Below are 45,372 nucleotides of genomic sequence, written 5' to 3'. Positions count from 1 at the left end.
GCGCCGGCGTGACCGGCGACGCGCCGCGCCGCGCGGCGCCGGGCCCGTTCGCGCGGCTGACCGGTGGCTTGCGCGCGATGAAGCGCTACGGTTTTCGTGCGCGTTCGCTGTATTTCGTCGAAGGCGCGCAGCGCTGGTTCAGCTGGGACGATCCGGTCGCGCTCGCCGACGAAGCGCACGCGCTCGCCGACTGGTGCCGCACGCATCGCATCGCGCTCGTGCTGCTGCTCGATCCCGAAGCGGCGCGTGCGGGCACGGAGGTCCGCACCGACGATCCGCCGCTCGTGCGCGGTGCGGATCGCGCGCCGCGCAGCGGGTTCCACGGCGTCTTCTCGGGCGTCGCGCAGATGCAGCGCACGCACGGTGAACTGCTGTGGATCGTCGATTTCTGGCGCGCGGGCGACACGCTCGCGGCCGGCGAGGTGCGGCCGCTGCGCTTTGCGCCGGGCGGCCGGCTGTCGGCAAGCATCGATGGCGGCGCGACCGAGCCGGCGCGCCGGATGAAGCTCGCGATCGACGAGGATCGCGTCGTCGTCAGCCGCGCGGTGCTCGACGGCGTGAACCGCGCGCCCGGCGACTGGGAAATCGTCGACGACAACGCGGCCGTCGTCGCGGCCTGCGCGAAGGCCCAGGCCGCGACCGCGGTGCTCGTGTTCCGCTCGCATGCGCAGCTCGAAGCGTTGTGCGCGGACGTGCACGCGCTGCGCCGGCAGTGCGGCGGCGCGCTGAAGATCGCGGTCGTCGAGCGCGGCGAGGTGCTGCGCCAGCAGTTCGAGATGCTGCTGCTGAGCGTCGGCGCGAACCGCGTCGTCGCGCGCGACCTGCCGGTGTCGCGGATGCAGGCCGCCGTGCACGCGCTGCGCGGCCAGCTCTATGCGCGGCCCGTCGCGGCGGACTATCGCGCGGCGCTAGCGGCCGCGCTCGGCGATTCGGTGCTCGGCTATCTGCCGGTCGGCGCGTTCTGCCTGCGGATTCGCGCGGTGCTCGATCGCGGCGCCGTGCTCGCGCTGCCGCACACGCTCGCGAAGATCGCGCTGCTGCCGGGCGTGTCGCACGTCGACGCGCTGCGGCACTGCCGGCCGCGCCGCGCGGGCGACGTCGTGACGGCCAATCCCGCGCACCTGTACGTGTTCCTGTTCGCGTGCGAGCCGGTCGACGCCGACGACGCGCTCGCGCGGATCTTCGACGTGCCGGTCGACACGCTGTCCGATCGCGTCGTGTGCCTCGGGCGGGGCAGCATCGACACGGAGCTCGATGCGCTGAAGGCCGAGAACCGGCGCGCGCCGATCGCCGACTACAGCGACCTGTTCGCGGTCAAGCAGCCGCCGGGCGCCGCGCGTGCGCCGGCGGCGCGCGCCGATTCCGGCGCGGCGTCGGACGAAGCGAGCGAAGTAAGCGATGCGATCGACGCGATCGATACGATCGTCGCGCTCGAGGCGATCGGTGCGACGCTGGCTCCCGCGGGCGTCGACGCGGCGCCGCCGCAACCCGTGATTCCCGCCGCGCGAACGCGCAGCGCCATCCGCAGCGCGATGCCGCTGCGCAAGCCGGAGGGCGCATGATCGCCGAACTCGTCATCGGTTTCGTCGTCGGCATCCTGATCGCGGTGCCCGTCTGGATCGTCGCGCAACACCTCGGCATCGGCCGCGGCTTTCAGGCGCCGCGCGGGATCGACCGGCGCGACGCGGTGCCGTGCGAACTCGTGCCGGTTGCGCTGCGCGGCCGGCTGCTGCCCGGGGACGAGCGCGGCGGCGAGCATGGCGACGAGGCGACGCGATGAAGACGATCGCCATTACATCGACGACGGGCGGCGCGGGCCGCACGACGCTCGCGGCCGCGCTCGCGGTGCTGCTCGCGCGCCGCGGCCGGCAGGTCGTCGCCGTCGAGTTCGATGCGCAGAACCTGATGGGCGCGACGCTCGGCCTCGACTCGCTGGCCGAGCACGGCCTCGCGCAGAGCGTGCTCGGCGGGGCCGAGCCGTGGCACGCGCATACGTGGCGCAATGCCGACGGCGTGCTGTTCGTGCCGTACGGGCAGGTCGACGCGGCCGGCGCGGCCGCGTGCGATGCGCGGCTCGCGGCCGACCCGGCATGGCTGTCGCGCGCGCTCGACGAGATCGCGCTGCCGGCCGACGGCGTCGTGCTGGTCGACACCGCGCGCTATCCGTCGCCGCAGGCCGAGCAGGCGATTCGCCGCGCGGACCTGACGCTCGTCGTCGTGCCGCCCGAACCGATTGCCTGCGCAACGGCGGCCGCGCGGCTCGGTGCACTGCGTGCCGGCGGCGGCGAACTGCAGATCGTCGTGAACCGGCTGAATCCGGCACGCGACATGCAGCGCGACGCGATCGCGATGCTGCGCGCGGTCGCGGGGCCGGCGTCGATGCTCGAACAGCGGATCCATGTCGACGCGGCCGTGCCCGAAGCGCTCGCGCGCGGCAGCTGGATCTTCGACGACGCGCCGTATTCGCAGGCGTCGCACGACCTGAACGGCATCGCCAACTGGGTCGATGCGTGGCTGGCGGCGGCAGTCGCCGGCCGCACCGGAGCGGCGCGATGAAGGCCGCCTTCGCGCCGCGGCTGCGCGCGTTCGGCCGCCGCGCGACCGACTGGTTCGCGCGCGGCATCGGGCTGCCGGCGGAGCGCACGCTGCTCGACTGGGTCGTGCGGCTGTTTTTCCACGCGCCGCCGCCGGGCCGGCCCGATCCCGTGCGCCGCCGGGCGCGCGCCGCGTTCCTGCGGCTCGCGCACGAGTGGGGCGTGCTGCAGCCGCTCAGTCCGCGCGAATGGCTGTGGCGCGCGATCGTGCGCGCGCCGCGCGCGGCCGACGGCCGGCCGGCGCGCGATCCGCTCGCGTGGTTCGACACGTTCGTCGTGCCCGTCTATGTGGCCGGGCGCGCGGTCGGCCGTCGCATCGACGCACTGCTCGAACGCCTGCCGTGGGCGCGCTGGGGCGGCTGGCTCGATGCGCGCGCGAACGACGTCGGCCGGCGCCGCTGGCTCGCGCCGCTGCTGCTCGTGGCCGGCGCGCTGCTGTGGGCCGCGGCCGGGATGTCGCCGCTGATGCCCGGTGCGCAGTTCGCGTTCTTCGCGATCGTCGCAGTGCTGGCGCTCGCGCTGCGCCGCCTGCCGGGCCACCTGCCGACGCTCGCGCTCGCGTCGCTCGCGCTGCTCGCGACGCTGCGCTACGTGTGGTGGCGCACGACGCAGACGCTCGACTTCCGCGGCCCGGTGGAGGCGATCGCCGGCTACCTGCTGTACGGCGCCGAAGCCTATACGTGGATGATCCTGCTGCTCGGTTTCGTGCAGACCGCCTGGCCGCTCGACCGGCCGATCGTGCCGCTGCCCGACGATCCCGACACCTGGCCGACCGTCGACATCTACATCCCGACCTACAACGAGCCGCTGTCGGTCGTGAAGCCGACGGTATTCGCCGCGCAGAGCATCGACTGGCCGACCGCGAAGCTGCGCGTCTACCTGCTCGACGACGGCCGGCGCCCCGAGTTCGCGGCGTTCGCGGCCGAGGCCGGCATCGACTACCTGACGCGCGACGACAATCTCCACGCGAAGGCCGGCAACATCAACCGCGCGCTGCCGAAGACGCACGGCGAATACATCGCGATCTTCGACTGCGATCACGTGCCGACGCGCTCGTTCCTGCAGACGACGATGGGCGTGTTCCTGCGCGACCCGAAGTGCGCGCTCGTGCAGACGCCGCACCATTTCTTCTCGCCCGATCCGTTCGAGCGCAACCTCGGCACGTTCCGCGAGATCCCGAACGAGGGCAACCTGTTCTACGGCCTAGTGCAGTCGGGCAACGACCTGTGGAACGCGACGTTCTTCTGCGGCTCGTGCGCGGTGCTCAAGCGCAGCGCGCTGGAAGAGGTCGGCGGCGTCGCGGTGGAAACCGTGACCGAGGACGCGCATACGGCGCTCAAGCTGCACCGGCGCGGCTATACGTCGGCGTACCTGCCGACCGTGCAGGCGGCCGGCCTCGCGACCGAAAGCCTCGCGGGCCACGTGAAGCAGCGCACGCGCTGGGCGCGCGGGATGGCGCAGATCTTCCGCATCGACAATCCGTTCCTCGGGCGCGGGCTCGGCTTCATCCAGCGGATCTGCTACGGCAACGCGATGCTGCATTTCTTCTACGGGATTCCGCGGCTGGTGTTCCTGACGATCCCGGTCGCATACCTGTTCTTCCACCTGTACTTCATCAACGCGTCGTCGCTCGCGCTCGCGAGCTACGTGATCCCGTATCTCGTGCTCGCGAACGTCGCGAACTCGCGGATGCAGGGGCGCTACCGCCATTCGTTCTGGGCCGAGGTCTACGAATCGGTGCTCGCGTGGTACATCGCGCTGCCGACCACCGTCGCGTTCTTCAGCCCGAAGCACGGCAAGTTCAACGTGACCGACAAGGGCGGCAAGATCGACGAAGGCTATGTCGACTGGTCGACGTCGAAGCCGTATCTCGTGCTGTTCGCGCTGAACGTGCTCGCGATCGTTGCCGGCCTGTGGCGGCTCGCGGCCGACCAGGGCGACGAGGCGTCGACGATCCTGATCACGCTCGGCTGGACCGTGTACAACCTCGCGATGCTCGGCGCGGCGCTGGCCGTCGCGCGCGAGACGAAGCAGGTGCGCGTCACGCACCGGATCGCGATGCGGGTGCCGGCCACGCTGCTGCTCGCCGACGGAACGACGGCCGCATGCTTCACGAGCGACTACTCGACCGGCGGCCTCGGCCTCGAAGCGGTGCCGGGGCTGCCGCTCGCCGTCGGCGACACGCTGACGGTGTGCGTGACGCGCGGCGACCGGCCGTTCCCGTTCCCGGTGCGCGTGAGCCGCGTGACGCCGACCCACGTCGGCGTGAGTTTCGAAGCGCTGACGCTCGAACAGGAGCGCCAGCTTGTGCAATGCACGTTCGGCCGCGCGGATGCGTGGCTCGACTGGCACGAAGGCACGCCCGTCGACACGCCGCTCGGCGGGCTGAAGGGCGTGCTGCGCATCGGCGTGGACGGTTATGTGCGGATGTGGAAGGGTGCGGCGCGCGGCCTGCAGGCCATGCTGGCGCCGAAGCTCGATCGGGCGCGCGACTGACGCGGCGCTCATCACGGAGTGGGTTAGATGACGTTCTGGAATCTGTATTTCATCCTGAAGTTCGCGCTGTTCGCGACCGGGCACCTGCAGCCGCTGTGGCTCGCGAACCTCGCGTTCGCGGTGGCGCTCGCGGCGAGCGCGCCGGTGCGGCGGCGGGCATGGCGCATCGTCCGGCAGCTCGTGGCGATCGCGATCGCGGTGCCGCTGCTTGCGCGCGAGATGCATGCGCCGCCGCTGGCACGCCTCGTCGAGGCCGCGCAGGAAGTGAGCACGTTCCGCGTCGACTACTGGATGGAACTGCTGCCGCGCCTGCTGCCGCCCGTGCTCGTGCTGACGGTGGCCGGTGCGCTGATCGTCTATTTCATCGTCAACCGCTGGCTGCGCGTCGCGACGTTCGTGCTGGCCGTGCTGATCGTGATGCCGCTGTGGCAAGCGGGCAGCGGCTTGATGGCGCGCATGGTCGCACCGGCCACGCAGCAGGCGAACGCGCAGGGCACGACGACGATGGGACGCGCCGACCAGCCCGAGGACCACAACGCCGCGCTCGCGACGTTCCGTGCACAGGAGTCGCAGCGGCAGGTCGCGTTCGGCCATCTCGGCAACGATCCGGCCGCCCAGTTCGACGTGATCGTGCTGCACGTCTGCTCGCTGTCGTGGGACGATCTCGATGCGGCGAAGGTGCGCAATCACCCGATGCTGAGCCATTTCGACTACCTGTTCACGAACTTCAGCACCGCCGCGAGCTACAGCGGCCCGGCGGCGATCCGCGTGCTGCGCGCGAGCTGCGGGCAGGAGGCGCACGCGGACCTGTACAAGCCCGCGCCGCAGCAGTGCCAGCTGTTCGCGCAACTCGCGGGCGCCGGTTACACGGTGCAGTCGCTGCTGAACCACGACGGCCACTTCGACAACTTCCTGCAGGTGATCCACGACAACATCGGCGCGGCCGACGCGCCGATGGTCTCGAACGCGGCCGCGCCCGTCGCGATGCACGCGTTCGACGGCTCGGCGATCAAGGACGACTACGGAACGCTCGCGAACTGGTATGCGCAGCGCGGGACGGTGCAGGGGCCTGTCGCGCTGTACTACAACACGATCAGCCTGCACGACGGCAACCGCGTGGTCGGCAGTTCGCTGACGAGCATCGACTCGTATCCGCAGCGTGCGACGAAGTTGATGAGCGACTTCGACCGTCTCGCCGACCTGATCGCGCAATCGGGCCGCCGCGCGGTGATCGTGTTCGTGCCCGAGCACGGCGCCGCGTTGCGCGGCGACAAGAACCAGGTCGCGGGCCTGCGCGAGATCCCGACGCCGCGCATCGTGCACGGGCCGGTCGGCGTGCGGCTCGTCGGCTTTGCCGGCAACCACGGTGCGACGACCGTGATCGAGCAGCCGACCAGCTTCCTCGCGCTCGCGCAGCTGCTGTCGAACCTCGTGTCGAACAGCCCGTTCAAGCCGGGCGCGACGCTCGCGCAATATGCGGCGGACCTGCCGCGCACGCGGATGGTCGGCGAGAACGAGGGCACGGTATCGATGCAGACGGCCGCGGGTTACGCGGTGAAAACTCCGGACGGCGTATGGATCGACGAACAGTAATCCTTCCCGGCGACGGCGACGACGATCGCCTGTCGCAGCCGAACGACGTGCTCGGCCTCGCGCGGCATCTGCCCGCGCTCGACCCTGAGCGCTATGTCGACGAGCAGGCGCGCCGCGCGTTCGTCGAGTCGCTCGAGCGTTGGCCGACGCTCGCGAAACTGATGGGATTGAAACGGTAAATGAACGACGGCCGGCATGCTTGCCGGCCGTCGCCAGCTTGCGGGCGAATCTGCCTATTCTGCCGGTCGCGCCCTGCGTTCCGGCTGGCGCGTCCATTCGTCTTCCTCGCCCGGCACCTTGCCGAAGGTCTGCGCGGCCCATGCCGCGCGCGCCGCTTCGATCTTCGCGCGCTCGCTCGACACGAAATTCCATTCGATGAAACGCTCGCCCGGCAGGTGCGCGCCGCCGAGCAGCATCACGCGCGCGCCGTTCGCGCTGGCGAGCGCTACGGTCGCGCCCGGTTCGAGCACGGCCATCGTCGCGGGGGCGAGCGGCGTGCCGTCGATGGTGAGGTCGCCGTCAACGAGATACACGCCGCGTTCGTCGTGCTCCGCATCGAGCGCGAGCTGGCCGCCCGCCGCGAATTCCGCATACGCATAGAGCGTCGGCGAGAACACGGCGACCGGCGACGTAAGCCCGAACGCGGTGCCCGCGATCACGCGCACGCTCGCGCCGTCGCGCGCGAACGACGGCAGCGTGTCGGCCGGATGATGGACAAATGCGGGCGCGGTGTCCTCGTGCTCGACCGGCAGCGCGACCCAGGTCTGGATCCCGTGGACCGGCTGCTCGCGCGGGCGGTCCTCGTCGGGCGAACGCTCCGAATGCACGATGCCGCGGCCGGCCGTCATCCAGTTCACGTCGCCCGGCACGATCTTCTGCCGGAAGCCGAGGCTGTCGTGATGCATCAGCGAACCGTCGAACAGGTAGGTGACGGTCGCGAGCCCGATGTGCGGATGCGGCAGCACGTCGATGCCGCGGCCGGCCGGCAGCACGGCCGGGCCCATCTCGTCGAAGAAGATGAACGGGCCGACGAGGCGCGCGGCGCGAGCGGGCAGCACGCGGCGCACGACGAGGTTGCCGATGTCGCTTTCGCGCGGCGTGAGCAGGGTCTTGATCGATGCGGACATGGTGGGGATCTCGTGTTCGGTGCGGTAGGCGATCAGGCGATCGCCGTGTCGATCGTGATCGGATGCGTGAGGATCTTGTGTACCGGGCACGCGTTCGCGATCTGCAGCAGGCGCTCGCGCTGTTCGCCGGACAGGTCGCCTTCGAGCGTGATGCGGCGCACGATCGTGCTGCCCGCGCTGCCCGATTCGTGCGCGAGCTTCACGTGTACTTCGGCGAGCGGCCAGCCCTTGCGCTGCGCATACATCTTCAGCGTGATCGCGGTGCAGGCGCCGAGGCTCGACAGCAGCAGCGCGACGGGCGTCGGCGCCGCATCGCCGCCGCCGAGCGGCGCCGGTTCGTCGGCACGCCACTGGTGGACGCCATCGCTGAAGTGGACCAGGTAATCGACCGAGCCGATGCTCGCTTCGACGGACAGTTCGCTCATTGCAGTTCCATGGGGAAAAGGGGGAGGGCCGGCGGCCTGGCCGGACGTTACGGTTCGAGCAGCCGCTGCAGCCGCAGTTCCTCGAAATCGAGTTCCGATTCGATCCGGTGCAGCACCGTGTCGTCGACCTTGCCGTCGCGATGCAGGTCGAGCAGCGCCTGGCGCGACACGCCGACGAGTTCGAGCTCGACGCGCAGCATCCGCGCGCGCATGTCGGCCGGTTCGGCGCCGTGCCGATGCGCGCGTTCGTTGAACATGACGCGGTTGCGGTATTCGGCGAGCAGGCGGTCGAGCGAAGGGCGCTCGAGGTTCGACCCGCGCTGCTCCAGCGCGTCGAGTTCGGCGAGCGCCGCGCCGAACGTATGCGCGCGTACCGCGTGCTCGGACATCGTATGCCGCGCGACGGGCCGCAGCTTCAGCACGCGGATCAGCGGCGCGAGCGTGCCGCCCTGCACGACGAGCGTCGCGATGATCAGCAGGAACGTGCTGAACAGGATCAGGTCGCGGCCGGGAAAGTTGCTCGGCAGCGCGATCGCGGCCGCGAGGCTCACGACGCCGCGCATGCCCGACCAGCCGAGCACGACGGCCTCGCGCCACGACCACCGCGCGTGGCCCGCACGCGGTGCGCGCAGGCGGTCCGGCAGCCACATCGCGACGAACACCCACACGACGCGCGCACCGATCGCGGCGGCGGTGGCGGGCAGCGCGACGCGCAGGCCGGCCATCAGCACCGCGCCTTCGTGGTTCACGCGCGCGAGGATCGCATGCAGCGCGAGACCGATCAGGATGAATACGAGCGCATCGAGCACGAACACGATCGCTTCCCACGTCGCCTTCGCCTTGATCCGCAGGTCGGCGTCGAACACGCGATGCTGGCGCACGCCGAGCACGAGGCCGCAGGTCACCACCGACAGCACGCCCGAGCCGTCGACGGCTTCCGCGATCCCGTAGCTGCCCCACGCCATCGCGAAGGTCACGACGATGCCGAGCATCGGGTCGCGCAGGCGCGGCAGCACCCAGCACATCGCATGGCCGCACGCGAGGCCGACCGCGATGCCGATCAGCGTCAGCGAGAAGAACAGGCCGGTGGCGCTCGCGGCCGTGATCGACACGGCGAGCGCGGCCGATACGGCCATCTGGTACAGCAGCAGGCCCGACGCATCGTTGACGAGGCTTTCGCCTTCGAGCACCGCGACGAGCCGCGCGGGCAGCGGGTAGCGCTGCAGGATCGCCTTCGCGGCGACCGCGTCGGGCGGCGACACGATCGCGCCGAGCGTGAAGCACGCGGCCCACGGCAGCGCCGGGTTCGCGGCACGCACGGCCACGGCGACTGCGACGGTCGTGAACGCCACCGCACCGAGCGCGAGCGACGCGATCGATGCGAGCTCCTGCCTGAATTCCTTCCATGCGGTGTAGAACCCGCTCGACATCAGCAGCGGCGGCAGTACGGCCGCGAGCAGCAGCGCCGGGTCCATGTCGGGCACGCGCTTGCCGGCGATCGCCACCGCGCAGCCGCCGAGCAGCAGCACGACGGCCGGCGGAATCGAGATGCGTTCGGCGAGCCACGTGAGCGCGCCCGCGCCGCAGATCAACAGCAGCAGGTAGTGGAACAGCTCGACGTTGGTCATGCGCGGCCTGCGGCGACGGCGTGCATCACGACGGCTTGCGGTCGTTCGCTGCGCCACCCGGCAGCGCGCCGAACATGTGCTGGCTGCATTGCGCTTCGCGCCATGCGGTATTCAGCCGGTGTCCGGAAAGCATCCGGCGCGCGACGGGCAGGATCTGTTCGCCGGCCAGCATGCCGAGCAGGCCGGTGAGCGCGATGATGGGCGGCGCCGGCGAATTCACGCCGAGCGCGCCGTAGATGACGCCGGCGAGCAGCGACAGGAAATACGGTTTCATGATGAAAACCTCTCGTGATAGGCTGGTCGGGGGCGAAGGGCGCGCCTTCAATGTGCTGGAAGCGTATCGGGTTTACGTGTGGAAAAAAAGGGCGGATTGCCCTTGAGAGACCCCTCTTTCGGAATTCGATCGATTCCGTTTCTTGGATGTTCGAGCTGCGACTTTTCCGATTAAATGGCTGCAACCGGAAGACGCAAATCCGGGGCAACGCACAGTCGGCTCCTCGTACTTTCCGATCGAGGCAAGCCTTAAACGTTTCCTGTCCAAAGGATGATTCGCGCCATGAGCAACCCCAAGCTTGAAGTCCTCACTCCCCAGAACAGCCAGTTGATCTTCATCGACCAGCAGCCGCAGATGGCATTCGGCGTGCAGTCGATCGATCGCCAGACGCTGAAGAACAACGTCGTCGGGCTCGCGAAGGCAGCGAAGGCATTCAACATTCCGACCACGATCACGACGGTGGAATCGGAGAGCTTCTCCGGTTACACCTATCCCGAACTGCTCGACGTGTTTCCGAACCAGAAGACGCTTGAACGCACGTCGATGAACTCGTGGGACGACCAGAAGGTGCGCGACGCGCTGGCCGCGAACGGCCGCAAGAAGGTGATCGTGTCGGGCCTGTGGACCGAAGTCTGCAATACGACGTTCGCGCTCTGCGCGATGCTCGAAGGCGACTACGAGATCTACATGGTGGCCGATGCATCGGGCGGCACGTCGAAGGACGCGCACGACTTCGCGATGCAACGGATGATCCAGGCCGGCGTGGTGCCCGTCACGTGGCAGCAGGTCGCGCTCGAGTGGCAGCGCGACTGGGCACGCCGCGACACCTACAACGCCGTGATGGCGATCGCGAAGGAGCACTCGGGCGCGTACGGGATGGGCGTCGACTACGCGTACACGATGGTCCACAAGGCCGAACAGCGCACCGCGACGCCGCACGAGTCGCTCGCGCCGGTGCCGGCGAAGTAACGGGCTCCGTGCCGCCGCGCGTTCAAACGGGCGGCAGTGCCCACGGCGCGCCTGTCAAATGCTCGACGAGAAAGTCGAGCAGGGCCGTCACACGCGCCGCACGCAGCATGCCGGGCGGCGTGACGAGGTTGACGTTGATGTCGGGGATTTTCCAGTCGTGCATCACTTCCTCGAGCTCGCCGCTTTGCAGCGCATCCCACACCAGGAACGCCGGCTGCAGCGCGAGGCCGTGGCCGGCGATCAGCGCGGGGCAGAGAACGTCGGCGTTGTTGGCGCGAATGCGCCCGCGCACCGGCACGCCGAATTCGTCGCCCGACGCCGTGTGGCGAAAGCGCCAGTATTCGGGTGTCGGTATGTTCGTGTAGGTCAGGCACACGTGCTGGTCGAGTTCGCTCGGATGGGTCGGCCGGCCGCGCCGGTCGAGATACGCGGGCGATGCGACGAGCGGCCGGCGCACGGCGCAGAGGCGGCGCGCGCGCAGCGACGAATCGTTCAGTTCGGCGATCCGGATGGCGACGTCGAAGCCGCCGGACACGATGTCGACGAAGTTGTCGGTGAGCACGAGGTCGACGTCGACGCGCGGGTAGCGCTCGAGAAACGCGGGCAACAGCGGCGCGAGATTGCACAGGCCGTAGGACATCGGCGCGTTCACACGCAGCAGGCCGTGCGGTTCGAGCGCGTGCGCGGACGCCTCGCCTTCGATCAGCTCGGCGTCGGCGAGCAGCCGGATCGCGCGATCGCGCAGCAGTTCGCCGGTCGGCGTGAGCGACAGCTTGCGCGACGTGCGGTACAGCAGCATCGAGCCCAGGCGTTTTTCGAGGCGCGCGATCGCTTTCGACACCGTCGGTTGCGATATGCCGAGCAGGTCGGCGGCCTTGGCGAACGAACCGGTTTCCGCGACGCGCGCGAAGATGGCCCAGGCTTCGAGATCGGGAAGATGTTGCATGGCTGGAAGGCGTGGCAGGGAAGCGAAGCGGATTCGGCGGCAGCGGATCGCGCCGATGGCGCGCGGCAATGCGGGTCATTCTAATCCAGTCGGGAGGGAGCATATGGAATCGTATGTAGTTTCACTGGGCGCCGGCGTGCTGATCGGCGTCGTATACAGCGTGATCAAGGTGCGCTCGCCGGCACCGCCGCTGATCGCGCTGGTCGGCCTCGCCGGCATGCTGATCGGCGCAGCGGGCATCGCGCCGGTCCGTCACTGGCTCGGCTTCTGACCGCATCGAGGACATTTCATGAACGCAACCGACATTCAACCCGATCTCATCCTGCACAACGGGCGCATCACGACGCTCGATCGTGCGAACCCCGTCGCCACCGCCGTCGCGATCAAGGACGGCCGCTTCGTCGCGGTCGGCGGCAATGCGGAGATCGTGCCGCTCGCGGGCCGCGCGACGAAGGTCGTCGATCTCGACGGCCGCGCCGTGCTGCCGGGCCTGATCGACAACCATACGCACGTGATTCGCGGCGGCCTGAACTACAACATGGAGCTGCGCTGGGACGGCGTGCGTTCGCTCGCAGTCGCGATGGAGATGCTCAGGCGGCAGGTCGCGATCACGCCCGCGCCGCAATGGGTGCGCGTGGTCGGCGGCTTCACCGAGCACCAGTTCGCCGAGAAGCGCCTGCCGACGATCGACGAACTCAACGCGGCCGCGCCCGATACGCCGGTGTTCATCCTGCACCTGTACGACCGCGCGCTGCTGAACGCGGCCGCGCTGCGCGTGGTCGGCTACACGAAGGACACGCCCGAGCCGCCGGGCGGCACGATCCTGCGCGACGCCGCGGGCAACCCTACCGGGCTGCTGCTCGCGAACCCGAACGCGACGATCCTCTACGCGACGCTCGCGAAGGGGCCGAAGCTGCCGTTCGAATACCAGTACAACTCGACGCGCCACTTCATGCGCGAACTGAACCGCCTCGGCGTGACGGGCGTGATCGACGCGGGCGGCGGTTCGCAGAATTATCCCGACGATTACGAAGTGATCCGCAAGTTGCACGACGCGGGCGAGATGACGATCCGGATCGCGTACAACCTGTTCACGCAGAAGCCGAATGCGGAAAAGGAAGATTTCGTGAACTGGACCAAGAGCGTCAAGTATCACGACGGCACCGACTATTTCCGCAACAACGGCGCCGGCGAGATGCTGGTGTTCTCGGCGGCCGACTTCGAGGATTTCCGCGTCGCGCGTCCCGATCTGCCGGCGCAGATGGAAGACGATCTCGAAGGCGTCGTGCGCGTGCTCGCACAGAACCGCTGGCCATGGCGCATGCATGCGACCTACGATGAAACGATCAGCCGCGCGCTCGACGTGTTCGAAAAGGTGAACCGCGAAATTCCGCTCGACGGGTTGAACTGGTTCTTCGATCATGCGGAAACGATCTCCGAAAAATCGATGGATCGTATTGCGGCGCTGGGCGGCGGCATCGCGGTGCAGCACCGGATGGCGTACCAGGGGGAATACTTCGTCGAGCGCTACGGTGCACAGGCGGCCGAGGCGACGCCGCCCGTCGCGAAGATGCTCGACAAGGGGCTCAAGGTGTCGGCCGGCACCGACGCAACGCGCGTCGCGTCGTACAACCCGTGGGTGTCGCTCGCGTGGCTCGTGACGGGCAAGACGGTCGGCGGCTTGCGCATGTATCCGCAACGCAACCTGCTCGATCGCGAGACCGCGCTGCGGATGTGGACCGAATACGTGACGTGGTTCTCGAACGAAGAGGGGAAGAAAGGGCGCATCGCGGTCGGGCAGCTTGCCGACCTGATGGTCCCGGATCGCGATTTCTTCACATGTGCGGAGGACGATATCGTGGATACGACCGCATTGTTGACGGTGGTCGGCGGCAAGATCGTATGGGGCGCGGGGCCGTTCGCATCGCACGACGCGCCGATTCCGCCCGCGATGCCGGACTGGTCGCCGGTGCGCGAGTATGGCGGCTACGGCGGTTGGGGCGCGACGCAGCGCAACGGCGCACCGCTGCAGCGTGCGGCGGCCGCCGCGATGTGCGGCTGCGCGAGTGCATGCAACGTGCACGCGCATGCGCATGCGAGCGCGTGGGGCAGTGCGTTGCCGACGTCGGACGCGAAGGGCTTCTGGGGCGCGTTCGGTTGTTCGTGCTGGGCGGTCTGACATGGCGGCCCCGATCAACTCCGGCGGCTTCGGCAACCCGGCGTGGGTCCGCGCGCTGCTGGCGCAGCCGTGGGTCCTGCCGCTCGTGCGCCTCGCGCTGGTGTCCGCCTTCCTGATCGGCGGCGTCGCGAAGGCGCTGGATTTCGACGGCGCGGTCGCCGAGCAGGCGCATTTCGGCCTGCATCCGGCCGCGCTCTGGGCGGCGCTCGCGATCGCGGTCGAGATCGCCGGCTCGCTGTGCGTGGTGTTGAACCGCTTCACGTGGCTCGGCGCCGGCAGCCTCGGCATGCTGACCGTCGTCGCGATGCTGGTGGCGAACGATTTCTGGAACCGCACGGGCGCCGATCATTTCATGGCGCTCAACAGCTTTTTCGAGCATCTCGGGCTGATCGCCGCACTCGTGCTCGCGACGCTGCTCGCCGATGCGAAGCACACGGCCGGCGACGGCCGTACCACTCGATGACGATGAAACAACAAGGAAATCCTGTGATGAAAACGATTCGTTCCGCCTTGCTCGCGCTTGCGATCGCCGCCGGCCTCGTCGCGGCGCCGGCGTCGTACGCGAAGCCGCCCGTGCCGCCGGCGGCCACGCCGACGCTTGCCGTCGGGCCGCAATACGACACGACACACGTATACGTCGCCCCCGAGGATTTCGATCGCTTCACCGACAGCTTCGTCGCGACGTTCGGCGGCAGCAAGTCGAAGCAGGGCGTGTTCCAGGTCACGCCGACCCCGAGCCAGACGATGTCGCAACTCGTTTTCACGCCGGCGGGCACGATCTCCGTGTTCGGCTTCAAGACGCCCGTGCCCTGGCCGTTCGGCGCGGAGCGCACGGGTTACCTCGTCACCGACATGGACGCGGCGATGAAGGTGGCGCGCGAGCATGGCGCGGAAGTGATCGTCGACACGTTTCCCGATCCGATCGGCCGCGATGCGGTGATCGCGTGGACGGGCGGCGTGAAGATGCAGCTGTACTGGCACACGCAGGCGCCGAACTACGCGGCGCTGCAGACGATCCCCGAGAACCGCGTGTATGTGTCGCCGCAGAGCGTGCGCAAGTTCGTCCATGATTTCGTCAAGTTCTCGAACGGCAAGGTGGTGTCCGACAACCTCAAGGCGCCCGGCATCGAGATCGGCCGGCCGAACGACACCTATCGCCGCATTCGCATCACGTCGGGCTTCGGCAAGATGACCGTGCTCGTGACGGACGGCCAACTGCCTTACCCGTACGGCCGCGAGATGACCGGCTACGAAGTGCCGGATCTGGCCGCGACGCTGAAGCAGGCGCGGGCCGCGGGCGTGAACGTGCTCGTGCCGTCGTATACGGCGGACGGGCGCGATGCGGCGCTCGTGCAGTTCCCCGGCGGCTACGTCGCCGAGATCCACGCGAGCGCGGCGCGATGAAGCACGAAGACACGATCCTTTCCGCGGTGGCCGGCTTCGTCGATACGCTGAGCTTCGTCGCGCTGTTCGGACTGTTCACCGCGCACGTGACGGGCAACTTCGTGCTGATCGGCGCGGGCGTCGCGGGGTTCGGGCAGGGCGTCCTGCTGAAGCTCAGCGTGTTTCCTGCGTTCGTGTGCGGCGTCGTCGCGAGCAGCCTGATTGCGCGCGCGCTTTCCGCGCGACCCGCATGGCAGGGCGCGCGAGCCCTGCATACGGTGCAGGCGGTACTGCTGCTCGGCTTCTGCGCGGCCGGCGTTTGGGCGACGCCCGTGACGCAATCCGACAGCCTGCCGGTGCTGCTGGCCGGTTTCGTCGGCACGTTCGCGATGGGCGTGCAGAACGCGCATCCGCGCGTGATCGCGCGCGCCGGCGTGCCGAACACGGTGATGACCGGCAACGTCACGCAGGCGATTCTCGATGTCGTCGACCTGCTGTCCGCCGGCACGGCCGACAGCGTGCGCGCGACGGCACGCGCGCGCTTCGCGAAGATGCTGCCGGCGATCGTCGCGTTCGCGCTCGGCGCGGTATGCGGCGCGCTGGGTTTTCGCCATATCGGGTTCTGGGCGCTGCTTGTGCCCGCCGGCACGCTCGCGGTGCTGGCGGCATGTACGGGGGTGTCCGCCCGTACCGGCACGCAGGAGCATGCATGATCGTGCAGCGTGGAGGGACGCGTCGCGACCGCGGCGGGCGAGCGGGCCGGACCGATGCAGGCGGTCGCGAACGGATGGCCGCGACAAGCGGGCAGCGTGCCGCGACGACCCGAGGCAGCCGCTTCGACCGGGTTGCCCGCGCGTCGGTTGTCGCGGGGCTGCTGCTCGCGGGTGCCGATGCGGCGTTCGCGGACACGGCGACTGCACCGGCGGCGGACGGCGCGCCCGCATCGACGTGCACGGCCAAGCGGCCGACCGTGCTGTTCAACCGCTGGCAGGAAGACTGGTCGGTGCTCGCGAATCCATGCGTGCCGCGCGCGCCGCTCGACGGGTTGAAATACATCCCGCTCGGCAACGATCCGTCATCCTATCTTTCGCTCGGCGTGAACCTGCGCGAGCGTCTGGAAACCAACGACGCGCCGCTGTTCGGGATCGGCTCCGCGCAATCGGACACGTACCTGATCCAGCGCGTCGAAGTGCATGCCGATGCGCATCTCGGCCAACACTGGCAGTTCTTCGTGCAGTTGCAGGACGACCGCGCGTTCGGCAAGAACACGATCTCGCCGGTCGACAAGAACCCGCTCGATCTCGAACAGGCATTCGCGACCTACACGGGTGCGCTCGGCGGCGGCACGTTCAAGCTCCGCGTCGGCCGGCAGGAGATGGCGTTCGACCTGCAGCGTTTCATCGCCGCGCGCGATGGCCCGAACGTGCGGCAGGCGTTCGATGCGGTGTGGGCCGACTACGAATATCAAAAGTGGCGCTTTATCGCGTATGCGACGCAGCCCGTGCAGAACCGCACCGTGTCCGCGTTCGACGACGTGTCGAACCGCAACCTCACGTTCAGCGGCGTGCGCTTCGAGCGGCAGTCGGTCGGGCCCGGCGACCTGTCGGGCTACTGGTCGCGCTACAACCGCAGCAATGCGCGCTTTCTCGATGCGAGCGGCGCCGAGCGCCGCGACGTGTGGGACATGCGCTACACGGGCACGCAGGGGCGCTTCGACTGGGATCTCGAAACGATGCTGCAGACGGGGACGGTCGGCGGCAGCTCGATCCGCGCGTGGGCGCTCGGCTCGATCGCAGGCTACCGGCTCGATGCGCCGTGGTCGCCGCGCGTCGCGCTGCAGGTCGACGCGGCGTCGGGCGACCGGCATCCGCACGACGGCCGCATCGGCACCTTCAATCCGCTGTTTCCGAACGGCTATTACTTCACGCTCGCGGGCTTCACCGGTTACTCGAACCTGATCCACGTGAAGCCGTCGGTGACGCTGAAGCCGTCGCCGAACCTGGCGCTGCTCGGCGCGCTCGGTTTCCAGTGGCGCGAGACGACCGGCGACGCGGTCTACCAGCAGGGCAACGCCGTGGTGCCGGGCACGGCCGGCAAGGGCGGGTTGTGGACGGGGATGTATGTGCAGCTGCGGGCGGACTGGACGATCGCCGCGAACCTGATCGGCGCGATCGAGGCCGTGCATTTCCAGGTCGGCGACGCGATCCGGCAGGCGGGCGGGCACAACGCCGACTATGTCGGCGTCGAGCTGAAGTACGGCTGGTGACGAGGGGCGCGACAACGACGCGCACTCATGAAAAAAAAGCGGCCATGAGGCCGCCCTTCGTTCGTCCGGACCGGCAGCGCCGCCGGCCCGTTCCCTCGCGATGCCGTTACAGGTTCGGCGACAGCGTGAGCGCGTTCGTCAGGTCGCCCATCGGCTGCGCGCCGTTGGCCTTCAGCGCGTCGTCGCGCTGTTGCAGGCCCGCGAGGCGCGGCAGCGAGTAGCGGCGCGTGATGAAGCGCAGGATCGAGCCCGTGTCGTACTGCGTGTGGTCGACGAAGCCCTTCTTCGCATACGGCGACACGATCAGCGCCGGAATGCGCGTGCCCGGACCCCAGCGGTCGGCGGTCGGCGGCGCGGCGTGATCCCAGAAGCCGCCGTTTTCGTCGTACGTGACGACCACGACCATGTTCTTCCACTGCGGGCTCGCCTGCAGGTGCGCGATCACGTCGGCGATGTGCTGGTCGCCCGACGTGACGTCCGTGTAGCCCGGGTGCTCGTTCAGGTTGCCCTGCGGCTTGTAGAACGTCACCGCCGGCAGCGTGCCCGCGTCGATCGCCTTGATGAACTCGGCGCCGTTCGCGCCGCCGTCGAGCAGGTGCTGCGCGCGGTTCGCGGTGCCCGGCGCCTGGTTCGCGAAGTAGTTGAACGGCTGGTGGTGCGGCTGGAAGTTCGGCGTCGACAGGTCGGCGCCGTAGATCACGTTCGACGTGCCGTTCTGGCTCGCCTGCAGCGCCTGGCCCCACGCGCCGCCATACCAGGCCCACGACACGTTCGCATTGGTCAGCAGGTCGCCGATGTTGGTGGCCGTCTGCGGCGGCATCGTCGACGCGTTGGCCGGGTCGGCGAGCAGCGGGTCGCCGCCCGTGGCCGCCTTGTTGCCGCTCGGCTGATACGGCGGCTGCATCGTGTTGACCGCGAAGAAGTCGGGCGTGATCGCGCCGTCGTTGACGAACTTCGGCGGGCCGCTCAGCGCGGAGGCGGGCGAGTTCGCGGCGACCTTCAGCGACTTGCCGTCCGCGTTCAGGACCGCGATCTTGCCGGCCGCGGGGCTCGTGTTCGCGTTCGCGTAGAACGGCGCGCACGCGCAGATCAGGTACTGGTGGTTCAGGAACGAGCCGCCGAACGCGCCCATGAAGAAGTTGTCGGCGAGCACGTACTGCTGCGCGATCTTCCACAGCGGCAGCTTCGACGGGTCCGGCGTGTAGTGGCCCATCGTCAGGCCGCCGGCATCGGTCCACGCGGCGTACATGTCGTTCTTGCCGCCGTTGATCTGCATCTGGTCCTGGTAGAAGCGGTGCACGATGTCGCGCGTCGCGATGCTCATCGGCTGGTTGAAGCCTTTCGGATCGTCGATCGCGAACGGCGCGTTCGGCAGGTTCGCCGTCATCGCCTCGGTGACTGCCGGCGTGATGCCGGTCGCGGTCAGGCCGCCCCAGACCTTCGGCAGCGTCGCCATCGTCGAGCCGTCGCGATCCTTCTGCACCGAGTTCGCGGCCGTCGCGTTCTGCAGGCCGTTCGCGCCCGGGAAGTTGCCGTACAGGTTGTCGAAGCTGCGGTTTTCCGCATAGATCACGACAACGTTCTTGACGGCCGACAGGCCCTGTTGCGTGACGTCGTCGCCGCCGCAGGCGGTCAGGCCGAGCGCGGCCGCGAGGGCGATCGGCGTATAGCGAATCCAGGCGTGCTTCTTCATGCGATGTTCTCTCTTTCGTCGTGGGTCGCGTGTGGGAACCGGGTTGGCGCAGGGGCCGGCGCGACAGGCGCTGGGCGCCGACCGGCTGCGCGCATTATCTGGAACCCGTTTGACAGGCGGGTGTAGGGGCGCTTTCAATTGACTGTCGGCGGAACGTCACGCGACGGACACGGAACTGACATAAGCTCCGGCCGATTGCCCACCGCTACCCATAGAACGACGATGCCCACCACCCCGAAATCCTTTGCGTCCGCGCGATCGTTGATCCATGCCGCGGCGGCCCTGGCGCTGGCTGCCGGGCTCGCAGCGCTCGCCGGTTGCGATGCGCGGCCCGGCGCGAATTCGCCGGCGGCGTCCGTCGTGCCGGCTGCCCAGGCCGCGCCGGCCGCGCCCGCGGTCGCACCGGCCAGCCAGCCGCAGACGCGTGCGCAGGTGTTCGAGGGCGTGAAGCAGATGACGGCGCTCGGCAAGCAACTGTTCTCCGATCCGTCGCTGTCGGGCTCCGGCAAGCTCGCGTGCGCGTCGTGCCACAGCGCCGAACATGCGTTCGGGCCGCCGAACGCGCTGTCGGTGCAGCTCGGCGGCGACGACATGCATCGCATCGGGTTCCGTGCGGCGCCGTCGCTGAAGTACTTGCGCGGCATCCCGCCGTTCAGCGAGCATTTCCACGATTCGCCCGACGAGGGCGACGAAAGCATCGACGCGGGCCCGACCGGCGGGCTGACCTGGGACGGCCGCGTCGACACGCGCGACGCGCAGGCGCGCATTCCGCTGCTGTCGCCGTTCGAGATGAGCAGCTCGCCGGCGCGGGTCGCGCAGGCGGTGCGCGCGGCGCCGTATGCGGACGCGTTCCGCAAGGCATTCGGCGAGCGGGTGCTCGGCGACGATCAGGCCGCCTTCGACGCGGTGTTGCGTGCGCTCGATGCGTTCCAGCAGCAGCCTGCGCTGTTCGATCCATATACGAGCAAGTACGACGCATACCTGGCCGGCCGCGCGCAGCTCACGCCCGCCGAGTTGCACGGTCTGCAACTGTTCAACGACGAGAAGAAGGGCAATTGCGCGAGCTGCCACATTAGCCAGCGCACGCTCGAAGGCGGCCCGCCGCAGTTCAGCGATTTCGGGCTGATCGCGATCGCGGTGCCGCGCAACCGCGCGCTGCCTGTGAACCGCGACCCGCGCTTCCACGATCTCGGCGCGTGCGGCCCCGAGCGCACCGACCTGAAGGGCCGCGACGAATTCTGCGGGCTGTTCCGCACGCCGTCGCTGCGCAACGTCGCGCTGCGCAAGACGTTCTTCCACAACGGCGTATATCACTCGCTCGAGGACGTGATGCGCTTCTATGTCGAGCGCGACATTCATCCGGAGAAGTTCTATCCGGTCGTGCACGGCAAGGTGCAGATCTACGACGACCTGCCGAAGCGCTACTGGCCGAACATCAACCGCGAACCGCCGTTCGACCGCAAGCGCGGCGAGCAGCCGGCGCTGAACGCGGCCGAGATCAAGGACGTGATCGCGTTCCTGGGCACGCTGACTGACGGATATCAACCCGGGTCGACGCAGGCGGCCCGCTAGGGCCCGTCATTAGCGGGAACAGGCCCGGAAGCGTCGCACGCGGCACGCATGCTATGCTCGCTCGCTGACGGGCGTGGCGCGTGCCGGTTCGCCGGCATGCACCGCGCCGTTCGAGCGAACATCCAAGGAGAACAACATGTCGATGCGTGCATCCCTTTCCGTCGTCACGCGCGTGCTGGCCGGCGCCGCGTGCGTTGCCGCGATGCTGCCCGCCCATGCGCAGAACAACCTGAACTTCCTGAACGACACGCCGCTCAGCTATTTCAGCAAGGCCGACACCGCGTCGCTGTCGAAGGCCGCCGCGAAGGTGCGCGACGAAGGCAAGGACGGCGAGACGACGACGTGGCAGAACAGCGGCAGCCGCACGCAGATCGAAGCGAAGCTCACGCCGACCACGACCGAGACGGACGGCAAGACCTGCCGCGAAATCACCACCGACATCACCGCGAAGGGCCAGACGATGACGCTCAAGCCCGTCTACTGCAAGACGGCCGCGGGCAAGTGGCAGTTGCAGAAGCGCTGAGCACGAGCGTGACGAAGCGGGGCGACGCGCCGCGCGCGGTGTCGTGCGGCGTCGTGATCCTCGATGCGGCCGGCCGCGTGTTCCTCGCGCACGCGACGGACACCACGCACTGGGATATCCCGAAGGGGCAGGGCGAGCCCGGCGAGACGCCGGCCGACGCGGCGCTGCGAGAGCTGCTCGAGGAAACCGGCATCGAGTTCGCGCCGGCGCGGCTGCTCGATCTCGGCCGCTTCGCGTACCGGCACGACAAGGACCTGCACCTGTTCGCGGTGCAGGTGGCGGACGGCGAGATCGATCCCGCGCTGTGCACGTGCACGTCGCTGTTCCCGAGCCGTCGCGACGGCTCGATGATTCCCGAGATGGATGCGTATCGCTGGACCGCGCCGGGCGATATCGACGCGTATGCGAGCCGCAGCCTCGCGCGGCTGTTTCGCACGAAGCTGTCGCTGGCGGAACTGCATCGTCGGCTGTCGGGCGCGTGAACGAACGCGGTGGCTTCCGCCGCCGCATTGCCTGGCTTCGCTTCGATGCATGCAATAAAAAACCGGCCCTCGAGCCGGTTTTTTTCATGGTCGCGCGACGTCGGCCCAAGGCCGCGCGCCGCACGCGGAGCAGGCCGTCAGGCCGGCTTGCCCCAGCTGTCGCGCAGCCCGACGATCCGGTTGAACACGGGCTTGCCCGGCTTCGAATCGACACGGTCGGCAACGAAGTAGCCGTGCCGCTCGAACTGCAGGCGCGTTTCCGGCGCGATGTCGCTGTTGCCCGGCTCGACGTACGCCTGCACGATCTTCTTCGAATCGGGATTCAGCGCTTCGAGGAAGTTCGCGCCGCCCGCGTCCGGATGCGGCTCCTTGAACAGGCGGTCGTAGATCCGCACTTCGGCCGGCTGCGCATGCTTCGCGCTGACCCAGTGGATGTTGCCCTTGACCTTGTACGTGTTCGCGCCTTCGGTGCCCGACTTGCTGTCCGGGAAGTAGTTGCAGTGCACGGCCGTCACGTTGCCGTCGGCATCCTTGTCGAAGCCCGTGCACTCGATCACGTAGCCGTAGCGCAGGCGCACCTTGTTGCCCGGGAACAGGCGGAAATAGCCCTTCGGCGGGTTCTCGACGAAATCCTCGCGCTCGATCCACAGCTCGCGCGAGATCGGGAACGTGCGCACGCCGCGCTCCGGATGGTGCGGATGCACGGGCGCCGTGCACGCTTCCTCGAGGTCTTCCGGATAGTTGTCGATCACGAGCTTCAGCGGATCGAGCACCGCGACCGTGCGCGCGGCCTTGTCGTCGAGGTCGTCGCGCAGCGCGCCTTCGAAGATGCTCATGTCGATCCACGAATCGATCTTCGTCACGCCGATCCGTTCGCAGAACAGGTGGATGCTCTCCGGCGTGAAGCCGCGGCGGCGCACGCCGACGATCGTCGGCATCCGCGGGTCGTCCCAGCCGTCGACGTGGCCTTCGGTGACGAGTTGCAGCAGCTTGCGCTTGCTGGTGATCGCGTACGTGAGGTTCAGCCGCGAGAATTCGATTTGCTGCGGCAGCGGGCGCGTGAACACGCCGGCTTCCGCGAGTTCGTTCAGCACCCAGTCGTACAGCGGGCGGTGATCCTCGAATTCGAGCGTGCACAGCGAATGCGTGATGCCTTCGAGCGCATCCGAGATGCAGTGCGTGTAGTCGTACATCGGATACACGCACCATGTATCGCCGGTGCGGTAGTGGTGCGCGTAGCGGATCCGGTAGATCACCGGGTCGCGCATGTTCATGTTCGGCGAAGCCATGTCGATCTTCGCGCGCAGCACGTGCTCGCCTTCCTTGAACTCGCCGGCCTTCATGCGGCGGAACAGGTCGAGGTTTTCGTCGGGCGTGCGCTCGCGGAACGGCGACGGCTTGCCGCCTTCCGTCAGCGAGCCGCGGTTCGCGCGCATTTCGTCGGCGCTCTGGCTGTCGACATATGCCTTGCCGCGCTTGATCAGCAGCTCGGCGAATTCGTACAGCTTGTCGTAGTAGTCGCTCGCGAAATACTGGTGGTCGACCGCGTCCTTGCGCCAGTCGAAACCGAGCCAGCGCACGGCGTCGACGATCGAGTCGACGTACTCGACGCTTTCCTTTTCCGGGTTCGTGTCGTCGAAGCGCAGGTGGCACACGCCGCCGTAGTCGCGCGCGACGCTGAAGTTCAGGCAGATGCTCTTCGCGTGGCCGATGTGCAGATAACCGTTCGGCTCGGGCGGGAAGCGCGTTTCGACGCGGCCGCCCCATTTGCCGGTGCGGTTGTCGTCGTCGATGATGTTACGAATGAAGTTGGAAGCCGCGGGGGCGTCGTTGCGTTCGGTGCTCATGCGGTTGGCGTCAGGTTGTGTCGGCGCGTCGCGCCGGTTTAATCCTGTAATTCTACCTGACCGGGGCCCGTCCCGCGCGGCTTGCGGGTGAGGGCCGGTGCATTCGCGATGCGTGCCGCAATATCTCGATAGTGTGTCGGCTGTAACACGACGTAAATCGGATTGCTCGCGCCGTTCGGGTTTTCCTATGATGGCTTCACCGATTCAATGCCGCCATTCGCGTAATTGCGTGGCGGGAGGAAGCCAATAACCATGACGAAGAAGACCACTTTTCTCGTTCGTACCGCGGTGATCGTCGCGGCGCTGTCGCAACTCGGCGCATGCGCGATGACGCATACGCAACGCAATGCCGGTATCGGCGCGGCCGCGGGCGGCGCGCTCGGCTACCTGATCACGGGCGGCCCGGTCGGCACGGTTGCCGGCGCGGCGGCAGGCGGCCTGGTCGGCGCCGGCGTACGCTGATCGAAGCCGGCGCGCCTGAGCGCCGGCCGGTCGTGACATCGTCCTGAACGCGTCACGGCCCTAGCGCACATCCTTCCGTTTTTTTGACAGGCAGCATCAGGGAGAGGAGGGTGTGCGACACTTCGTCGACATCGCATAACGACACCATTCGTCGACGAATCCTTCCATGAGCACCCCCCTCGTTTTCGTCCTGCCGGGCTACGGCAATTCGGGCCCGCTTCACTGGCAGAGCCGCTGGGAGCGCGCCGATGCGCGCTTCTCGCGCGTCGCGATGCCCGACTGGGACCGCGCGTTCCGCAACGGCTGGTGTCTCGCGCTCGATCGCGCGGTCGAAGCCGCGCGCGGGCCCGTGCTGATCGCCGGCCACAGCCTCGGCACGCTGACCGCCGCATGGTGGGCGACGCGCTATGCGCGCCCGGCCGCGCTCGCGAAAGTGCGCGGCGCGCTGCTCGTCGCGCTGCCCGATCCCGCCGGGCCGGCGTTTCCCGCCGACGCGCACGGCTTCGGGCCCGTGCCGCACGAGCGGCTGCCGTTTCCGACCTGCGTCGTCGCGAGCAGCGACGATCCGTACGGCTCGCTCGCGTTCGCGCGCGGTTGCGCGCACGCGTGGGGCAGTGAATTTCGCGACATCGGCCCGCGCGGCCACATCAACGCGGACAGCGGGCTCGGCGACTGGCCGGCCGCACGTGGCTGGCTGGACGCGCTCGCGCGGTAGTCGCCGCTCGGGTAGTCGCCGCCGCACGAGCCGTTGAAGCGGCCGTTCGTCAGATCGCCTGCTTCGCCTTCAACGCCGCAATCCGTTCGTCGTCGTAGCCGAGCATGTCGCGCAGCACGTCGTCGGTCTGCGCGCCGAGCAGCGGCGGGGCCGTGCGCGCGTCGGGCGGCGTCGCGCTCATCCGGATCGGGTTGCGCACGAGCTGCACGTCCGCGCCGCACGGGTGCGGCAGCGACACCTGCATCCCGCGCGCGACGACCTGCTCGTTGTCGAACACCTCCTCCAGATCGTTGATCGGCCCGCACGGCACGCCGGCCGCTTCGAGCACGCCGATCCAGTCGGCCTTGCCGCGTGCCTTCACCATCTCCGCGAGGATCGGCACCAGCGTGTCGCGGTGGCGCACGCGCGACGGGTTCGTCGCGAAGCGCTCGTCGTCGGCCAGTTCGGGCCGGCCGCCGGCCTCGACGAACTTGCGGAACTGCCCGTCGTTGCCGACCGCGACGATGATCCACCCGTCGCTCGTCTGGAACGTCTGGTACGGCACGATGTTCGGATGCGCGTTGCCCCAGCGCACCGGCGGCTTGCCGCTCGCGAGGAAGTTGGTGTTCATGTTCGCGAGCAGCGCGACCTGCACGTCGAGCAGCGCCATGTCGATGTACTGGCCAACGCCCGTACGGTCGCGGTGCGCGAGCGCGGCGAGCACGGCGATCGTCGAGTAGAGGCCGGTCGCGAGATCGGCGATCGCGACGCCGGCCTTCTGCGGGCCGCCGCCCGGCTCGCCGTCGCGCTCGCCGGTGATGCTCATGAAGCCGCCGATTCCCTGCACGATGAAGTCGTAGCCCGCGCGGTGCGCGTACGGGCCCGTCTGGCCGAAGCCGGTGACCGAGCAGTAGACGAGATCGGGCTTCACCGCGCGCAGCGATTCGTAGTCGAGCCCGTATTTCTTCAACTGGCCGACCTTGTAGTTCTCGAGCACGACGTCGCATTGCGCGGCGAGTTCGCGCACGATCTGCTGGCCTTCGGGCGTCGCGATGTCGATCGTCACCGAGCGCTTGTTGCGGTTCGCCGCGAGGTAGTACGCGGCCTCGGCGGTATCCGCGCCGTCCGCGCCCTTCAGGTACGGCGGCCCCCAGTGGCGCGTGTCGTCGCCGGCGCCCGGGCGCTCGACCTTGATCACGTCCGCGCCGAAATCGGCGAGGGTCTGCGCGCACCACGGGCCCGCGAGCACGCGGGTGAGGTCCAGCACGCGGATATGGCTCAGGGCACCCATCGTCGAATCGTCTCCTTTCATGGCTGGCCTCCGTTGCTCGGCAAGGCCGATTGGCATGCCGAGCATCTTAAGGCGAATCGGCCATCCGGGTGGCCCGGCCGGGCCGGCCGGATGGCCGGGCCGCTTTGCCGGTGCTTTGCCCGGAAGCCGGCCCCGATCCCGTATAATCGATCGTTTCCGAATCCATGCCGCCGCGCGCCCCGCCTGGGGCGCCGGCGTTTGAAGCCGTCTTTGCCAGACTGTCCCCGCACGCCATGAAAGCTGCCGAAATCCGCGAGAAATTCCTCAAATTCTTCGAATCGAAGGGCCACACGATCGTCCGCTCGTCGAGCCTCGTGCCCGGTAACGACCCCACGCTGATGTTCACGAACTCGGGCATGGTCCAGTTCAAGGACGTCTTCCTCGGCACGGACCAGCGCCCGTATTCGCGCGCCACGACGGCGCAGCGCAGCGTGCGCGCGGGCGGCAAGCACAACGACCTCGAGAACGTCGGCTACACGGCGCGCCACCACACGTTCTTCGAGATGCTCGGCAACTTCTCGTTCGGCGACTACTTCAAGCACGACGCGATCCGCTTCGCGTGGGAGCTGCTGACCACGGTCTACCAGCTGCCGAAGGAAAAGCTGTGGGTCACCGTCTACCAGGAAGACGACGAGGCGTACGACATCTGGGCGAAGGAAGTCGGCGTGCCGGCTGAGCGCATCATCCGGATCGGCGACAACAAGGGCGCGCGCTACGCGTCCGACAACTTCTGGACGATGGGCGATACGGGCCCGTGCGGCCCGTGCACGGAAATCTTCTACGACCACGGCCCGGACGTGTGGGGCGGCCCGCCGGGGTCGGCCGAGGAAGACGGCGACCGCTACATCGAGATCTGGAACCTCGTGTTCATGCAGTTCAACCGCGACGCGCAGGGCAACATGACGCGCCTGCCGAAGCAGTCCGTCGACACCGGCATGGGCCTCGAGCGCCTCGCCGCGGTGCTGCAGCACGTGCACAGCAATTACGAGATCGACCTGTTCCAGAACCTGATCAAGGCCGCCGCGCGCGTGACCGAGATCAGCGACCTGAACAACAACTCGCTGAAGGTGATCGCCGATCACATCCGCGCGTGCTCGTTCCTGATCGTCGACGGCGTGATCCCCGGCAACGAAGGCCGCGGCTACGTGCTGCGCCGGATCGTGCGCCGTGCGATCCGCCACGGCTACAAGCTCGGCCGCAAGGGTTCGTTCTTCCACAAGCTGGTGGCCGACCTCGTCGCCGAGATGGGCGGCGCGTATCCGGAGCTGAAGGAAGCCGAACAGCGCGTGACCGACGTGCTGCGGCAGGAAGAAGAGCGCTTCTTCGAAACGATCGAGCACGGGATGTCGATCCTCGAGGGCGCGCTGGCCGACGTCGAAGCGAAGGGCGGCAAGGTGCTGGACGGCGAACTCGCGTTCAAGCTGCACGATACCTACGGCTTCCCGCTCGACCTCACGGCCGACGTGTGCCGCGAGCGCGGCATGACGGTCGACGAGCCGGCATTCGACGACGCGATGGCGCGCCAGCGCGAGCAGGCGCGCGCGGCCGGCAAGTTCAAGGCCACGCAGGGCCTCGAATACACGGGCGCGAAGACCACCTTCCACGGCTACGAGGAAATCGCGTTCGACGACGCGAAGGTCGTCGCGCTGTACATCGACGGCTCGTCGGTCAGCGAAGTGAAGACCGGCCAGGATGCGGTCGTCGTGCTCGACCACACGCCGTTCTACGCGGAATCGGGCGGCCAGGTCGGCGACCAGGGCGTGCTCGCGAATGCGTCGACGCGCTTCGCGGTGGCCGATACGCTGAAGGTGCAGGCCGACGTGATCGGCCACCACGGCTCGCTCGAGCAGGGCACGCTGAAGGTCGGCGACGTGCTGCGCGCGGAAATCGACGCGCACCGCCGTGCGCGCACGCAGCGCAACCACTCGGCCACCCACCTGATGCACAAGGCGCTGCGCGAGGTACTCGGCGCGCACGTGCAGCAGAAGGGCTCGCTGGTCGACGCCGAAAAAACCCGTTTCGACTTCGCGCACAACGCGCCGATGACCGACGCCGAAATCCGTCGCGTCGAGCAGATCGTCAACAACGAAATCCTCGCGAACGCGCCGGGCATCGTGCGCGTGATGCCGTACGACGAAGCGGTGAAGGGCGGCGCGATGGCGCTGTTCGGCGAGAAATACGGCGATGAAGTGCGCGTGCTCGACCTCGGCTTCTCGCGCGAACTGTGCGGCGGCACGCACGTGCACCGCACCGGCGACATCGGCTTCTTCAAGATCGTCGTCGAAGGCGGCGTCGCGGCCGGCATCCGCCGCGTCGAGGCGATCACCGGCGACAACGCGGTGCGCTTCGTGCAGGATCTCGACGCCCGCATGAACGAAGCGGCGGCCGCGCTGAAGGCGCAGCCGTCGGAGCTCACGCAGCGCATCGCGCAGGTGCAGGACCAGGTGAAGTCGCTCGAGAAGGAACTGGGCGCGCTGAAGTCGAAGCTCGCATCGAGCCAAGGCGACGAGCTCGCGCAGCAGGCCGTCGAAATCGGTGGCGTGTACGTGCTGGCCGCGACGCTCGACGGCGCCGACGCGAAGACGCTGCGCGAAACGGTCGACAAGCTGAAGGACAAGCTGAAGAGCGCGGCGATCGTGCTGGCGGCCGTCGAAGGCGGCAAGGTCAGCCTGATCGCGGGCGTCACGCCCGACGCGAGCAAGAAGGTCAAGGCCGGCGAGCTCGTGAACTTCGTCGCGCAGCAGGTCGGCGGCAAGGGCGGCGGCCGTCCGGACATGGCGCAGGCAGGCGGCACCGAGCCGGCGAACCTGCCGGGCGCGCTGGCCGGCGTCAAGGGCTGGGTCGAAGAGCGCCTTTGATCGGCCCGGCCGGCGCGGCGCCCGCGAGGGCGGAGCGCCGGCCGGCACCGCGCGGTTCTGTTGGCGGAATCGCATGAAACGAAACGACCCGATCGGCCATTGGCCGGTCGGGTCGTTTTGCGTTTGCACGGGGTGCGGGTGGCTGATCCGCCGCCATGCCTGACGTACGAGCGGTAGCCAGCCATGCAGACGGGCGGCGCGCGGGTGCGTCGTCGTGCGTCCGTCGGCGGATCGCGTCAGGCCGGCTGCGCCACGCGCGGCTTCTGCGCCGGGTCCGGCTGCTGCGCGGCTTCGCCAAGCGCGTCGCGCAGCGCGGCGAGCGCCGCCGACGCGTAACCCTGCCGCCACGCGAGCAGCGTATCGATGCCTGCGAGTTCGGCAATTGTGTGCGCGGCGATGTTGCCGGTCTCGGGCTGCAGGTCGAGCACCGAACGCGGCGCGACCGCGATGCCCGCGCCGGCCGCGACGCACGCGACGATCGCGTGATACGAGCCGAGTTCGAGCACGCGCGCCGGCTTCATCCCATGCGCGGCATACCACTGCTCGGCGTACTTGCGATACGCGCAGCCGCGCTCGAACGCGATCAGCGTCGGCAGGATCACGTCGCGCGGCGTGCGCACCGGCGGATGGCCGAGCGGCGTGAGCAGCACCAGATCCTCGCGGAAGACCGGCACCGTCTCGAACGTGTCGGGCAGCGTGTCCGGCGCGGGCGGGCGCGCGAACAGCGCGGCGTCGATCTCGAAGTCGCGCACCTTGCCGATCAGCCAGCCCGTCGTACCCGTCACCAGTTCGAGCGACACGTCGGGCCATGCATGGTGATAGCGCGCGAGCACGGTCGGCAGCCGGCTCGCGGCGGTGCTTTCCATCGTGCCGAGCCGCAGCCGCCCGCGCGGCGTGTCCTCGCGCACCGCGTCGCGCGCCTCGTCGGCGAGCGCCAGCAGCCGCTCCGCATACGGCAGCAGCGTGTGCCCGGCCGGCGTCAGCACGAGCCGGCGGCCGTCGCGCACGAACAGCGCGGCGCCGAGTTCTTCCTCGAGCTGCTTGATGCGCGTCGTGACGTTCGACTGCACGCGATTGAGCTTCGCCGCCGCGCGCGTCACGCCGTTCTCGCGCACGACCGCCCGGAAAATCGCCAGCGCCGCCAGATCCATGATTCTCTCCAAGCGATGGATGGATTCTTAATTATTCATTTTTCGAGATCGTCTGGTCAAGCTACGATGGATGCATTCCGGTTTCCGATCCGGCCGGCGCGTCGTGCTCCGGCCCTTGCCGCCATGTCCCGCTCCGATGCCCCGACCGCCGCCGCCGGCGCGCTTCCGTCCGATCAGGCCGACCGACGCGCCCGCGCGGCTGCGCTGGCCTGCATGGTCGGCCTCGCCGTCGTGCTCGGCGTCGGCCGTTTCGCGTTCACGCCGCTGCTGCCGCTGATGCTCGCGGACGGCTCGATCGGCCTGAAGGCCGGCGGCTGGCTCGCATCGGCGAACTATGCGGGTTACTTCGCAGGCGCGGTCAGTTGCGCGGCGCTGCGCGTCGCGCCCGCGCGGATGGTCCGCTTCGGGCTCGCGGCCACCGTGCTGCTCACCGCCGCGATGGGCATCGGCCACCTGCTGCCCGTGTGGCTCGCGGTGCGCTTCGTCGCGGGCGTCGTCAGCGCGTGGACGTTCGTGTTCGTATCGCAATGGGGGCTGCGGCGCCTGGCCGAACTGCACGCGCCCGAGTGGAGCGGAGTGATCTACGCGGGGCCCGGCGTCGGCATCGTGCTGACGGGGCTGATCGGCAGCGCGCTGGTCGGCCGGCCAGCAGCGTCGGGCTGGCTCGGCTTCGCGGCGCTGTCGGCCGTGCTGTCGGTCGCGATCTGGCGCACCTTTGCGGTCGCGCCGGCGCAAGCCGTGCCGCCGGCCGGCACCACGCCGCACGCGGCCTCCGCGGCCTCGGCGGCCTCCGCGGCGCCGGCCGACGCGCGCCGCCATCGAGCCGATGCGGCGTGGCTCGTCGTGCTGTACGGGACGCCGGGCTTCGGCTACATCATCACCGCGACGTTCCTGCCCGTGATCGCAAGCGCCGTGCTGCCGGCCGGTTCGCCGTGGCCCGACCTGTTCTGGCCGATGTTCGGCGCGGCGCTGATCGTCGGCGCGATCGCCGCCGCGCGGCTGCCCGGGCACTGGGACAACCGACTGCTGCTGGCGGCCGGCTGCGCGACACAGGCGCTCGGCATCGCGGCCGGGATCGTGTGGCCGAACGCGCTCGGCTTCTCGGTCGGCAGCGCGCTGCTCGGGCTGCCGTTCACCGCGATCACGCTGTTCGCGATGCGCGAGGCGCGGCGCCTGCACGGCGAGCGCGCGGCCGGGCTGATGGGCTATGCGACCGCGTCGTACGGGGTCGGGCAGATTATCGGGCCGCTCGTCGCGGCGCCGCTTGCCGCGCGCTTCGGGTCGTTTTCCCCCGCGCTGTGGGTCGCGGTGGCCGCTCTGCTCGTGGGTGCCGCCGGCTTCGCGGCGATCGCGGCAAAGGGCCGCCTGCGACGCTGACGCCGGCGGGGCCGGATCGTCTGCGGCGCGCGCAAACTCGCTAGAATGGAAGCCTTTCCCGCGCCGAGCGGGTGCGCGGGCGGCCGGCAGGCGGCCGCCGGGCGTCCGCCAGATCCCCATCGATGACCACCGCCGATTACCGCTTTTGCCCGCGCTGCGCGAGCCCGCTGACCGAGCGCGCCGATCCCGAACATGAGGGCGGCCGCGTCCGCCAGGCGTGCCCCGACGATACCTGCGGCTATGTCCACTGGAACAATCCGCTGCCCGTCGTCGCCGCGATCGTCGAGCTCGACGGCAAGATCCTGCTCGCGCGCAATGCGGCCTGGCCCGAAGGGATGTTCGCGCTGATCACCGGTTTCCTCGAAAACGGCGAAACGCCCGAGGACGGCATCGCGCGCGAGGTGTTCGAGGAAACGGCGCTGAAGGCCGAGCACGTGTCGCTCGTCGGCGTCTACGAATTCATCCGCAAGAACGAACTGATCATCGCGTACCACGTGCGCGCGTCGGGCACGGTCGCGCTGTCGCCCGAACTGCTCGAATACCGGCTCGTCGAGCCGCCGCTGCTGCGCCCGTGGCGCGCCGGCACGGGCGTCGCGCTCGCCGACTGGATGCGCGCGCGCGGCCTCGATTTCGAATTCGTCGACCGGCCGGGGCAGTGACGGGCCGGCCCGTCCGCAGGGTTTCATCCGCCGTGCCGCGCGCGACCGCGACGCGGCGCTTCGCCTGTTGCCGGCGCGCCGTGCCACCCGGCCGCCGCGCTTCGTCTTCATCGTCCCCATCGTCCCCATCGTCCTGACCGCCATCGCCATGTCCGACAAGCCGCAGCCGCGTTCCCGCGACGCCTACCGCCACTTCCTGCCGATCACGACCCGCTGGATGGACAACGACGTCTACGGGCACGTGAACAACGTCGTCTACTACAGCTACTTCGACACCGTCGTGAACGAGTACCTGATCCGCACGGGCGTGCTCGACGTCGAGCACGGGCAGACGATCGGGCTCGTCGTCGAGACGCAGTGCAACTACTTCGCGCCGCTCGTGTTTCCGCAGTCGGTCGACGCGGGGCTGCGCGTCGCGAGGCTCGGCACGTCGAGCGTGCGCTACGAGGTCGGGCTGTTTGCGCAAGGCGACGCATCGCCCGCCGCGCAGGGGCATTTCGTGCACGTGTACGTCGATCGCGGCACGCGTCGCCCGGTGCCGCTGCCCGACGCGCTGCGCGCCGCGCTCGACCCGCTCGCGGCCTGACGGTTCGCGGTGCACGCGGTCGCGCTCCAGGCCTTCAACGGCCTCAGCTACGGTTTGCTGCTGTTCATGCTGTCGGCGGGTCTCACGCTGATCTTCAGCGTGCAGGGCGTGCTGAACTTCGCGCATGCGAGCTTCTACATGCTCGGCGCGTATCTCGGCTACAGCATCGCGGCGCGCGCGGGCTTCTGGCCCGCGCTCGTGCTCGCGCCGCTCGCGGTCGGGCTGCTCGGCGCCGGCTGCGAACGCGCTCTGCTGCGCCGCGTGCAGGCGCGCGGCCATACGAGCGAGCTGCTGCTGACCTTCGGCCTCGCGTACTTGATCGGCGAGGGCGCGAAACTGCTGTGGGGGCTCGCGCCGCTGCCGGCGCCCGTGCCGACGCTGTTCGACGGCGCACCCGTGACCGTATTCGGCCTCGCGCTGCCGCGCTACCGGTTGTTCATGATGGGGATGTCGACGGCGATGCTGGTCGCGCTCGGCGCGCTGCTGCGCGTGTCGCGCATCGGGCTCATCGTGCGCGCGGCGCTCACGCATCGCGCGGCCGTCGAGGCGCTCGGCTACGACGTGCCGCGCGTGATGACGGCGCTGTTCGGCGCGGGCACCGCGCTCGCGGCGCTGGCCGGCGTGATCGGCGCGCCGCTCGCGGTGATCGAACCCGCGCTGGCCGAGACCGTCGGGTCGGTCGTGTTCGCGGTCGTCGTGATCGGCGGGCTCGGTTCGCTCGGCGGCGCGTTCGCCGCGTCGCTCGCGGTCGGTTTCGCGCAGACCTTCGCGGCCGCGAGCGACACGTCGTTGCGCGATCTCGCGCAATGGGCCGGCGTCGCGCTGCCCGACAGCGTGGCCACGGTGTCGATCGCGCAGCTGGCGCCGCTGGTGCCGTACCTGCTGCTCGTCGCGGTGCTGGTCGCACGGCCGCGCGGGCTGTTCGGCGAGCGCGCCGATGCGTAGCCACGCGCTCGCCGGCCTTGCGCGCTGGCCGCTGTTCGCCGCGTGCGTCGCGCTGCCCGCGTGGCTGTGGCCGCACGGCGCAGTGCTCGGCTATCTCGCGCAGACGGCCGCGCTCGTCGTGCTCGCGCTGTCGTACAACCTGCAGCTCGGCACGACCGGGCTGCTGTCGTTCGGGCATGCGGCGTTCGCGGGCCTCGGCGCATTCGCGGCCGCGCACTGGTTCAACCGCTTCGGCGGGCCGCTGCCGTTGCTGCCGCTCGTCGGCGGCATGGCCGGCGCGGGCTTCGGCTTCGTCGCCGGTCTGCTCGCGACGCGCCGTTCAGGCACTGCGTTCGCGATGATCACGCTCGGGCTCGGCGAATGCGTCGCGGCCGCCGCGTGGAGCGTGCCCGCGTGGTTCGGCGGCATCGGCGGCGTGCCGATCGATCGCGCGAGCGGCACGCCGTGGGGCGGCTGGCATTTCGGCGCGCCGGTGCAGGCATACGCGGTGATCGCCGCATGGTGCGTCGTGTCGGCGTGGGCCATGCATGCGCTGACGCGCACGCCGCTCGCGCGGCTCGCGAACGCGGTGCGCGACAACCCGGAACGCGTTGCCGCGCTCGGCACCGATCCGCGCCGCGTGCGGCTCGCGATGGTCACTTGCGCGTCGTTCTTCGCAGGCATCGCCGGCACGCTGACGTTGATCGACGTCGAAATAGCGACGCCCGACAGCGTGTCGATGGCGCGCTCGGCGACCGTGCTGATCGCCGCGGTGATCGGCGGCACCGGCGCGTTCTTCGGGCCGCCGGCCGGCGCGGCCATGCTGACCGCGCTGAGCATCGTCGTCGCGGGCGTGTCGCGTGCGTGGGCGCTGTATCTCGGCGTCTTGTTCGTCGTGATCGTCGTGGCTGCGCCGCGCGGGATCGCGGGCATCGCGCAAGCGCTCGCGCATACGTTGCGCCGCGGCGCGCCGGCGGCCGAGCGGTGGCGCATGCTGTGCGGCGTCGGCGCGTGCGTGTTCTGGGGCGTTGCGATCGTCTGCGCGGCCGAACTCGGTTATGCGTGGCGCTTCGCGCAGGACGACGGCACGGGCTTCGCGTTCGGCGCCTGGGGCATCGACGCCGATACGCCGGCCGGCTGGGCCGTTGCGTGCTCGGCGGCCGGCATCGGCACGCTGCTGTGGGGCTGGCGTGCGCGGCTCGTGCAGGGCACGCGGGTCGGCAAGCGGGAGGGCGGGCGATGAACGGCAACGCGATCGCGCTGCATGGCGTCACGCAGCGTTTCGGCGCGCAGACCGTGCTCGACGGCGTCGAGCTGAGCATCGCGGCCGGCGAGCGCCATGCGCTGATCGGGCCGAACGGCGCAGGCAAGTCGACGCTGTTCGGCGTGATCGCGGGCGCGACGCGGCCGACCCGCGGGCGCGTCGTGCTGCACGGCGTCGAGCTGCGCGGGCGCGGGCCGGTCGTCGCGAGCCGCCTCGGCATCGGCCGCAGTTTCCAGCAGACGAGCGCGTTCGCGCGGCTGACCGTGTTCGACAACCTGCGCTGCGCGGCGCTGCACGCGCCGGCCGAGCGGCGGCGCTGGTGGAACCGGCTGCGCGAATCGGCGTCGGTCGATCTCGCGGCCGCGCGCGTGCTGCACGACATCGGTCTCGACGCGCGGCGCGACACGCTGGCCGCCGAGCTGAGCTATGCGGAGCAGCGCGCGCTCGATCTCGGCATCGCGCTCGCGAGCGGCGCGCGCACGCTGCTGCTCGACGAGCCGACGGCCGGCATGAGCCGCACGCAGGCGGCGCGGATGATCGCGCTGATCCGCGCGACGACGCAGGGCCGCACGGTGCTGATGATCGAGCACGACATGGATGCGGTGTTCGGCTTCGCCGAACGCATCACGGTACTCGTGCGCGGCACGGTGGTCGCGACCGGCGAGCCCGATGCGATCCGCGCCGATCCGGCGGTGCGCGCCGCGTATCTCGGCGAGGGCAGCGTATGACGAGCGCACTGCTCGACATTCGCGACCTGCGCGCGTGGTACGGGATGCAGCCCGTGCTCGACGGCGTCGATCTCGCGCTCGCGCCGGGCGAGACGCTCGCGCTGCTCGGCCGCAACGGCTCGGGGCGCTCGACGCTCGCGAAGGCCGTGATGGGGCTCGTGCGCACGGCCGGCTCGGTGCGCATCGCCGGCGCCGAATGCGCGGGCGCGCGCACGTTCGAGATCGCGCGGCGCGGTGTCGCTTACGTTGCCGAAAGCCGCGATGTGTTTCCGCTGCTGACGGTGCGCGACAACCTGAAGCTGGGGTTGCGCGGCACGCGTGGCGCGGCCGAACGCGCGGCGCTCGAACGCCTGTTCGACCGTTTTCCGCTGCTGGCCGCGCGCGCGGACGTGAAGGCAGGTCGGCTGTCGGGCGGCGAGCAGCAGGTGCTCGCGCTGGTGCGTGCGCTCGCCGGCAGCCCGCGCGTGCTGATCGTCGACGAACCGGCCGAAGGGCTCGCGCCGCTCGCGGTCGACGAAGTCGGCGCGTGCCTCGCCGCACTGCAGGCCGACGGCGTCGCGATCGTGCTGATCGAACAGCGATTGCAGCTTGCGCCGAGGTTGACGACGCGCGTCGCGGTAATGGGGCGCGGACGGATCGTCTACGACGGCGCGCTCGACGGCCTGGGCGCAGACATCGCCAACGCGTGGCTGAGCGCCGGCTGACGGCGCCGAACCGATTGTTCGGCTGGCCCCGCCAGACAATTCGCGTCGAGCCGCTTTATCGCCGCCGCGCGGCGCCTTAAATTGCTACTCATGCCGGGCCGCCGCATCGATGCGGCAACCGGCGCCATCCATCGATAGTCATCTGACTGAGGAATGAAATCATGAGCAAGCTGACAGGCAAGGTAGCGATCGTCACGGGCGGTTCGAAGGGCATCGGCGCCGCGATCGCGAGGGCGCTGGCCGCAGAAGGCGCGTCGGTCGTCGTCAATTACGCGAGCAGTAAGGCGGGCGCCGACGCGGTGGTGAGCGCGATCGTCGAAGCCGGCGGCCGCGCGGTCGCGGTCGGCGGCGACGTGTCGAAGGCAGCCGACGCGCAGCGCATCGTCGATACGGCAATCGACACGTACGGCCGTCTCGACGTGCTCGTCAACAATTCCGGCGTGTACGAATTCGCGCCGATCGAAGCGATCACCGAAGAACATTACCGCCGGCAGTTCGATACGAACGTGTTCGGCGTGCTGCTGACGACGCAGGCGGCCGTCAAGCATCTCGGCGAAGGCGCAAGCATCATCAACATCAGCTCGGTGGTGACCAGCATCACGCCGCCCGCCAGCGCCGTCTACAGCGGCACCAAGGGCGCGGTCGACGCGATCACCGGCGTGCTCGCGCTCGAGCTCGGCCCGCGCAAGATCCGCGTGAACGCGATCAACCCGGGCATGATCGTGACCGAGGGCACGCACAGCGCGGGCATCATCGGTTCCGATCTCGAAGCGCAGGTGCTTGGCCAGACGCCGCTCGGCCGCCTCGGCGAGCCGAACGACATCGCGTCGGTCGCCGTGTTCCTCGCGTCGGACGATGCGCGCTGGATGACCGGCGAACACCTCGTCGTGAGCGGCGGGTTGAACTGATCCCGCGATACGGCAAATCGGCACCATCGGCGCACGTGTGTCGATGGTGCCGATTACGTCGTCAAGCGATCATCGCCAGCGCGTTCGCGCCGACGTGCCAGCGCAGGCTCTCGACGACGAGCGCGTGATTGCGCTCGGAGTCGAGCCCCGCGATCGTCATCGCACCGACGAGGCCGGCGCCGGCGACTCGCAACGGCACGCCGCCGCCGTCGAGTGCATAGTCTTCGTCCGACAGGCCCTGCGACCGCAGCGACCAGCCGGCGCGGCGAAACTGCTCGCCGACCTCGAGCGAACTCAGGCCGAAACGGAGCACCGTGTTCTGCCGGCGGCGGATCGCGTCGCTGTCTTCCGCACGGCTGCCGTCGAGCGCGCAGTAGAACAGCGGTGCCGCTTCGCCGACGATGCCGACCGCGATCGGCAGCCCGCGGCGCGACGCGATATTGACCGCGATTTCCCCGAGCCGGCGCGCGACGTCGGCATTGAAGCGCGGCAGCGCCGTGTGCGGCGCGGCGTGATCGATGCGCAGGAAGGTCGTCACCATGGCGGCTCCGTATCGTCGCAAGTCGTGTTCGCGCGCCGGCGTCGCCTCGTCACGTGCCGCGCGCTTGCCCGTGGTTCGTTCAGCGCTTCGGCGCCGCGTCGAGCATCCACTCGTGCGCGGGGTCGTTCTTGAATGCCCACGCGCGGCTCGGCCCGGCCATCACGTTCAGGTAGTACAGGTTGTAGCCGTGCGGCGCGACGACCGGGTGGTAGCCGCGCGGCACCATCACGACGTCGTGGTTCTCGACCGCGCATGCTTCGTCGAGGCTGCGGTCGTCCGTGTACACGCGCTGGAACGCGAAACCCTGCGGCGGGTCGATCCGGTGGTAGTAGGTTTCTTCGAGCGAGGTCTCGTCGGGTGCCGCGTCGCGGTCGTGCTTGTGCGGCGGATAGCTGCTCGAATGGCTGGCCGGCGTGACGACCTCGACCACCAGCAGCCGGTCGGCCGCCGGGTTGTCGCCCATCAGGATGTCGCACACATAGCGCGTGTTGGTGCCTTGCCCGCGCACCGAGCGGCGCATCCGTTCGCCGTCGAGGCGCCGCACCGGCTTGTCGCCGCTCGCGTATGGCGCGGTGCACAGCGCGATTTCCGCATCGCGCGTCGCGACCAGCGTGACGGTCTTGCCGCCCGGCACGTACAGCGCGTCCGGCGACACGTCCTCGAAGACGCTGTCGCGCTTGCCGAGCGCATCGTAGGTTTCGCCGTCGACGTCCGCGCGCACCGTGCCGGTGAGCACGACGACGCACAGCTCGCGCGCGCCGGTGTCGAGCGTTTCGGTGTCGCCGGCCTTCAGGCGCAGCGCGCGAAAACCGACATGCTTCCAGCCGGCCGACTCGGGCGTGACGTTGCAGATTTCGCGGTCGGCGGATGCCTTGACCAGCAGGGGAGAAATCGTCATGGGGTGGGGCTCCGCAATAGAGTAGGGCTCAAGCGTTCGGGCACTTGCGTGCTCACGCGCTCAACCGGTCGACGATCGCGCGCAGCGACTCGTAGCCCTTTTTCGCATACGCGTAGCTCGGCGCGACGGCCGGATCCTGCTCGGCCTCGACGACGAGCCAGCCTTCGTAACCGGCGTCCTTCAGCGTGCGCAGCGTCGCTTCGTAGTCGAGCGCACCGTCGCCGGGCACCGTGAAGGTGCCGTTGATCACGCCGTTCAGGAAGCTCCAGCCGTCGTTGCGCGCCTGCGTGACGACCTGCGCCCGCACGTCCTTGCAATGCACGTGGACCACGCGCGACACGTGCTTCTTCAGCAGCGTCACCGGGTCGGCCGCGCCGCCGAAATATGCGTGGCCGGTGTCGAACAGCAGGAACACCTTCGCCGGATCGGTCAGCGCCATCAGCCGGTCGACGTCGTCGGGCGACTCGACGTACGCGCCCATGTGGTGATGGTAGGCGAGCTTGATTCCGTACGTGTCGAGCAGGTGCGCGCCGAATGCGTCGAGGCGCGCCGCGTAGCGCTGCCATGCCGCGTCGTCGACGAAGCGCGGCCGCTTCGCGACCGGCGTGTCGATGCTGCCCTGGATCGTGCCCGCGCATTCGCCGTAGACGACGACCTTCACGTCGTTGTACTGCAGCTTCGTCATGTGCGCGCGGCAGCGTTCGATTTCCGCGGCGAGCGCATCGGCGTCGGTCATGCCCGGTTCGACTTCCGCGAGGAAGCCCGAATACCAGCCCGATACGCACACGAGCCCGAACTCGGCGAGCTTCGCCTTCAGCTCGGGGCCCGTCTTCGGAAACTTGTTGCCGAGCTCGAAGCCCGCGTAGCCGATTTCGGCGCCTTCCTTCAGCGCCGTTTCGAGCGGCGTCTCGCCGCCGAGCGACGGCAGGTCGTCGTTCATCCACGACAGGGGATTGATACCGATGCGGACGTTCCAGCTCATGAGGTGCTTCCTTGGTTCGAAGGTGTTTTTCGCGGGGCGGGTGGGCAGGCAGCGCGCGGCATCAGCGCCGCTGCCGGGTCTTTGCGTCGAGATACGCGCGGTGCGCCTGCTCGACGCCGGCGCGCTCGGATACCTGCGGCACCGCGACTTCCCACCACGCACCGCCGTCGTCGGTCGTGCGCTTGTGCGTGGTGTCGATCACGAGCACCTGGCTCGTCTTCGCCGCGCGCGCGCGCTTCATTTCGCCGCGCAGCTCGCCGACGTCGCGCACGTGCACGGCGTCGGCGCCCATCGCGCGCGCATGCATCGCGAAGTCGATCGTCGAGCGCGCGCCGCCTTCCGGCACGCAGTCGTCGAGCATGTTGTTGAAGCTCGCGCCGCCGCAATTCAGCTGCAGCCGCTCGATGCAGCCGTAGCCGCGGTTGTCGAGGATCACGACGATCAGCTTGCGGCCGAGCATCACGGAAGTGGCGAGCTCGGCGTTGAGCATCATGTACGAGCCGTCGCCGACGATCACGATCACTTCGCGTTCGGGCCGCGCGAGCTTCGCGCCGAGGCCGCCCGCGACCTCGTAGCCCATGCACGAATACGCATAGTCCATGTGGTAGTTGCCCGGCACGCCGCTGCGCCACAGCTTGTGCAGCTCGGCCGGCAGCGTGCCGGCCGCGCACACGACGAGATCGCCGCGCGCGCTGTCGCGCCCCGCGTCGGCCGCGGAGTCGCGCACCGCGCCGATCACGTCCGCGTCGTACGGCAGCGTATCCTTCGGCACGCGCGTCGTCAGTTCGGTCACGCGTGCGTTCCACGCGGCGGCCTGGTCGCGGTTGGCGGCCGTCCACGCCGCGTCGGCGCGCCAGCCGGCCAGCGCGGCGGACAACTGGCCGAGGCCCGTGCGCGCATCGGCGACCAGCTGCCGGCCGCGTTTCTTGCCCGCGTCGAACGGCTGCACGTTCAGGCTCAGCAGCGTCGCGTCGCCGTAAAGCGCGTGCGAGCCGGTCGTGAAGTCCTGCAGCCGCGTGCCGACCGCGAGCACGACGTCGGCCTGCGCGGCCGCGCGGTTCGCGGCGGGCGAGCCCGTCACGCCGATCGAGCCGAGGTTCAGCGGGTGATCCCACGCGAGGCTGCCCTTGCCGGCCTGCGATTCGGCGACCGGCACGCCGTGCGTGTCGGCGAACGCGCGCAGCGCGTCCCATGCCTGGCTGTACAGCACGCCGCCGCCGGCGACGATCAGCGGCTTCTTCGCGGCCTTCAGCACGTCGAGCGCGTCGGCGAGCTCGAGCGGGTCGGCCGGCGGCCGGCGCATCCGGATCACCGGCGGCGCGAAGAACGCCTCGGGCCAGTCGTACGCGAAGGTCTGCACGTCCTGCGGCAGCGCGAGACAGACGGGGCCGCACTGCGCGGGGTCGGTCATCACCTGGATCGCGCGCGGCAGCGCGACGAGCAGTTGCTCGGGCGACGTGATCCGGTCGAAGTAGCGCGTGACGGGGCGGAAGCAGTCGTTCGCGCTGACGTCGCCCTGTTCGAAATCCTCGACCTGCTGCAGCACCGGGTCGGGCAGCCGCGACACGAACACGTCGCCGGGCAGCAGCAGCAGCGGCAGCCGGCCGACGTGCGCGAGCGCGGCCGACGTCAGCATGTTGGTCGCGCCGGGGCCGATGCTCGACGTCGCGGCCATCATCCGCTGGCGGAAATTCGCTTTCGCGAACGCGACGGCCGCGTTGGCCATCCCTTGTTCGTTGTGCGCGCGGAACGTCGGCAGCCGGTCTTTCTCGGCGTGCAACGCTTCGCCGAGCCCGGCCACGTTGCCGTGGCCGAAGATGGCGAACACGCCGCCGCAGTACGGCAGGATCTCGGTGCGGCCGTCGGGCTGGACGACTTCGGCGCGCAGGGCGGCCAGGTAGCGCACGAGCGCCTGGCTGACGGTCAGTCTCACGGTAGGGGTCATCGTCGGTCGGTGAAGAAGGATCGGATCGGTCATGACGGGCGCGCGCATCAGGCCGCGGCGGCGCGCGCGGCGCCCCGGCGGCCGAGCCACGCGTCCACGAGTTGCGCGAAGTTGCCGGCGACTTCGTCGATCAGCGCCTGGTCGTCGATCCGGCCGGCGAGCCAGTTCAGCGACGCATCGGCCCACAGCGTGCGCCCGACCATGAAGCCCTTGACGATTGGGTTGGTCGCCGAGCGGAAGCTGTCGACGAGATATTGCAGCGGTTGGTTCAGCCCGAGGATCACCGCGCCTCGGCAATGCGGGTCGCGCTCGGCGATCAGCGTAGCGAGCCGCGCCCAGCCGTCGGCGCTCAGCGGCGACAGCTTCCACCATTCGGGCATCACGCCGAGGTTGTAGAAGCGCGCGACCGCACGCAGCACCGCATCGTCCTCGGTGCCGGCCGGCGTGACCGCGCGCGGCGGAATGACTTCCAGCAGCAGCTCGTTGCCGCTGGCGCGCGTGGCTTCCCACAGCTCGAGCACGCGCTGCTCCTGCGCGACGCGCAGGTCGACGTCGTCGTCGGGGTGATAGTGGACCAGGCACTTCACGACCTGCTCGGTCGGCCAGTGCGTGAGCGACGAGCCGACCGAGCGCGTCTCGTCGAAGCGCAGCGGCCGCGAACCCGGCAGCTCGACCGGGCGGCCGACCCACCAGCCGCGCCCGGTGGCCGACGCGAGCGCGTCGCTGCCGTACGCGCCGCCGTCGATCAGCACGCCGACATGGCCTTCGATATGACGATCGCGCTCGACCTGTTCGGCCGCGCGCACGAGCAGGCGCTTCAGCGTCTTGATCCGCGCCTCGTCCGCGCCGGCCTGCACCGCGAGTTCGTAGAACTGGCTGCGATGGTCGAACGCCATCACGCACAGGTCGTCCCATTCGCGGCGCGGCACCGTGACGCGATGCAGGTGCGCGAGCGTGCGGTCCGCGTCGACCACGGGATTGCGGCTGCCGTCGAACCAGTGCGCGAGTTCGGCCGGCGTCGGCATCGCGGCCGAGCACGCATGGCGCGACACGACGATCGCGCCGCATGCGTTCGCGATGCGCGTCGATTCGGCCCAGTCGCGGCCGCGCAGCAGCCCCGACAGCAGGCCCGACAGGAACGCATCGCCCGCGCCGAGCACGTTGAGCACCTCGACGCGTTCGCCGAGGAAGGTCGGCGCATCGTCGATGCGCGCCGGGATGTCGCCTTCGATCACGCAGCAGCCGAGCGCGCCGCGCTTGACGACCAGCGTGGCGTTCGTGATCCCGCGCACCGCCTGCAACGAACCGATCAGGTCGTGCGGCACGCCGCCCGCGATCAGGAATTCCTCTTCGGTGCCGACCAGCAGGTCGAATTCGCCGAGCACCTGCTGCAACTGCCGTGTCACCTGCGCGTCGGGCACGTAGCGGTTCTCGCCCGCGCCGCGCGCGGTCAGCCCCCACAGCACGGGCCGGTAGTCGATATCGAGGATCCGCACGACGCCGTGGCGGCGCGCGTAGCCGAGCGCGGTCAGCGACGCTTCGCGCGTGGCCGGCGTCGAAAGATGCGTGCCGGTGATCGCGAGCGCGCGGCAGCCGGCGATGAAGTCCTCGCGGATCTCGTCGGCGCGCACGGCCATGTCCGCGCAGTTCTCGCGCACGAACAGCAGCGGGAACGTGTCGCGATCCTTCAGCCCGAGCAGCACCAGCGCGGTGAGGCGCTCGCGGTCGGTCTGCAGCTGGCTCGTGTCGCAGCCTTCGCGCTCGAGCGTCTCGCGCACGAAGCGGCCCATCTGCTCGTCGCCGACGCGCGAGATCATCGCGGTCTTCAGCCCGAGCCGGGCCACGCCGAACGCGACGTTGCCCGACGAGCCGCCGAGATACATCTGGAAGCTGCGCGCGTCCTCCAGGCGGCTGCCGTACTGCTGCGCATAGAGATCCACGGCCACGCGGCCGAGGCAGGCGAGATCGATGGGGCGGTCACTCGGAAAGTTCAGCAGGCTCATATCACGTATCACGCTCGCGGCCGGCGTTCGGCGTTGCCGGCAGTTTAGGGGACCGATCCTCCGGCGACGGTCCGCAACGTGCGCTGCACGACGCGAGGCTGCCTGCCGCAAGGAATCGGGCTACGGACGCAGTCTAGACTTTTTGGAAATCCAGTTCCCTAGGTGAAATCACGTAGAAATAAATTTCCAAATTTTCGAGGAAGTGATCTACAGTTTCATCCGGATGCTTCAGTCCGTATCGGACTCGGCCCGGCGGCGCGCAACGCGCCGTCTTCCGCCCCCCGGAGATGAGGAGACAGATTGATCATGAAGACCAAGCTGATGGCCGTCGCGGCCGCCGCGATCCTGGCTGCGCCGCTCGCGCACGCCGAGAAGATCGGCGTGACGATGGCGTCGTTCGACGACACGTTCCTGACGATCCTGCGCAACAGCATCAACGACGCAGCGAAGAAGGACGGTGCGACGGTGCAGATCGAGGACGGCGGCAACGACGTCGGCAAGCAGTTGAGCCAGGTTCAGAACATGATCGCGCAGAAGGTCGACGCGATCATCGTGAACGCGGTCGACACCGACGCAACGCCGAAGATCACGAAGATGGTGACGGCGGCGAAGATCCCGCTCGTCTACGTGAACCGCAAGCCGGTCGATTTCGACAAGCTGCCGGCCGGCGTCGCGGTCGTCGCGTCCGACGAGAAGCAGTCGGGCACGCTGCAGGCGCGCCAGGTGTGCAAGCTGCTCGGCGGCAAGGGCGACCTCCTCGTGCTGATGGGCGAGCTGTCCAACGAATCGGCGCGCGCCCGCACCAAGGACATCGAGGACGTGATCGCGACGAAGGACTGCTCGGGCATGAAGATCGTCGACAAGCGCGAAGGCAAGTGGAGCCGCACGCAGGGCCAGGACATCACGATGAACTGGCTGAGCTCCGGGACGAAGTTCGACGCGATCGTGTCGAACAACGACGAGATGGCGATCGGCGCGATCAACGCGCTGAAGGCCGCGCGCAAGTGGACGCCGAAGACCGTCGTCGCCGGCATCGACGCGACGCCGGACGGCCTCGCATCGATGAAGAGCGGCGAGCTGAAGGTGTCCGTGTACCAGAACGCGATCGGGCAGGGCGCGCAGTCGGTTGCCGCCGCGCTGAAGCTCGCGAAGAAGCAGAACGTCGACCGCTTCGTGAACGTGCCGTTCGAGCTCGTGACGCCCGAGAACATGAACCAGTACGCCAAGCACTGACCGGCTTTTCCGTTGAACTGCGCGGGCCCGGCCTGGGCGGGCCCGCGCGCCATGTCGCGGTAACTCCCAGTTTTAACCCACGATAGCCCGCCCCCATGCCCGCGTCGAACCGCCCGCCCCTAAAAACCGAGGATAGCCCGGCGCAT

General features: G+C 69.3%; 42 protein-coding genes. 28 read left to right on the top strand and 14 right to left on the bottom strand.

The genetic code is table 11. The features are described 5' to 3' along the window. The 6 genes from bcsE to ACPUER_RS24645 all read left to right on the top strand — a co-directional run. Positions 1-1,562 (top strand): cellulose biosynthesis protein BcsE (gene bcsE, locus ACPUER_RS24670; protein ID WP_425132372.1); only part of this gene is annotated, 1,562 nt, incomplete at its 5' end. After that, positions 1,559-1,780, top strand: a complete 222-nt coding sequence (locus ACPUER_RS24665; protein WP_310134733.1) for a hypothetical protein — start codon at positions 1,559-1,561, stop codon at positions 1,778-1,780. The genes bcsE and ACPUER_RS24665, both read left to right, overlap by 4 nt. Then, positions 1,777-2,556: a cellulose biosynthesis protein BcsQ gene (gene bcsQ / locus ACPUER_RS24660; protein ID WP_175963855.1), complete on the top strand. Its 780-nt coding sequence runs from the start codon at positions 1,777-1,779 to the stop codon at positions 2,554-2,556. The genes ACPUER_RS24665 and bcsQ overlap by 4 nt, the downstream gene beginning before the upstream one ends. Beyond that, the gene (gene bcsA / locus ACPUER_RS24655) at positions 2,553-5,090 is read left to right on the top strand and encodes a UDP-forming cellulose synthase catalytic subunit (RefSeq protein WP_425132371.1); all 2,538 of its coding nucleotides are present in this window, start codon (positions 2,553-2,555) and stop codon (positions 5,088-5,090) included. Before bcsQ ends, bcsA begins: the two co-directional genes overlap by 4 nt. 27 nt (positions 5,091-5,117) lie before the next feature. Beyond that, positions 5,118-6,683, top strand: a complete 1,566-nt coding sequence (gene bcsG / locus ACPUER_RS24650; protein WP_425132370.1) for a cellulose biosynthesis protein BcsG — start codon at positions 5,118-5,120, stop codon at positions 6,681-6,683. After that, positions 6,665-6,862, top strand: a complete 198-nt coding sequence (locus ACPUER_RS24645) for a hypothetical protein (RefSeq protein WP_131947668.1) — start codon at positions 6,665-6,667, stop codon at positions 6,860-6,862. The genes bcsG and ACPUER_RS24645 overlap by 19 nt, the downstream gene beginning before the upstream one ends. 54 nt (positions 6,863-6,916) lie before the next feature. On the opposite strand, the gene ACPUER_RS24640 is transcribed toward ACPUER_RS24645, so the two are convergent. Genes ACPUER_RS24640 through ACPUER_RS24625 form a run of 4 tightly spaced genes read right to left on the bottom strand, consistent with a single transcriptional unit; the run spans position 6,917 to position 10,137 of the window. After that, complete coding sequence (locus ACPUER_RS24640; RefSeq protein ID WP_310134717.1) at positions 6,917-7,810, bottom strand: pirin family protein; 894 nt, start codon at positions 7,808-7,810, stop codon at positions 6,917-6,919. Positions 7,811-7,842: 32 nt separating this feature from the next. Further along, positions 7,843-8,235, bottom strand: a complete 393-nt coding sequence (locus tag ACPUER_RS24635) for an OsmC family protein (RefSeq protein ID WP_034183342.1) — start codon at positions 8,233-8,235, stop codon at positions 7,843-7,845. 47 nt (positions 8,236-8,282) lie between these two features. After that, positions 8,283-9,863 carry a cation:proton antiporter gene (locus tag ACPUER_RS24630; RefSeq protein ID WP_034183343.1) on the bottom strand — a complete coding sequence of 527 codons (1,581 nt, stop codon included), beginning with the start codon at positions 9,861-9,863 and terminating at the stop codon, positions 8,283-8,285. 25 nt (positions 9,864-9,888) lie between these two features. Further along, the gene (locus ACPUER_RS24625) at positions 9,889-10,137 is read right to left on the bottom strand and encodes a XapX domain-containing protein (RefSeq protein WP_425132369.1); all 249 of its coding nucleotides are present in this window, start codon (positions 10,135-10,137) and stop codon (positions 9,889-9,891) included. Positions 10,138-10,419: 282 nt separating this feature from the next. Here ACPUER_RS24625 and ACPUER_RS24620 point away from each other — a divergent pair, with 282 nt between their 5' ends. After that, entirely contained in the window at positions 10,420-11,106 is a 687-nt protein-coding gene (locus ACPUER_RS24620) for a hydrolase (protein ID WP_047901195.1), read from the top strand. A 22-nt stretch (positions 11,107-11,128) separates the two neighbouring features. Here the strand turns inward: ACPUER_RS24620 and ACPUER_RS24615 are convergent, their stop codons facing one another. Further along, positions 11,129-12,052: a LysR family transcriptional regulator gene (locus tag ACPUER_RS24615; protein ID WP_175963850.1), complete on the bottom strand. Its 924-nt coding sequence runs from the start codon at positions 12,050-12,052 to the stop codon at positions 11,129-11,131. A 103-nt stretch (positions 12,053-12,155) separates the two neighbouring features. Between ACPUER_RS24615 and ACPUER_RS24610 the strand changes: the two genes are divergently transcribed. From ACPUER_RS24610 to ACPUER_RS24585, 6 genes are all read left to right on the top strand, one after another. Beyond that, positions 12,156-12,323: a DUF1427 family protein gene (locus tag ACPUER_RS24610; RefSeq protein ID WP_204426193.1), complete on the top strand. Its 168-nt coding sequence runs from the start codon at positions 12,156-12,158 to the stop codon at positions 12,321-12,323. Positions 12,324-12,341: 18 nt separating this feature from the next. Next, positions 12,342-14,231, top strand: coding sequence for an amidohydrolase (locus ACPUER_RS24605; protein ID WP_425132368.1), 1,890 nt, complete (start codon positions 12,342-12,344; stop codon positions 14,229-14,231). 1 nt (position 14,232) lies between these two features. After that, positions 14,233-14,694 carry a DoxX family protein gene (locus tag ACPUER_RS24600; RefSeq protein WP_425132367.1) on the top strand — a complete coding sequence of 154 codons (462 nt, stop codon included), beginning with the start codon at positions 14,233-14,235 and terminating at the stop codon, positions 14,692-14,694. 26 nt (positions 14,695-14,720) lie between these two features. Then, positions 14,721-15,635 carry a glyoxalase gene (locus ACPUER_RS24595; protein WP_425132366.1) on the top strand — a complete coding sequence of 305 codons (915 nt, stop codon included), beginning with the start codon at positions 14,721-14,723 and terminating at the stop codon, positions 15,633-15,635. Further along, positions 15,632-16,327: a YoaK family protein gene (locus ACPUER_RS24590; protein ID WP_175961646.1), complete on the top strand. Its 696-nt coding sequence runs from the start codon at positions 15,632-15,634 to the stop codon at positions 16,325-16,327. Before ACPUER_RS24595 ends, ACPUER_RS24590 begins: the two co-directional genes overlap by 4 nt. A 74-nt stretch (positions 16,328-16,401) precedes the next feature. Further along, a complete protein-coding gene (locus ACPUER_RS24585) occupies positions 16,402-17,880 on the top strand; it encodes an alginate export family protein (RefSeq protein ID WP_425132365.1) in 1,479 nt (492 codons plus the stop codon). A gap of 106 nt (positions 17,881-17,986) precedes the next feature. On the opposite strand, the gene ACPUER_RS24580 is transcribed toward ACPUER_RS24585, so the two are convergent. After that, a complete protein-coding gene (locus tag ACPUER_RS24580; RefSeq protein ID WP_425132364.1) occupies positions 17,987-19,573 on the bottom strand; it encodes an acid phosphatase in 1,587 nt (528 codons plus the stop codon). A gap of 222 nt (positions 19,574-19,795) precedes the next feature. On the opposite strand from ACPUER_RS24580, the gene ACPUER_RS24575 reads away from it, so the two are divergent. From ACPUER_RS24575 to ACPUER_RS24565, 3 genes are all read left to right on the top strand, one after another. Beyond that, complete coding sequence (locus tag ACPUER_RS24575; RefSeq protein ID WP_425132363.1) at positions 19,796-21,145, top strand: cytochrome-c peroxidase; 1,350 nt, start codon at positions 19,796-19,798, stop codon at positions 21,143-21,145. 136 nt (positions 21,146-21,281) lie between these two features. Next, entirely contained in the window at positions 21,282-21,668 is a 387-nt protein-coding gene (locus ACPUER_RS24570; RefSeq protein WP_072444405.1) for an RT0821/Lpp0805 family surface protein, read from the top strand. An 8-nt stretch (positions 21,669-21,676) separates the two neighbouring features. After that, positions 21,677-22,150: an NUDIX hydrolase gene (locus ACPUER_RS24565; protein WP_425132374.1), complete on the top strand. Its 474-nt coding sequence runs from the start codon at positions 21,677-21,679 to the stop codon at positions 22,148-22,150. Positions 22,151-22,287: 137 nt separating this feature from the next. On the opposite strand, the gene ACPUER_RS24560 is transcribed toward ACPUER_RS24565, so the two are convergent. Then, positions 22,288-23,997 carry a glutamine--tRNA ligase/YqeY domain fusion protein gene (locus ACPUER_RS24560; protein WP_425132362.1) on the bottom strand — a complete coding sequence of 570 codons (1,710 nt, stop codon included), beginning with the start codon at positions 23,995-23,997 and terminating at the stop codon, positions 22,288-22,290. Positions 23,998-24,249: 252 nt separating this feature from the next. Here ACPUER_RS24560 and ACPUER_RS24555 point away from each other — a divergent pair, with 252 nt between their 5' ends. Both ACPUER_RS24555 and ACPUER_RS24550 read left to right on the top strand, forming a co-directional pair. Then, positions 24,250-24,459, top strand: coding sequence for an ornithine acetyltransferase (locus tag ACPUER_RS24555; RefSeq protein WP_175961641.1), 210 nt, complete (start codon positions 24,250-24,252; stop codon positions 24,457-24,459). A 166-nt stretch (positions 24,460-24,625) separates the two neighbouring features. Then, on the top strand, positions 24,626-25,174 hold the full coding sequence (locus ACPUER_RS24550) for an RBBP9/YdeN family alpha/beta hydrolase (RefSeq protein ID WP_425132361.1): 549 nt from the start codon (positions 24,626-24,628) through the stop codon (positions 25,172-25,174). A 49-nt stretch (positions 25,175-25,223) separates the two neighbouring features. Here ACPUER_RS24550 and ACPUER_RS24545 read toward each other — a convergent pair whose 3' ends face one another. Further along, the gene (locus ACPUER_RS24545) at positions 25,224-26,444 is read right to left on the bottom strand and encodes a CaiB/BaiF CoA transferase family protein (protein WP_425132373.1); all 1,221 of its coding nucleotides are present in this window, start codon (positions 26,442-26,444) and stop codon (positions 25,224-25,226) included. A 254-nt stretch (positions 26,445-26,698) separates the two neighbouring features. Here ACPUER_RS24545 and alaS point away from each other — a divergent pair, with 254 nt between their 5' ends. Then, positions 26,699-29,323, top strand: coding sequence for an alanine--tRNA ligase (gene alaS, locus ACPUER_RS24540; protein ID WP_425132360.1), 2,625 nt, complete (start codon positions 26,699-26,701; stop codon positions 29,321-29,323). A 236-nt stretch (positions 29,324-29,559) separates the two neighbouring features. Here alaS and ACPUER_RS24535 read toward each other — a convergent pair whose 3' ends face one another. Then, positions 29,560-30,474 (bottom strand): LysR substrate-binding domain-containing protein, encoded by a 915-nt coding sequence (locus ACPUER_RS24535; protein WP_425132359.1) that lies wholly within the window; start codon positions 30,472-30,474, stop codon positions 29,560-29,562. Between the two features lie 123 nt (positions 30,475-30,597). Here ACPUER_RS24535 and ACPUER_RS24530 point away from each other — a divergent pair, with 123 nt between their 5' ends. The 8 genes from ACPUER_RS24530 (at position 30,598) to ACPUER_RS24495 (ending at position 37,624) form a co-directional block, all read left to right on the top strand. Further along, positions 30,598-31,851 carry a YbfB/YjiJ family MFS transporter gene (locus ACPUER_RS24530; protein ID WP_425132358.1) on the top strand — a complete coding sequence of 418 codons (1,254 nt, stop codon included), beginning with the start codon at positions 30,598-30,600 and terminating at the stop codon, positions 31,849-31,851. A gap of 122 nt (positions 31,852-31,973) precedes the next feature. Continuing rightward, on the top strand, positions 31,974-32,510 hold the full coding sequence (locus ACPUER_RS24525) for an NUDIX domain-containing protein (RefSeq protein WP_072444388.1): 537 nt from the start codon (positions 31,974-31,976) through the stop codon (positions 32,508-32,510). Between the two features lie 148 nt (positions 32,511-32,658). After that, the gene (locus ACPUER_RS24520; protein ID WP_175961635.1) at positions 32,659-33,096 is read left to right on the top strand and encodes an acyl-CoA thioesterase; all 438 of its coding nucleotides are present in this window, start codon (positions 32,659-32,661) and stop codon (positions 33,094-33,096) included. Positions 33,097-33,105: 9 nt separating this feature from the next. After that, complete coding sequence (locus ACPUER_RS24515; protein ID WP_425132357.1) at positions 33,106-34,041, top strand: branched-chain amino acid ABC transporter permease; 936 nt, start codon at positions 33,106-33,108, stop codon at positions 34,039-34,041. Beyond that, on the top strand, positions 34,034-35,263 hold the full coding sequence (locus ACPUER_RS24510; RefSeq protein ID WP_425132356.1) for a branched-chain amino acid ABC transporter permease: 1,230 nt from the start codon (positions 34,034-34,036) through the stop codon (positions 35,261-35,263). Before ACPUER_RS24515 ends, ACPUER_RS24510 begins: the two co-directional genes overlap by 8 nt. Beyond that, positions 35,260-36,012, top strand: coding sequence for an ABC transporter ATP-binding protein (locus tag ACPUER_RS24505; RefSeq protein ID WP_425132355.1), 753 nt, complete (start codon positions 35,260-35,262; stop codon positions 36,010-36,012). Before ACPUER_RS24510 ends, ACPUER_RS24505 begins: the two co-directional genes overlap by 4 nt. Continuing rightward, a complete protein-coding gene (locus ACPUER_RS24500) occupies positions 36,009-36,716 on the top strand; it encodes an ABC transporter ATP-binding protein (RefSeq protein ID WP_175961631.1) in 708 nt (235 codons plus the stop codon). The genes ACPUER_RS24505 and ACPUER_RS24500 overlap by 4 nt, the downstream gene beginning before the upstream one ends. 161 nt (positions 36,717-36,877) lie before the next feature. After that, positions 36,878-37,624 (top strand): SDR family NAD(P)-dependent oxidoreductase, encoded by a 747-nt coding sequence (locus ACPUER_RS24495; RefSeq protein ID WP_175961630.1) that lies wholly within the window; start codon positions 36,878-36,880, stop codon positions 37,622-37,624. Between the two features lie 61 nt (positions 37,625-37,685). Here the strand turns inward: ACPUER_RS24495 and ACPUER_RS24490 are convergent, their stop codons facing one another. The 5 genes from ACPUER_RS24490 to ACPUER_RS24470 all read right to left on the bottom strand — a co-directional run bounded on the left by ACPUER_RS24490 (position 37,686) and on the right by ACPUER_RS24470 (position 43,993). Next, positions 37,686-38,165 (bottom strand): heme-degrading domain-containing protein, encoded by a 480-nt coding sequence (locus tag ACPUER_RS24490; protein WP_310134637.1) that lies wholly within the window; start codon positions 38,163-38,165, stop codon positions 37,686-37,688. A 79-nt stretch (positions 38,166-38,244) separates the two neighbouring features. Further along, positions 38,245-39,063 carry a 5-deoxy-glucuronate isomerase gene (gene iolB, locus ACPUER_RS24485; protein ID WP_175961628.1) on the bottom strand — a complete coding sequence of 273 codons (819 nt, stop codon included), beginning with the start codon at positions 39,061-39,063 and terminating at the stop codon, positions 38,245-38,247. A 52-nt stretch (positions 39,064-39,115) separates the two neighbouring features. Then, positions 39,116-40,045: a myo-inosose-2 dehydratase gene (gene iolE / locus ACPUER_RS24480; RefSeq protein ID WP_310134634.1), complete on the bottom strand. Its 930-nt coding sequence runs from the start codon at positions 40,043-40,045 to the stop codon at positions 39,116-39,118. Positions 40,046-40,106: 61 nt separating this feature from the next. Continuing rightward, positions 40,107-41,990, bottom strand: a complete 1,884-nt coding sequence (gene iolD / locus ACPUER_RS24475; protein WP_425132354.1) for a 3D-(3,5/4)-trihydroxycyclohexane-1,2-dione acylhydrolase (decyclizing) — start codon at positions 41,988-41,990, stop codon at positions 40,107-40,109. Positions 41,991-42,037: 47 nt separating this feature from the next. Then, positions 42,038-43,993, bottom strand: a complete 1,956-nt coding sequence (locus ACPUER_RS24470) for a bifunctional 5-dehydro-2-deoxygluconokinase/5-dehydro-2-deoxyphosphogluconate aldolase (protein WP_175961625.1) — start codon at positions 43,991-43,993, stop codon at positions 42,038-42,040. 306 nt (positions 43,994-44,299) lie between these two features. On the opposite strand from ACPUER_RS24470, the gene ACPUER_RS24465 reads away from it, so the two are divergent. Beyond that, positions 44,300-45,226, top strand: coding sequence for a sugar ABC transporter substrate-binding protein (locus tag ACPUER_RS24465; RefSeq protein WP_175961624.1), 927 nt, complete (start codon positions 44,300-44,302; stop codon positions 45,224-45,226). Positions 45,227-45,372 lie beyond the last annotated feature (146 nt).

The organism is Burkholderia sp. DN3021, assembly GCF_049805555.1.
GTDB classification, from domain to species: domain Bacteria; phylum Pseudomonadota; class Gammaproteobacteria; order Burkholderiales; family Burkholderiaceae; genus Burkholderia; species Burkholderia pyrrocinia_C.
This window is presented reverse-complemented; position numbering and strand designations above follow the sequence as displayed.

What these genes read in the sequence shown, in the direction of transcription:
- ACPUER_RS24555 (WP_175961641.1), top strand. Translation starts at nt 24,250, where the DNA reads ATGACGAAGAAGACCACTTTTCTCGTTCGTACCGCGGTGATCGTCGCG.
- iolE (WP_310134634.1), bottom strand. Translation starts at nt 40,045, where the DNA reads ATGAGCTGGAACGTCCGCATCGGTATCAATCCCCTGTCGTGGATGAAC.
- ACPUER_RS24585 (WP_425132365.1), top strand. Translation starts at nt 16,402, where the DNA reads ATGGCCGCGACAAGCGGGCAGCGTGCCGCGACGACCCGAGGCAGCCGC.
- ACPUER_RS24520 (WP_175961635.1), top strand. Translation starts at nt 32,659, where the DNA reads ATGTCCGACAAGCCGCAGCCGCGTTCCCGCGACGCCTACCGCCACTTC.
- ACPUER_RS24525 (WP_072444388.1), top strand. Translation starts at nt 31,974, where the DNA reads ATGACCACCGCCGATTACCGCTTTTGCCCGCGCTGCGCGAGCCCGCTG.
- ACPUER_RS24470 (WP_175961625.1), bottom strand. Translation starts at nt 43,993, where the DNA reads ATGAGCCTGCTGAACTTTCCGAGTGACCGCCCCATCGATCTCGCCTGC.
- bcsG (WP_425132370.1), top strand. Translation starts at nt 5,118, where the DNA reads ATGACGTTCTGGAATCTGTATTTCATCCTGAAGTTCGCGCTGTTCGCG.
- ACPUER_RS24605 (WP_425132368.1), top strand. Translation starts at nt 12,342, where the DNA reads ATGAACGCAACCGACATTCAACCCGATCTCATCCTGCACAACGGGCGC.
- ACPUER_RS24530 (WP_425132358.1), top strand. Translation starts at nt 30,598, where the DNA reads ATGTCCCGCTCCGATGCCCCGACCGCCGCCGCCGGCGCGCTTCCGTCC.
- ACPUER_RS24665 (WP_310134733.1), top strand. Translation starts at nt 1,559, where the DNA reads ATGATCGCCGAACTCGTCATCGGTTTCGTCGTCGGCATCCTGATCGCG.
- ACPUER_RS24495 (WP_175961630.1), top strand. Translation starts at nt 36,878, where the DNA reads ATGAGCAAGCTGACAGGCAAGGTAGCGATCGTCACGGGCGGTTCGAAG.
- ACPUER_RS24590 (WP_175961646.1), top strand. Translation starts at nt 15,632, where the DNA reads ATGAAGCACGAAGACACGATCCTTTCCGCGGTGGCCGGCTTCGTCGAT.
- ACPUER_RS24465 (WP_175961624.1), top strand. Translation starts at nt 44,300, where the DNA reads ATGAAGACCAAGCTGATGGCCGTCGCGGCCGCCGCGATCCTGGCTGCG.
- ACPUER_RS24615 (WP_175963850.1), bottom strand. Translation starts at nt 12,052, where the DNA reads ATGCAACATCTTCCCGATCTCGAAGCCTGGGCCATCTTCGCGCGCGTC.
- ACPUER_RS24545 (WP_425132373.1), bottom strand. Translation starts at nt 26,444, where the DNA reads ATGGGTGCCCTGAGCCATATCCGCGTGCTGGACCTCACCCGCGTGCTC.
- ACPUER_RS24575 (WP_425132363.1), top strand. Translation starts at nt 19,796, where the DNA reads ATGCCCACCACCCCGAAATCCTTTGCGTCCGCGCGATCGTTGATCCAT.
- ACPUER_RS24535 (WP_425132359.1), bottom strand. Translation starts at nt 30,474, where the DNA reads ATGGATCTGGCGGCGCTGGCGATTTTCCGGGCGGTCGTGCGCGAGAAC.
- ACPUER_RS24645 (WP_131947668.1), top strand. Translation starts at nt 6,665, where the DNA reads ATGGATCGACGAACAGTAATCCTTCCCGGCGACGGCGACGACGATCGC.
- iolD (WP_425132354.1), bottom strand. Translation starts at nt 41,990, where the DNA reads ATGACCCCTACCGTGAGACTGACCGTCAGCCAGGCGCTCGTGCGCTAC.
- ACPUER_RS24595 (WP_425132366.1), top strand. Translation starts at nt 14,721, where the DNA reads ATGAAAACGATTCGTTCCGCCTTGCTCGCGCTTGCGATCGCCGCCGGC.
- ACPUER_RS24500 (WP_175961631.1), top strand. Translation starts at nt 36,009, where the DNA reads ATGACGAGCGCACTGCTCGACATTCGCGACCTGCGCGCGTGGTACGGG.
- ACPUER_RS24505 (WP_425132355.1), top strand. Translation starts at nt 35,260, where the DNA reads ATGAACGGCAACGCGATCGCGCTGCATGGCGTCACGCAGCGTTTCGGC.
- alaS (WP_425132360.1), top strand. Translation starts at nt 26,699, where the DNA reads ATGAAAGCTGCCGAAATCCGCGAGAAATTCCTCAAATTCTTCGAATCG.
- iolB (WP_175961628.1), bottom strand. Translation starts at nt 39,063, where the DNA reads ATGACGATTTCTCCCCTGCTGGTCAAGGCATCCGCCGACCGCGAAATC.
- ACPUER_RS24490 (WP_310134637.1), bottom strand. Translation starts at nt 38,165, where the DNA reads ATGGTGACGACCTTCCTGCGCATCGATCACGCCGCGCCGCACACGGCG.
- bcsQ (WP_175963855.1), top strand. Translation starts at nt 1,777, where the DNA reads ATGAAGACGATCGCCATTACATCGACGACGGGCGGCGCGGGCCGCACG.
- ACPUER_RS24620 (WP_047901195.1), top strand. Translation starts at nt 10,420, where the DNA reads ATGAGCAACCCCAAGCTTGAAGTCCTCACTCCCCAGAACAGCCAGTTG.
- ACPUER_RS24510 (WP_425132356.1), top strand. Translation starts at nt 34,034, where the DNA reads ATGCGTAGCCACGCGCTCGCCGGCCTTGCGCGCTGGCCGCTGTTCGCC.
- bcsA (WP_425132371.1), top strand. Translation starts at nt 2,553, where the DNA reads ATGAAGGCCGCCTTCGCGCCGCGGCTGCGCGCGTTCGGCCGCCGCGCG.
- ACPUER_RS24635 (WP_034183342.1), bottom strand. Translation starts at nt 8,235, where the DNA reads ATGAGCGAACTGTCCGTCGAAGCGAGCATCGGCTCGGTCGATTACCTG.
- ACPUER_RS24640 (WP_310134717.1), bottom strand. Translation starts at nt 7,810, where the DNA reads ATGTCCGCATCGATCAAGACCCTGCTCACGCCGCGCGAAAGCGACATC.
- ACPUER_RS24600 (WP_425132367.1), top strand. Translation starts at nt 14,233, where the DNA reads ATGGCGGCCCCGATCAACTCCGGCGGCTTCGGCAACCCGGCGTGGGTC.
- ACPUER_RS24630 (WP_034183343.1), bottom strand. Translation starts at nt 9,863, where the DNA reads ATGACCAACGTCGAGCTGTTCCACTACCTGCTGCTGTTGATCTGCGGC.
- ACPUER_RS24625 (WP_425132369.1), bottom strand. Translation starts at nt 10,137, where the DNA reads ATGAAACCGTATTTCCTGTCGCTGCTCGCCGGCGTCATCTACGGCGCG.
- ACPUER_RS24550 (WP_425132361.1), top strand. Translation starts at nt 24,626, where the DNA reads ATGAGCACCCCCCTCGTTTTCGTCCTGCCGGGCTACGGCAATTCGGGC.
- ACPUER_RS24570 (WP_072444405.1), top strand. Translation starts at nt 21,282, where the DNA reads ATGTCGATGCGTGCATCCCTTTCCGTCGTCACGCGCGTGCTGGCCGGC.
- ACPUER_RS24610 (WP_204426193.1), top strand. Translation starts at nt 12,156, where the DNA reads ATGGAATCGTATGTAGTTTCACTGGGCGCCGGCGTGCTGATCGGCGTC.
- ACPUER_RS24580 (WP_425132364.1), bottom strand. Translation starts at nt 19,573, where the DNA reads ATGAAGAAGCACGCCTGGATTCGCTATACGCCGATCGCCCTCGCGGCC.
- ACPUER_RS24560 (WP_425132362.1), bottom strand. Translation starts at nt 23,997, where the DNA reads ATGAGCACCGAACGCAACGACGCCCCCGCGGCTTCCAACTTCATTCGT.